Source organism: Pseudomonas sp. BN415, from assembly GCF_029871195.1.
GTDB lineage: Bacteria > Pseudomonadota > Gammaproteobacteria > Pseudomonadales > Pseudomonadaceae > Metapseudomonas > Metapseudomonas resinovorans.
Window position 1 is genome coordinate 1 of the sequence record NZ_SSOK01000064.1, and the last position, 56807, is coordinate 56807.

A 56807-nucleotide genomic window follows, 5' to 3' on the forward strand; every position below is an offset into this window, starting at 1 on the left:
GTCCCCCTGCGCAACGATTCCGCTCGGCCTCCTGAAGGGGCGTAGTCGCTGCCTCGCCTTGCCGGCCTGGTATCAGGCCCGTGTGGGCTTCAGGATGGATCGTGCCTCGCCAGCGCGAGTCACCCCTCTCCCTCCGGGAGAGGGGCTGGGGCGGGCCGCGTTCGGATGAGGGTTATGTCCGGCTGGCGCGGAAGCCTCGAAGGTCTGCACTAGAGCACTTCCTTCATCGTTGCAACAACTAACGCAGACATAGCCAATTCATTCGCCTCCAGAAGGCAATAATGCTCACCCCTGCAAATCCTTCCAGCCAAACACCTCACAGGCATTGCGCGTGCTGGCCGCGGCCAGTTCCTCGGGTGTAACGCCGCGGATTTCGGCCAGGGCCTCGCAGATATCCGGCAGGAACTCCGGGCTGTTACGCCCATAGGGGTGCATGGCCGGCGCCATGTCCGGCGAGTCGGTTTCCAGCACGATGTCTTCCAGCGGCAGTTGCGCCACCACCTTGCGCAGGCGGTTGGCCTGGGGCCAGGTGGGGGCGCCGCCGAGGCCCAGGCGGAAGCCCAGTTTGCGGTATTCCTTTGCCTCTTCGGCGCTGCCGGCGAAGGCGTGGATGATGCCGGCGCGTTTCAGGCGAAAACGCTTCAGCGTGGCGATCACCGCCGCGTGGCTGCGCCGTACATGCAGCAGCGGTGGTAGCTCGAACGCCTGTGCCAGGGCCAGCTGCGCCTCGAACAGGCGCTGCTGTTCGTCGCGGTCCAGCTCGGGGACGAAGTAATCCAGGCCGATTTCCCCTACGGCGCAGAGCTTCGGGTGGCCCGCGTGCCGCTCCAGCCAGTGGCGCAGTTCCGTTACATGCTCGTCCCGGTGCTGTGCCAGGTAGACCGGGTGCAGGCCGAAGGCGGTGCAGAAATCATCGCCGGAATTGGCCAGGTCCCAGACCCGCTGCCAGTTGTCACGGAATACCCCGAGCAGGATCTGGCGCCGCACGCCCAGGGCACGACAACGCGCCAGCACGCCGCTGCGATCAGCGTCGAAGTCGGGGAAGTCCAGATGGTTGTGGGTATCGATCAGCATGGCGCCAGCATATACCGCCAATCCACGGTCTGACATGCCCATTCCTGGGGCGTTGTGTCTGTTTACTCCGGTGCATCCGCTCTGTCTCGGGGCATCGCGCGGGGCAGGAAAAACAAGGCCGAAATCGCTATTGAACACTCGTTCATGCTCGGCTATGGTTGGGCCATTCGCCGGTTCGCTGAGCAGTCACGTGACCCGGATTTCACCCTTTGCAATGGGGCCCGAACATGCGTTTCGCTTCGCTTGTGGAGAGAATGGCAGGGCCAGGCACAGCAGCCTGGGATATTCACTACGCGGCCATCGCCGCCCAACGTGCGGGCGAGGACGTGATAGTCCTCAGCATTGGCGACCCGGATTTCGCAACCCCCGCCCCCATCACCGCAGCGGCCATTCAGGCCTTGCAGGCGGGTGACACCCATTACTGTGACGTTGCCGGTCGGCCCGAGCTGCGCCAGGCCATCGCCGATCTACATGGCCGCCTGACCGGCCAGCCGGTGTCGGCGGACAGCACCATCCTTGTGGCTGGCGCACAAAACGGTCTTTACGCGGCGGCCATGTGCCTGCTGGAGGCCGGCGATGAGGTCATCGTCTTCGATCCGGTGTACGTCACCTACGAAGCCACGTTGAAGGCTACCGGCGCCACCCTGGTAAGGGTGCCCTGTCCGGCGGAGGGCGGCTTCCGCCCTGACCTCGCGGCTTTGCGTGGAGCCATCAGCGAGCGTACCCGCGCCATCTTCTTCGCCAACCCCAACAACCCGACCGGCGTGGTGCTCAGCACCGAAGAAATGCAGGCCATCGCCGAGCTCGCGCAGCAGCACGACCTGTGGGTGGTGGTGGATGAGGTTTACGAGAGCCTGACCTTCGAACAACCACACCGCTACTTCGCCACCTTGCCGGGCATGCGCGAGCGCACCGTGAGCATCGGCAGCCTGTCCAAGTCCCACGCCATGACCGGCTGGCGCACCGGCTGGGTGATCGCCAGTCCCGAACTGGTGGCCCACATCGAAAACCTGGCGCTGAACGTGTTGTATGGCCTTCCCGGTTTCGTGCAGGAAGCCGCGTTGACCGCAGTTCGCACCTATGACCAGGTAACCGGGGAAATGCGCGCGTGCTACCGGCGGCGCCGCGACCTGGTGGTCGATGCGCTGCAGGACTGCGCACCGCTCCGGGTGCTGACACCTGAAGCCGGGATGTTCGTCCTGCTCGACGTACGGGGCAGTGGCCTCAGTTCCCTGGACTTCGCCTGGAAGCTGTTCCGCGAAACCGGCGTCTCGGTGCTGGACGCTGCGGCCTTCGGCCCTTCCGCCAGCGGCTTCGTGCGGCTGTCATTCAGCTTGGGCGAAGAGCAATTGGCCGAGGCCTGCGCGCGCATTCGCCGTTTTGCCGCCACCCTGGGAGCTGGGCCACGCATGGACGTGCGCCCGACCGTTTCGGTCGATACCCGAGCCGCAAAGGTGGAGCCTCCGAAGATGGTGGAGGTGGATTCCATTCACAAACGCTTCGGCCAGTTCGAGGTGCTCAAGGGCGTTTCGCTGACTGCCCGGGAGGGCGGTGTGGTGTCCCTGATCGGGGCCAGTGGTTCGGGCAAGAGCACATTGCTGCGTTGCATAAACATGCTGGAAATCCCCAACCAGGGCACGGTCACGGTCGATGGCGAGAGCATTCGTCTCACCACCAGTCGCATCGGCGAACCGATGGTGGCGGACCAGAAGCAGCTGACCCGGATTCGTTCGCGGCTCGGCATGGTGTTCCAGAGCTTCAACCTCTGGCCCCACCGCACTGTGCTGGAAAACCTCATCGAAGCGCCGATCCAGGTGCTGCGCGAAAGCCGCGCCGAAGCCATCGAGCGTGCCGAGGCCCTGTTGGAGCGGGTCGGGCTCGCCGCCAAGCGCCACGAATATCCCTCCTTCCTGTCCGGTGGCCAGCAGCAGCGGGTGGCGATTGCCCGTGCGTTGGCGGTGGACCCCAAGGTCATGCTGTTCGACGAGCCCACCTCGGCGCTGGACCCTGAGTTGGTGGGCGAAGTCCTGCGGGTGATCCGCTCCCTGGCCGAAGAGGGCCGCACCATGATCCTGGTAACCCACGAAATGGCCTTCGCGCGCGACGTTTCCAGCCATGTCGCCTTCCTCCATCAGGGGCGTATCGAAGAGGAAGGGCCCCCGCAGGAGGTTTTCCTGAGGCCGCGCAGCGAGCGCTGCCGACAGTTCGTTACCGCTCACCAGAATCGCTGACTCCGGCTGCCGGGCGCGGCCAATTCGACAGGCTCTAACCACAACAACATCAAGCAGGGCAGAAACCATGAAGAAGTCTCAACTGGCACGTTGGATGGCGGGTGCGGTAATGCTCATGGCCGGCGCGGTGGGCGCGCAGGCCGAAACCCTGAGATTCGCGATGGCGGCGGAACCCTATCCGCCATTCTCCAGCAAGCAGCCAGACGGCCAGTGGGCAGGCTTCGAGCCGGACCTGATCCGCGCCCTTTGTGCGCAGATGCAGGCCCAGTGCGAGATCGACGAGGTGGCCTGGGATGGCCTGATTCCAGCCCTGATGTCGAAGAAGGTGGATGTGATCTTCAACTCCATGTCCGTCACTGAAGAGCGCGAGAAGCAGATCGCCTTCAGCCGTGCCTATTACGACACCCCGGTCGCAGTGGCCGCACCCGCGGCGCTGGACGTCACCGTCAGCCCCGAAGGACTGAAAGGAAAGGTGGTCGGCGTGCAGCTCTCCACCGTCAGCTCCAACTACCTGAAGCAGCATTACGACGGCATCGCCGACGTGCGTTACTACGACACCCAGGACTCGGTGAACGCCGACCTGGTGGCGGGGCGCATCGACCTGATGATGGCCGACGGCATCGCGGTCAGCGCCTTCGTCAAATCCCCTGATGCCCAGGCCGCCGGCATCGAGAACAAGGGCGAAGTGCCCTACGATCCGCTGTTTGGCCGTGGTGTAGGGGCTGGCCTGCGCAAGGACGACGTCGCCCTCAAGGCGAAGCTCGACGAGGCCATCACCAAGCTGCTGGCCAGCGAGGACTACAAGACGATCTCCGCCAAGTACTTCGACGTCAGCGTCGCGCCGAAGCAGTGACCTCCGGAGCCATCCCGGCTGTACCGGGATGGCGCATTTCCGCCTCGATGAGGGCCTGCAATGCAGTCTTACTTTGAACTGGTCGGCTTCGGCGCCCAGGGTTGGGGGCCGGCGCTGCTCAAGGGGTTGTGGGTAACCCTGCAGATTTCCGTCGGTGCTTTCCTGGTCGGCATGCTGATTGGCCTGGCCGTCGCCATGGGCAAGCTCAACGGCCCGCGCCCAGTGGCGCAGTTGATGCGGGGATACACCACCCTGTGTCGCGCAATACCCGAGTTGCTGCTGATCCTGCTGCTCTACTACGTGGGCTCGATGGGGCTCAACCAACTGTTTGCCTGGCTTGGCTATGGCGACCTCAAGCTCAACGGCACGGTGGTGGCCATCGCGGTGCTCGGACTGGTGCAGGGTGCCTATGCCTCGGAAATCTTCCGGGGGGCCATCCAGGCCATTCCCCACGGGCAGATCGAGGCAGCGCGGGCTTTTGGCCTGAGCGGCTTCAGCCTGTTCCGCCGGGTGACCTTGCCGATCATGGCGCCCAACGCCCTGGCCGGGATGGCCAACCTCTGGGTCAACCTGATCAAGGACAGCGCCCTGATCAGCGTGGTCGGCACCAACGAGCTGCTCTTCACCGCCAAACAGGCGGCGGGCTCGACGCGCCACTACCTGACCTTCTACCTCACCGCCGCGGCCTTTTATTACCTGCTGACGGTGCTCTCCAACCTGTTTTCCGGCTGGCTCGAACGGCGCTTCCGCCGCTGGACCCCGTCGGTGTGAGTGAGGGCGTGCGATGACCGCTACCTGGATATTCGACTACGGAAAACTGCTGCTCAGCGGACTGGGCACCACGTTGCTCATTCTCGCCATATCCGCCGTACTGGGCTTTGCTCTGGCGCTGTTGGTGGCGTTGGCGCGGATGTCGCGCAACCCGGTGCTGGCGGGCACGAGCCTCGCCTACACCAGCGTGATTCGCGGGACGCCGCTGCTGGTGCAGATCTACATCTTCTATTACGGCCTGGGCAGCCTCTTCGCCCAGTTCCCGTTGATTCGCGGTAGCTTCCTCTGGCCGTACCTGCGCGACGGTTTCTGGTACATCGTCATCGCGCTGGTGCTCTCGGTGGGGGCCTACGTGGGAGAAGTCATTCGTGGCGGCATGAAGTCCGTGCCCAAGGGAGAGCTGGAGGCCGCAGCGGCTTTCGGCATGCGCCAGCGTCTGGTGCTGATGCGGGTCTGGTTGCCGAGGGCGATCCGCCTGCTGCTCCCGACCTTGGCCGGTGAGACGGTGATGCTGCTGAAGTCCACCGCGCTGGCGTCGACGGTGGCGGTGGTTGACCTCCTGGGAGCGGCCAACGTGGTGCGTGCCCAGACCTTCCAGATCTACCAGCCGCTGTTGCTGGTGGCAGGCATCTACGTCTGCCTGACCTTCATGATCGAGATGGGCTTCGGCCTGGCGGAGCGACGAAGCATGTTTCGCCGGGCGAATTGAGAAAATGTGGGGTTCGGATTCGCCTGAGTACGTCAGGCATAGGCCCCGCGCCGCAGGCTGTCGACCCAGCGGCGGCTGATCTCCAGGCCTTCCTCGGCGCTGAAGTTGGCGGGATTGAGACACCACTCCAGCCACAGGCCGTCGAGCATGGCCGACAGGCCGATGGCCGCAAGACGTGGTTTGGCGATGGAGAAGCCTTCTTCCCGGGCGAGCTCAGAGAGCAGTTGTTCCAGCAGTACCAGGGAACCGCCGTAGGTGCGTTCGTGGGCTTCGTTCACTTGGGGGGAATGGCGGATAAGGCTCCAGAACACCACCCAGGGGCTGAGCAGGTCGGGGTCCAGGGTGACTGGCGAGAAGTAGCCGGTCAGGAAGGCTTCCAGACGCGCGGCTGGTGCCGGGCCGGCGGCATCGATGCGGGCCACCAGGGCCTGGTTGACCTCGCTGGCGAGGGTCTCGTAAGCCTGCGCGACCAGGGCGTCGATGCTGCCGAAATAGTGATTGATCAGGCCAACGGCGACGTTGGCCTCCTTGGCGATGCGGCGCACCGAAATGCCGGCGTGGCCTTCGGCGACCAGGCAGCGCAGCGCGGCGCGCACCAGATGTTCGCGGCGTTCGTCGGGGTTGGTGCGGGGCTGTCGTTCGCGGGGCGTTTCCAAGGGGCGATTTCCTTCGCTCGATGGGCCGGGATAGTACCGCCTGGCCCGACGACAAACCAACCGTCCGGACATATCCGGCGGCCGAGAGGAGGTAGGACATGATCGAAGATGTCTCCCTGAATATTCCGGGGGATTCCGGTGCCCGCCTGTGCGTGCCGGCCTGGCGCCTGGACAGCGGCAAACCGGGCCCCAAGGTCCACTTGCAGGCCGGGGTCCACGCCGACGAGATCGCCGGCATGCTGGTGCTGCACAAGCTCCTGCCGCGCCTGATCCAGGCCGCTGAGGACGGCCTGTTGCGCGGCCGCGTGACGGTGGTGCCCCAGGCCAACCCGTTGGGCATTGGCCAGTTCCGTCAAGGGCGCATCCTGGGGCGGGTGCACGAACCCAGCAGCCGCAACTTCAACCGAGGCTTCCCTGAGTCAGCATCACAGGCCCGGCCGGTTGGCAGTCTCGCTGCGTGGCAGAAGGCGCTGGCCGGACTCGCCGCCGATGCCGATATCGTCCTTGACCTGCATACCGACGACGAAGCGCTGCAATACGTCTACTTGCATCAGTGTTTCTGGCCCGACGGCAAGGACCTCGCGGCAGCCCTTGGGGCCGAAGTGGCGATCATCTGGGAAGGGGACGGCGATGGTGCCTTCGAGGAGGTGGTGATTGCCCCCTGGCTGGCGGACGGGCGCGTCGAGGGGCGCCTGGTGTCCACCGTCGAACTGCGCGGGCAAGGGGATGTGAGTGACACCCTGGCACAGCAGGATGCCGATGGGCTCTACACCTTTCTCTGCGCCCGTGGTCTTGTTGCCGAACCGGCGCAATTACCGGCGTGGCAGGGAAGGGCGGTGCCCATCGGGCATATGGAAACCGTATTCGCGCCGACTGCCGGAGTGCTGGTGTTCGAGCGCGAGCTGGGCGATGCCGTCCAGGTCGGTGAATGCTTCGCCCGTGTCATAGCCACCCCCGGTGACCCGTCCAGCGAACACCGGCTGCTGGCGCCCCAGGCGGGACTGATGGTCACCCGCTATCGCGACCGGCTGGTCCCGGCAGGTGCGATAGTCGCCAAATTCACCGGCTCTTTACCGTCGAGCACTTGGACTTCCGGTGCGCTCGATCCGTAACAGCTCTGTCGTAGGAGCCAGCTTGCTGGCGAATGGCGTGGTGAGGTTCGCGAGCGAGCTCGCTCCTACAACCAGACCGCGTCCCAGAACGGATAGTCCGCCAATTTCTCCACCAGACCAGCACGCAAGGGATTGGCAACGACATAACGGGCCACCGCCTGCACGTCTTCCTCTTTGCGAAGGGCATGGTCATGAAAACCTTTCTGCCACACGCGCCCGCTACTTTTCTTCATTGAATTCAGGGCAATGGCGGAGCGGGACTTCAGTCGCCTCACGTGCTGTTCCAAGGTTCCGGACTGCAGTTGGACGAGCCAATGCAGATGGTCAGGCATCAATACGTAGGCGAGGGTTTCCAGCGAGTGTCGCTCCCGCATGGCATAGATCTCGCGGGCGACCAGGCAGCCGTGACTCCATTGTGCGAACACGGGCGTTCGCTCATGAGTGACGGTTGTCAGCAGGTAGATACGGCCGGGCTCGGAGAGGCGGCCTTTGCGCAGATTCTTTCCTTGATAGCGCATCCATTGCGTTCCCTGTGGGGAAAACAGGGAGGTTTGCTCAGGGCGTCAAGAAGGGCAAGGGAGCCCGATGTAGGGGCCAGCTTGCTGGCGAAAGGGATGTTCCGATTCGCCAGCAAGCTGGCTCCTACAGGTTTACGTCCTTAATGGTGCTCGCGGGTAGCGCGGAATTTTACGTCCGGCCAGCGCTCTTCCATCAGGCTGAGGTTCACGCGGGTCGGTGCCAGGTAGGTGAGGTGGCCGCCGCCGTCTACGGCCAGGTTTTCGAAGGCCTTGTCCTTGAACTCCTTGAGCTTCTTCTCGTCCTTGCACTCGATCCAGCGCGCCGACCAGACGTTGATCGCCTCGTAGGCGCACTCGACCTTGTATTCCTCCTTCAGGCGGCTGGCGACCACGTCGAACTGCAGCACGCCCACGGCGCCGAGGATGATGTCGTTGTTGCGCTCGGGGAAGAACACCTGGGTGGCGCCTTCCTCGGCCAGTTCCTGCAGGCCCTGGCGCAGCTGCTTGGACTTCAGCGGGTCCTTCAGGCGCACGCGGCGGAAGAGTTCCGGGGCGAAGTGCGGGATGCCGGTGAAGCCCAGGGCCTCGCCTTCGGTGAAGGTGTCACCGATCTGGATGGTGCCGTGGTTGTGCAGGCCGATGATGTCGCCGGCGAAGGCCTCTTCCAGCTGCTCACGCTCGCTGGAGAAGAAAGTCAGCGCGTCGGCGATCTTCACGTCCTTGCCCAGGCGCACGTGGCGCATCTTCATGCCCTTCTCATATTTGCCCGAGCAGATGCGCATGAAGGCGATACGGTCGCGGTGTTTCGGGTCCATGTTCGCCTGGATCTTGAATACGAAACCGGAGAACTTCTCCTCGGTCGGCTCCACGATGCGCTCATGGGCGGCACGCGACAGCGGTTTCGGCGCCCAGTCGACGATGCAGTCGAGCACCTGGTCGACGCCGAAGTTGCCCAGCGCGGTACCGAAGAACACCGGGGTCATCTCACCCTTGAGGAAGGCTTCCTTGTCGAACTCGTGGCAAGCGCCCTGCACCAGTTCCAGCTCCTCGACGAAGTTGTCGTAGAGGTCGCCCAGGTGGGCGCGGGCTTCGTCCGAGTCGAGCTTGTCGATCACCTTGATCTCGGTGCGCTCGTGGCCGTGGCCCGGGGTGTAGACGATGATCTTGTCCTGGGACAGGTGGTAGACGCCCTTGAAGTCCTTGTAGCAACCGATCGGCCAGGTAATGGGCGCGGCCTTGATCTTCAGTACCGCCTCGATCTCATCCAGCAACTCGATGGGGTCGCGGATGTCGCGGTCCAGCTTGTTGATGAAGCTGACAATGGGGGTGTCGCGCAGGCGGCAGACTTCCATCAGGGCAATGGTGCGCGGTTCTACACCCTTGCCGCCGTCCAGCACCATCAGCGCCGAGTCCACCGCGGTCAGGGTGCGGTAGGTGTCTTCGGAGAAGTCTTCGTGGCCGGGGGTGTCGAGCAGGTTGATCATGTGCTCGCGATAGGGGAACTGCATCACCGAGGTGGTGATGGAGATGCCACGCTGCTTTTCCATCTCCATCCAGTCGGAGGTGGCGTGCCGGTCGGATTTACGCGACTTCACGGTACCGGCCACGGCGATGGCCTTGCCCATCAGCAGCAACTTTTCGGTGATGGTGGTCTTACCGGCGTCGGGGTGGGAGATGATCGCGAACGTGCGGCGTTTCGCGACTTCGGCGGCCTGGATGGTCATGAAGGGTGCCTGCTGGAATCGATGGCGGGGCGCGGACGGCCCGGAAAAGCGCGGGATTATAGCGGGAAATGGATGCTCGATCAGCGCCGCCGGGCATGTTGGGCTTCGCTTCGCTCTGCGCCAACCGACGGGACTGCTGCGCAGCCCTTTGCGAATGAATTCACCCCCACAGGGGAAAGACCCTCCGCCCCCCTGTCATCACCCTGAAACCCGCGTCTGTGCAGCATTTCATAACGTTTTGTTGAAGATTCGAAACAGTCAACTGGCCATGCGACAAAGGGATGCGAGAAAGCGGCAATTTTTGATTGATCTGTGGTTCCTGTGGTCCTAAAGTTCGCGCCCGAACGTCCATGCTGGCAACGATCCATCCGGCTCAAGTACTGACGACGAGAGGTTTGAAGTCATTGATGACTGAAAATCCTCGGCGACATGCCTTGGGAAGTAGGCGAACCAAAGTGGGGAAACTGATCAGACGTTCAGGCCTGTTGTCCAACGCAACACTGGCCACCCCTAACAACTTTCGTTTGTTTTGCCATATGGAGTCCCTCGCATGTCGATCAAGGTCGAAGACTATTTCTCGCCCGAAACTTTCCAGCGCATGAAGGCGTTCGCCGACAAGCAAGAAACCCCGTTCGTAGTCATCGACAAGCAGACCATCGCCGATTCCTACGACCAGTTGGTGAGCTGCTTCCCCTTCGCCAAGGTCTACTACGCGGTGAAGGCCAACCCGGCCACCGAAATCACCGAACTGCTGCGCGACAAGGGTTCCAACTTCGACATCGCCTCCATCTATGAGCTGGACAAGGTGATGAAGACCGGCGTTGGCCCGGAGCGCATCAGCTACGGCAACACCATCAAGAAAGCCCGCGACATCCGTTACTTCTTCGAGAAGGGCGTGCGCCTGTTCGCCACCGATTCCGAAGCCGACCTGCGCAACATCGCCAAGGCCGCTCCGGGTGCCAAGGTCTATGTACGTATCCTCACTGAAGGCTCCACCTCGGCCGACTGGCCGCTGTCGCGCAAGTTCGGCTGCAACCCGGACATGGCCCTGGACCTGCTGATCCTCGCCAAGCAACTGGGCCTGGTGCCCTACGGCGTGTCCTTCCATGTAGGCAGCCAGCAGCGCGACATCGACGTCTGGGACGCCGCCATCGCCAAGGTCAAGGTGATCTTCGAGCGCCTGAAGGAAGAAGACGGCATCACCCTGCAGATGATCAACATGGGCGGTGGCTTCCCGGCCAACTACATCCAGCGCACCAACAGCCTGGAAACCTACGCCGAGGAAATCATCCGCTTCCTCAAGGAAGATTTCGGCGACGAGCTGCCGGAAATCATCCTGGAACCGGGCCGTTCCCTGATCGCCAACGCCGGCATCCTGGTCAGCGAAGTCGTGCTGGTGGCGCGCAAGTCGCGTACCGCTGTAGAGCGCTGGATCTACACCGACGTGGGCAAGTTCTCCGGCCTGATCGAAACCATGGACGAGGCCATCAAGTTCCCGATCTGGGTCGAGAAGAAGGGCGAGATGGAAGAAGTGGTGATCGCCGGCCCGACCTGCGACAGCGCCGACATCATGTACGAGAACTACAAGTACGGCCTGCCGCTGAACCTGGCCGCTGAAGACCGCCTCTACTGGTTGTCCACTGGTGCCTACACCACCAGCTACAGCGCGGTGGAGTTCAACGGCTTCCCGCCGCTGAAGGCCTACTACCTGTAAGCCAGTACGCGCTTCGAACAAGGCCCGCCTTCATGGCGGGCCTTGTCATTTCCGGGGCGTGGTTTCTTGTGTGTTGTCAGGGCAGTAAGATGAGCGCCAGTTCCATTTGCTAACGATTATCGACTGGCTCGTTGCCGGTCCGAAGAGGTTCACCGCCTTGACTGCGCTCATTCCTGCCGAGATTGCCGCTGTTGCCGATTACGAAGCTTTCGCCCGTGAGCGTATGACGGCGCAAGCCTGGGCCTATCTGGCCGGCGGCGCGGCGGATGAGCAGACCCTGGCTGACAATCTTGCGGCCTTCCAGCGTGTGCGCCTGCTCAATCGGGTGCTGGAGGACCTTCAGGGAGGCCACACTCGTTTGCAGCTCTGCGGCCTCGGGTTGGACTATCCGATTCTTCTGGCGCCCGTAGCGTTCCAGAAGCTGGCCCATCCTGATGGCGAACTGGCCAGTGTGCTCGGCGCTTCTGCCATGGGCGCGGCCATGGTGGTCAGCACTCAGGCCAGTGTCAGCCTGGAAGCCATTGCCCAGGCCGCTCAGACTCCCCTCTGGTTCCAGCTCTACATCCAACCGGATCGTGAGTTCACTCGCGACCTGGTGCGGCGTGTCGAGGCGGCTGGTTATCGCGCGTTGGTGGTCACGGTGGATGCGCCGGTCAACGGCATGCGTAACCGTGAGCAGCGAGCGGGGTTCGTCTTGCCGGAGGGCGTTGAGGCCGTGAACTTGAAGGGCATGCGCAGCCTGCCGCCCAGCGTCGCCCAGCCGGGTACGAGCCCGCTGTTCAGCAGCCCGCTGCTGACCCATGCGCCGACCTGGAAGGACCTGGAGTGGCTGCAGTCCCTCACTCACTTGCCGGTGCTGGTCAAGGGGGTGATGAATCCACGGGATGCCGAGCGCGCGGTGGAGCGGGGCGTCGCTGGAGTCGTGGTCTCCAACCACGGCGGCCGGACCCTGGACGGTATGCCGGCGACGCTGGACGCACTGCCGGCGGTCGCTCAGGCAGTGGCCGGCAGGGTGCCGGTGTTGCTCGATGGTGGCGTTCGTCGTGGAACCGACGTGTTCAAGGCGCTCGCGTTGGGCGCGAGTGCGGTGATGATCGGTCGCCCCTACGTTCATGGGCTGGCTACCGCGGGAGCCTCTGGTGTGGCCCACGTACTGCACCTGCTGCGCACTGAGCTGGAAGTGGCGATGGCCCTGACGGGGTGCGTGAGCCTGGCCGACATCGAGTCTTCCCTGATCTGGCGTTAGACCTTCTCGCCTCACCTGCCAGAATCCGAATGGATTATCCGATCACCAGTGGCGGTTTTCATGGATTCCCTTTGCATCAAGGCTGAAAAGTGACCGAATGGTCACCATTTTGATCGGCAGGAATGCATTCGAGCTTAGTTTGGTGGTTCGATGACTTTTGAAGGGTTTTATCGGTTTTTCGAGAAAACTGCATGAAATGACCGATGCTTGATGCTCTCAGTGGCTCGATGAGAAATGTAAAGTTTATGTAAATATTGCGTTTAAATATTTACTGATAAGCGTTCGCAAATAGAATCGCGCCCCATCTTCACTGGGGAGTGATTCTTATGAGCAAAAAGAACAATCTGCCGCAACGCGCCGTCCTGGCCACTGCCGTCGGCCTCGTTACTGCATCTTCCGCGGGCCTGGCCATGGCCGCCGAACAGGGCAAGCTTGAACTCGGCACTGTCAAGATCGATAGCAAGGCCGAGAAGTCGTACAAGGTCGAGGAGTCCGCTTCCTCCAAGTACACCGCGCCGTTGCTGGACACTCCGCAGACCATCACCGTGGTTCCCAAGGAAGTCATCAAGGAGCAGCAGGCACTGAGCCTGCGCCAGGTGCTGTCCAACGTCTCCGGTATCACCTTCAACGCCGGTGAGGGCGGTGGTGGTTCTGGCGACAGCATCAACATCCGTGGCTTCTCCGCGAACAACAACATCCAGATCGACGGCCTGCGTGACAGTGCCCAGACCAGCCGTACCGATACCTTCAACATCGAGCAGGTCGAGGTCATCAAGGGCCCGAACTCGGTGTTCGGCGGCGCCGGCACCACTGGCGGCAGCATCAACATCATCAGCAAGCAGCCGATGGATCGCGCCTTCACCACCCTGGGCGGCGGCCTGGGCACCGACAACTACCACCGCCTGACCCTGGACGCCAACCAGCCGCTGGAAGGCGTAGGCACCGACAGCGCCTTCCGCGTTAACCTGATGGCCCACGAGAACGACGTGCCCGGCCGCGACGAGATCGACCGCGAGCGTTGGGGCGTTGCCCCCTCGCTGCGGCTGGGCTTCAACGACTCCACTCGCTTGACCCTGAGCGCCTTCCACCAGACCGACGATAATCTGCCGGACTACGGCGTGCCGGCCCTGAATGGCAAGAAGATCGCTGGCGTCAGCCGCGAGGACTACTTTGGCTGGGACAATCTGGACAAGGATGAGATCGAGCAGAGTGCTTTCACCGCGAACCTCGAGCACGAATTCAATGACCAACTGCGCCTGCAGAACCTGACCCGCTACAGCCGCGTCGACCGCAATACCATCGTCTCGGCGTCCCACGTGAACCTCACCGGTGTCCCGGCGGGCCGCTATCGTCCGGCAGGCCCCCAGGCCTACGGCCGTGACATCACCGCCGAGATGTGGATCAACCAGACCAACCTGCGCGCCAGCTTCGCAACCCTTGGTCTTGACCACGAACTGGTGACCGGTGCGGAAATCTCCCGCGAGGACTTCGACCTCAAGACCTACAACCATGGTCTGGGCAATGCCCTGTACCCGGCTGACGGCTACGACCTGGGCAACCCACCCGGTCACTGGGTCGGTCCGGTCAACAAGACCACTTCCAGCTACACAGAGAACCAGCTTGACGACAAGGCGCTGTATGTCTTCGACACCATCGCCCTGAACGAGCAGTGGGACGTCAACGTCGGCCTGCGCTACGACTGGTTCAAGGGCCATAGCGACACCTTCTCCGGTACCAAGGTGCCAACCGGCAGTTTCACTTCCAAGGACGAGAAACTCAGCAGCCGCGCGGGCCTGGTCTACAAGCCGGTTGAAAACGGTCGCTTCTACGTGGCCTGGGGCAACTCCTTCAACCCCACCGCCGAAGGCATCGCATCCAACGGTGGTGGCCTGACCGCAGCGACCGAGAACCTGGACCCGGAAAAGAACGAGACCTGGGAGCTGGGCACCAAGTGGGAACTGCTGGGCGGTCGCCTGGAGCTCGATGGCGCGTTGTTCCGCGTGGAAAAGACCAATGCGCGTGAAACCATGGCCGATGGCTCGACCCAATTGGCCGGCAAGCAGCGCGTTGAAGGCGTGGAACTGGGGCTGACCGGTCACATCACCGAGCAGTGGGATGTCTTCGCCAACTACACCTTCCAGTCCAGCGAGACCCTGGACGCTGCCGACACTGCCGCGGGTATCGCGCGTGAAGGCCAGGCGCTGGGCAACACCCCGCCGCGCTCTTTCAACCTGTGGACCACCTATGAGCTGCCGGAAGGCTGGACCCTGGGCTACGGCGCGCGCTACATCAGCGAGCGTAACGTCAGCTCCAGCACCACTGCCAAGCTGGACGCCTACTGGCTGCACAACGCCATGGTCGGTTACCGAGTCAACGAAAACCTGGACCTGCAGCTGAACGTGAACAACCTGTTCGACAAGGACTACGTGGAACGTGTGCGTCAGCAGAACGGTACCGACGCCCGCTCCTCGGCCATCGAATACGGCGATGCTCGTTCGGCAATCCTGACCGCCAGCTACTCGTTCTGACGGACGTGTCACGGACCCTGCCTTGTGCAGGGCCCGTGTCGCTGTAAATAAAGGGTAAAACCTTCATTTCCTGATTTAATGCATCCCGTTCTCAAATAAAATCGCCCCCGGTCAGGCATGGGGCCTGCCGCGAACAAGCGATCTGACGCACCGCCAGGTGCGTATCCGAGGGATATCACGTGTTGAAGAAGACCCTGTTCCAGCTGCACTGGTTGTTCGGTATCAGTGCCGGGCTGGTGCTGGCACTGATGGGCATCACCGGGGCCGCGTACAGCTTTCAGGAAGAAATCCTCCGCCTGCTCAATCCCGAGACCCTGACAGTCGAGGTGCGTGATAGCGGCGTGCTGCCGCCGGCCGAACTGGTGAGCAGGATCGAGGCAGCGGAAGGCAAGAAAGTCTCCGGCCTGTGGGTGGAAACGAGCAGCGACCATGCCGCCCGCGTCTTCTTCACGCCGCCGCCGGGCGAGCGGCGCGGCCCCATGCGCTACTTCGACCCCTACACCGGCGAGTTGCTGGGCCAGCCTGCCGGCCAGCAGTTCTTCGGCCTTATGCTGCAATTGCACCGCTTCCTCGCCATGGGCGAGTTCGGCAAGCAGATCACCGCCGCCTGCACCCTGATCCTCATTTTCTTCTGCCTGTCCGGCCTCTACCTGCGCTGGCCGCGCAAGGCCACCAACTGGCGCGCCTGGCTGACCCTCGACTGGTCGCGCAAGGGTCGTAGCTTCAACTGGGACCTGCACGCCGTGGCCGGTACCTGGTGCCTGGTGTTCTATCTCCTGGCGGCGCTAACTGGCCTGTACTGGTCCTACGAGTGGTACCGCGAAGGGCTCACCCGCCTGCTTTCCGATGCACCGGCTGGCCAGCAGGGCAAGCCCGGCGAGCGCCGTGGCCGTCCCGGCGCGGAGGCGCCGTCCGGCCCGCCGCTGCTGGTGGACTATGACGCTGTGTGGAAAAGCATCCGCGAAACCGCCGGCCCGACTCTGAGCGCCTACAACCTGCGCCTGCCGCTGGTGGGCGGCAAGCCTGCACAGGTGTTCTACCTGCTGGAAGATGCCGACCATCCCCGCGCCCTGAACCAGATAGTCCTTGACCCGGCCACCGGCAAGGTGGCGCGCAGCGACCGCTACACCGAAAAGAGCTTCAAGGCCCAACTGCTCACCAGCGTTTATGCGCTGCATGTGGGCGAGTACTTTGGCCTGCCGGGCCGCATCCTGGTAATGGTGGTGAGCCTGACCATGCCGCTGTTCTTCGTCACCGGCTGGCTGCTCTACCTGGACCGTCGGCGCAAAAAGCGTGCGATCAAGGCCGCCCGTGGTGGCCTGGCCGAGAGCGGTGGGCAGGATTCCTGGTTGATCGGCTTCGCCAGCCAAAGCGGTTTCGCCGAGCAACTGGCCTGGCAGAGCGCCAGCCAGCTCCAGGCTGCCGGCCTGCCGGTACGGGTCGAACCCCTCGCCGCGCTGGACGGCGGCACCCTGGTCCAGGCCCGCAACGCGCTTTTTGTGGTCAGCACCTTTGGCGATGGCGAAGCGCCGGACAATGCCCGTGGCTTCGAGCGCAAAGTGCTTGGTCAGGCCTCCCAACTCGCCGGCCTGCGCTTCGCCGTGCTGGCCCTGGGCGATCGCCAGTACGAGCAGTTCTGTGGCTTCGGCCGCCGTCTGCAGGCCTGGCTGAAAGGGCAGGGCGCGAGCCAGCTGTTCGAGCCGGTGGAAGTGGATAACGGCGACAGCCGCGCCCTGCAGCAATGGCAGCAGCGGATCGCTCAGGTTTCCGGCAGCGCCATGCTGACGCCCTGGAGCGGCCCGGCTTTCGAGAGCTGGACCCTGGAAGGCCGCGAGCACCTCAATCCGGGTAGCCAGGGTGAATCCACCTGGTTGCTGCGCCTGCGCGCCCCGACGGGTAGCCAGGTCGACTGGCAGGCCGGTGACCTGGTGGAAATCCTCCCGCGCCAGGCCGAGCCACGCATCCAGGTCTGGCTCGACCAGCATGGCCTCGACGGCAACGCGCAGGTGGAGCTGGACGGCCAGCGCCAGTCGCTGCGCCAGGCGCTGGCCGGGCGCCTGCTGCCGAACTCCTTCGAGCATCTTGTTGGGTTGCAGCCGCAAGCCTTGGTGCAGGCGCTGATCGGCCTCTCGGTGCGTCAGTATTCGATCGCCTCACTGGCCAGTGACGGTGTGCTGGAGCTGATCGTACGTCAGGAGCTGCACGCCGATGGCAGCCTGGGCATCGCCTCCGGCTGGCTGACCCACTACCTGCCGCAGGGCGCCGTCGTGCCCCTGCGCCTGCGTCGCAACAGCCGCTTCCACCTGATCGATGAGGATCGTCCGCTGATCTTCATTGGCAACGGTACTGGCCTGGCCGGCCTGCGCAGCCTGCTCAAGGCGGCCATCGCAGCCGGGCGCAATCGCAACTGGCTGCTGTTCGGTGAGCGCAACCAGGCCCACGACTTCTATTGCCGTGACGAGTTGCAGGGCTGGTTGGCCCAGGGTGAACTGCAGCGTCTGGACATCGCCTTCTCCCGCGACCAGGCCGAGAAGATCTATGTGCAGGACCGTCTGCGCGAAGCGGCGGACGAACTGCGCGCCTGGTTGGCGGAGGGCGCGGTGATCTATGTCTGCGGCAGCCTGCAGGGCATGGCCGAGGGCGTCGATCGCACCCTGCGCGACATCCTTGGCGACGAGGCGCTGCAGCAACTGAATGACGATGGCCGCTACCGCCGCGACGTGTACTGAAGGCGCTGTGCGCCGAACCGAGTGATCCCTGCTCCTGGGGAACGTTCACCCCGCCTTGTGCGGGGTGTTTTTTTCGCCCCTCCCTAGGGTGCGCCACGTGCACCGGTGCAATGCCAGTTATGTGGGGTAGGCTTCAGCCCTCGCTGGCCTTTGTGGGTGGGCTGAAGCCTACCCTGCAGGTGTCCTAATGCAGGAATACCCGCGAATTAGTCCCTACATGGCTGCCAGCTTTTAGCCATAATTCGCCTCATGAACAGACGAATCCTGCTGAACTGCGACATGGGCGAAAGCTTCGGCGCCTGGCAGATGGGGAATGACGAGCACGCCATGCCGTTGGTGGACCAGGCCAACCTCGCCTGTGGATTCCACGCTGCTGACCCCCTGACCATGCAGCGCACTGTTGAGCTGGCGCTGCGTCACCATGTGCGCATCGGTGCCCATCCGGCCTACCCGGACCTCGCCGGTTTCGGCCGTCGCCATATGGCCTGCTCGCCGGATGAGGTGCGCGCCCTGGTGCTCTATCAGCTCGGCGCGCTGGAAGCCTTCTGCCGCTCGGTCGGCACCCAGGTGGCTTATGTGAAGCCCCACGGCGCGTTGTACAACGATCTGGTGCGGGACGACGCGCTGCTCGAATCCGTGCTCGATGCCTGTGCCAGTTATCGCAAAGGGCTGCCGCTGATGGTTCTGGCCCTGGCGGACAACAGCCGCGAACTGCAATTGGCGGATGCCGCCGATGTACCGTTGATGTTCGAGGCCTTCGCCGACCGCGCCTATCTGTCTGACGGCCAACTGGCGCCCCGACGCATGGCCGGCGCGGTGCATCACGACCCCGAGCGCATTCTCAGCCAGGCCCTGGCCATTGCCGCCGGTGAGCCCTTTCCGGACATCGACGGCAAGCCCCTGCGGCTGACTGCCGACAGCCTCTGTGTGCATGGCGACAATCCTGAGTCCCTGGCGGTGTTGCGCCGGCTGCGAGGCAAGCTGGACGCCCTATGATCCGTCTCGAACCTGCTGGCGCCGAAGCCCTGCTGCTGGTGCTGGCCGATGAACCGGACACCCGGTCCCCGCAGCGCATCGCGGCGCTGGCCGAGACCCTGCGCCGTGAGCTGGGTCCGCTGTTGCTGGACCTGGTGCCCGGCTGGACCACCCTGCTGCTGCACTACGACCTGACCCGCACGGACCAGCAGGACCTGGCCCAGCGCATCGAACCGCTGCTGGAAGCCTGGCTGCTGGCGCCCGATGCGCCCGATGCCGGCCGGCTGCATGAAATCCCCATCTGGTACTGCGGCGAGGACCTGGCCTGGGTGGCTGAGTCCTGCGGCCTGTCCGTGGCCGGGTTGGTGGATATCCACAGCAGCGCCGAATACCGGGTCGGTGCCATCGGCTTCTCGCCGGGCTTCGCTTACCTCGGTGGTCTCGATTCGCGACTTGCCCTGCCGCGTCGCAGCAGCCCGCGCATTCGCGTGCCGGCTGGCAGCCTGGCCATCGCCGAGCAGCAGACGGCCATTTATCCACAGGCCTCTCCGGGCGGTTGGCACCTGCTCGGGCTCTGCCCCTGGCGGTTGTTCGATGCCCGGCGCGAGCCGCCGTGTCCGCTGGCCCTGGGTGATCGCGTGCGCTTCTTCGCCATCGACGAAACCCGCTATCGCGCTGAAGGTGGCGAGGCATGAGCAGTCTGCGGGTGATCAAACCCGGCCCCCTGAGCTTGCTGCAGGACGCCGGTCGGTTCGGCTGGCAGCATCTGGGCGTTTCCCCGGCCGGCCCCATGGACCCGCTGGCAGCGGCCTGGGCCAACCGGCTACTGGGCAATCCGCGGCAATGCGCGGTGCTGGAAATCGCCCTCGGGGGCGTGGAGCTGGAGGCCGAGGCGGCGCTATGGGTGGCTATCACCGGTGCCGACATGCCGCTGAGTGTCGACGGCGAATCGCGCCTCAACTGGTCACGGTTTCGCCTGGAGGCCGGGCAGCGCTTGCAGGTCGGTTATGCCCGCAATGGTCAGCGCGCGTATCTGGCACTGGTGGGCGGCATCGGTGCCGAACCGGTGCTGGGTAGCGTGGCTTGCCAGATGCGTGAAGGCATGGGCGGCCTGAATGGCCAAGGCCATCGCCTGGTCGAAGGTGACCTGCTGGCAGGCGGTTCCGGCAACTTCCCACGTGGCGCCAGCGTGCCTTGGCCCTGGCAACCGGACTACAGCGTGGCGCAGGTGCTGCGGGTGGTGATCGGGGGCGACGCCGCCAGTTTCGACGAGGAACAGGCCCGCGCCTTCTTCGAGCGCCCCTGGCAACTCAGTTCGCAGTCCGATCGCATGGGGGCGAGGCTGGAAGGTGAGCCGCTGGTCCCACCGCAACGGCAGTGGTCCCAGGGCGTGGTCAGTGGCGCGATCCAGGTGCCGCCCGACGGCCGGCCGATCATCCTGATGGCCGACCGCCAGACCATGGGCGGTTATCCCATCCTTGGCTGGGTCCATTCCCTGGACCTCGGGCGCCTGGCGCAATGCCCCGCGAACCAGATGCTGCGGTTCACCGTGATGAGCCTGGACGACTCCCAGGATGAGCTGCGGGCGTTCTATAGCTTCTTCGGGCGGTAGGTCCTTTGCACTGTTCTTGTGGGGGCGAATTCATTCGCTAAGCAGTCCGTAGGGCTGCCCTTCAGTGCCGCAGGGGCCGCTGCGCGGCCCTAAGCGAATGAATTCGCCCCCACAGAAGAGCGACTTGCTCAGGCGTTGATGCTCTCGACGTTGTGGCAGGCCACCTGGCGCGCATCGATCAGACGCAGCCCGGGTTCTTCCACCTTGCAGCGCTCGGTGGCGTAGGGGCAGCGCTTGTGGAAGGCGCAGCCGGGCGGCGGGTCGAGCGGGTTGGGCAGTTCGCCGGCGATCTTGATCTTCGGCTTGCCCGGGTCTGGATGAATGGCCGGCGTGGCCGAGAGCAGGGCCTTGGTGTAAGGGTGCAGCGGACGCTCGTAGATCAGCTCGCTGGGTCCCATTTCGACGGGGCGGCCGAGGTACATCACCAGCACGTCGTTGGCGACGTGGCGCACCACCGCAAGGTTGTGGGAGATGAACACGTAGCCGGTGTTGTAGCGCTCCTGCAGGTCCATGAAGAGGTTGAGCACCTGGGCCTGGATCGACACGTCCAGGGCCGAGGTCGGCTCGTCCGCTACCAGTACCTTGGGGTTGAGCATCATGGCGCGGGCCAGTGCGATGCGCTGGCGCTGGCCGCCGGAGAACATGTGCGGGTAGCGCTGGTAGTGCTCGGGGCGCAGGCCCACCTGCTGCATCATCGCCTGCACCTGCTCGCGGCGTTCGACGCGGGAAAGGCCGGTGTTGATGACCAGCGGTTCAGCCAACTGGTCGCCAACCTTCTGCCGTGGGTTGAGCGAGGCGTAGGGGTTCTGGAAAACCATCTGCACGTCGCGGCGCAGTTGCTTGCGTTCGTCCTTGCTGGCGCCTGCGACTTCGCGGCCGGCGATCTGCAGCGAGCCCGAGGAGGGCTCCTCGATCAGCGTCAGGGCACGGGCCAGCGTGGACTTGCCGCAGCCAGACTCGCCGACCACGGCCAGGGTGCGGCCGGCCTCCAGCTCGAAAGACACACCGTTCAGGGCGCGTACCAGGGCGCTGGGCTTGAACAGGCCACGGGAGACTTCGTAGTGGCGGGTCAGTTCGCGGGCGGTCAATACAGCACTCATCGCGCCACCTCGATCAGGTTAAGGGGGTAGAAGCAGCGCACGGCGCCATGGGCATGCGGGTCCAGGGTCGGACGCTGGGCCACGCAGTTGGACTGGCCATAAGGGCAGCGCGGCGACAGCAGGCAGCCGTGCGGCCGGTCGTAGCGGCCGGGGACGATACCGGGCAGCGTTGATAGGCGATGGGCGCCGAGGCTGTGCTCGGGAATGGCCTTGAGCAGGGCTTCGGTATAGGGGTGAGTCGGCGCATTGAACAGCCGTGGCACTTCGCCGACTTCCACCGCCTGGCCGGCGTACATCACGCAGACGCGGTCGGCGGTTTCGGCCACCACGGCCAAGTCATGGGTAATCAGCACCAGCGCCATGCCCTGGTCGCGCTGCAGGTCCAGCAAGAGGTCCATGATTTGCGCCTGGATGGTCACGTCCAGGGCGGTGGTGGGTTCGTCGGCGATCAACAGCTTGGGTTCGGCGGCGATGGCCATGGCAATCGCCACGCGCTGGCTCATGCCCCCGGAGAGCTGGTGGGGATAAGCGTCTAGACGGCTGGCGGCGCCGGGGATTTCCACCCGTTCCAGCAGTTCGAGGGCGCGCTGGCGCGCGGCCTTGCCCTTGAGCCCCATGTGCTGGTGCAGCACTTCCTCGATCTGGAAGCCCACGGTGTAGCTGGGGTTGAGGGCGGTCATCGGGTCCTGGAAAACCATCGCCAGGTCCTTGCCCACGATGTGCCGGCGCTGCTTGCCCTTGAGCTTGAGCATGTCGTGGCCGTCGAAGAGCAGGCTGTCGGCGGTGACGCGGCCGGGAGCGTCGATCAGCCCCATCAGGGCCATCATGGTCACCGACTTGCCGGAGCCGGACTCGCCGACGATGGCCAGCACTTCGCCCTTGTTCACGGCGATGTCGAGGCCGTCCACCACCGGCACGGCATTGGCGTCGCCGAAGCGCACGCTGAGGTTCTTGATTTCGAGGAGGCTCATGCGGTGGCCTCCAGAGCGGTGCAAGGCTCGCCGCAGGACGGAGCGATACCCATCGACTTGGTCGGCCGGAAATGATGGGTATCGCTTCGCTCCACCCATCCTACGAAGATGATTCGGTTCATGGCGGGCTCCTCAGACTGCATTCTTGAGTTTCGGGTCCAGCGCATCGCGCAGGCCGTCGCCCATCAGGTTGATTGCCAGCACGCTGAGCAGGATGGTCAGGCCGGGCAGCGAGACCACCCACCAGGCGCGTTCGATGTAGTCGCGCGCGGAGGCCAACATGGTGCCCCACTCAGGCGTGGGCGGCTGCACGCCGAGGCCGAGGAAGCCCAGGGCGGCGGCGTCAAGGATCGCCGAGGAGAAGCTCAGGGTGGCCTGGACGATCAGCGGCGCCATGCAGTTGGGCAGCACGGTGACGAACATCAGGCGCAGCAGGCCGGCGCCAGCCAGGCGCGAGGCGGTGACGTAGTCGCGGTTCAGCTCGCCCATCACCGAGGCGCGGGTCAGGCGCACATAGGAAGGCAGGGAGACGATGGCGATGGCGATCACGGTGTTGATCAGGCCCGGGCCGAGGATGGCGACGATGGCCACCGCCAGCAGCAGTGAGGGCAGGGCCAGCATGATGTCCATCAGGCGCATGATCGAGGGCCCCAGCAGGCGCGGGAAGAAACCCGCCACCAAGCCGAGGAGGATACCCGGGATCAGCGACATCACCACCGAGGCCAGACCGATCAGCAGGGACAGGCGGGCCCCAAAGATCAGGCGCGAGAGCAGGTCGCGGCCGAGTTCGTCGGTGCCGAGCAGGAACTGCGCCTGGCCGCCTTCCAGCCAGACCGGCGGGGTCAGCAGGAAGTCGCGGAACTGCTCGCTCGGGTCATGGGGCGCGACCCAGGGGGCGAAGAGGGCGCAGAACACGATCAGGATCATGAAGGCAAGGCCGCCCACGGCGCCCTTGTTGTGGGAAAAGGCCTTCCAGAACTCCTTCAGCGGGGAGGGGTAAAGGATGCTTGGATCGACCTGGGGTTGCAGGGTGGTCACGTCAGGTCTCCTTATCGCTGATGGCGAATGCGTGGGTTGACCAGGCCGTAGAGGATGTCCACGACGAAGTTCACCAGGATCACCAGGCAGGCGATCAGCAGGATGCCGTTCTGCACCACTGGATAATCACGAGCGCCAATGGCCTCGATCAGCCATTTGCCGATACCGGGCCAGGAGAAGATGGTTTCGGTCAGCACGGCGCCGGCGAGCAGGGTGCCTATCTGCAGGCCGAACACGGTGAGGACCGGGACCAGCGCGTTGCGCAGGCCGTGGACGAAGACCACGCGAGCTGGCGACAGACCCTTGGCGCGAGCGGTGCGGACATAGTCTTCGCGCAGTACTTCGAGCATCGCCGAGCGGGTCATGCGGGCGATCACCGCCAGCGGGATGGTGCCCAGCACGATAGCCGGCAGGATCAGGTGGCGCAGGGCATCGACGAAGGCGCCTTCCTCTTCGGAAAGCAGCGTGTCGATGAGCATGAAGCCGGTTTTCGGTTCGATGTCGTAGAGCAGGTCGATCCGCCCCGACACCGGCGTCCAGCCCAGCCAGACGGAGAAGAACATGATCAGCAGCAGGCCCCACCAGAAAATCGGCATGGAGTAGCCCGCCAGCGAGATGCCCATCACCCCGTGGTCGAACAGCGAACCGCGCTTGAGTGCAGCGATCACGCCGGCCAGCACGCCAAGGGTGCCCGCGAAGATCAGTGCCGCGATGGACAGTTCCAGGGTGGCCGGGAACAGGGTGAGGAATTCGTGCCAGACGCCTTCGCGGGTGCGCAGTGATTCGCCCAGATCGCCCTGTGCCAGCTTGCTGATGTAATCCAGGTACTGTTCCGGCAGCGGTTTGTTGAGACCGAGGCGTTCCATGGCCTGGGCGTGCATTTCCGGGTCGACCCGGCGTTCACCCATCATCACTTCCACCGGGTCGCCGGGGATCAGGCGAATCAGGGCGAAGGTGAGCAGGGTGACGCCGAAGAAGGTGGGGATCAGAAGCCCCAGTCGGCGTGCTATGAAACTCAGCATTTGGGCGAATCACTCCTCATTTTTGTAATGCCGGCCAGCGTGCTGACCGTTCCCAGCAGTTTAGGCTGCATGGGTAAAGGCGCCGGCCCGAAGGTGTCGGGGCAGAGCCTTGCGTTCGTTTTGGGCAGGTGAGATTGGCCTCGGCCACTCTGTCGGTGGCTCGAAGGGGGCGGACAAGGCCGGTTGCCCGGCCTCGTTCACTCAGCGTCCGTTGGAGACGCCATAGAAGCTGTTGCGTCCGAAGGGGCTGATCAGGAAGTCCTTCACGCTGGCGCGCATCGGCTGATAGACCGTGGAGTGCGCAATGGGGGTGATCGGTACCTGCTGTTGCAGGACGTGCTGGGCCTGCTTGTACAGCTCGGTACGCTTCTCGACATCGGCGGTGGCCTTGGCGGCCTTCACCAGCTTGTCGTAGCGGGCGTCGCACCATTTGGAGAAGTTGTTGCCGTCCACGGAGTCGCAGCCGTAGAGGGTGCCCAGCCAGTTGTCCGGGTCGCCGTTGTCGCCGGTCCAGCCGATCAGCATGGTGTCGTGTTCACCATTGTGGGCACGCTTGATGTACTCGCCCCACTCGTAGCTGACGATGCGCGCCTTGATGCCCACCTTGGCCCAGTCGGACTGGAGCATTTCGGCCATCAGCTTGGCGTTCGGGTTGTACGGACGCTGCACCGGCATTGCCCAGAGGGTGATTTCGGTGCCTTCGGCAACGCCGGCGGCTTTCAGCAGTTCCTTGGCCTTCTCCGGGTTGAAGTCGCGGTCCTTGATGGTTTCGTCGTAGGACCATTGAGTCGGCGGCATGCCGTTCACGGCCAGTTGGCCGGCACCCTGGTAGACGGCGTCGATGATGGCCTGCTTGTTCACCGCCATGTCCAGCGCCTGGCGCACTTCGAGTTTGTCGAAGGGGGCGCGAGTGACGTTGTAGGCGATGTAGCCGAGGTTGAAGCCAGGCTCGCTCGGCACCTGCAGGTTCGGGTCTTGCTTCAGGGCCTCGATGTCTGCTGGGCGCGGGTTGAGGGTGACCTGGCATTCGCCGGCCTTGAGCTTCTGGGTACGCACCGAGGCGTCGGTGTTGATGGCGAAGATCAGGTTGTCGATCTTCACATCCTCGGGCTTCCAGTAGTCCTGGTTGCCGGTGAAGCGGATCTGCGCGTCCTTCTGGTAGCGCTTGAGCACGAAGGGGCCGGTGCCGATGGGCTTCTGGTTGATGTCGGCGGCCTTGCCGGCCTTCAGCAACTGGTCGGCGTATTCGGCGGACTGAATCGCAGCGAAGTTCATCGCCAGGTTCTGGATGAAGGCGGCGTCCACGTCGTTCAGGGTGAAGGCGACGGTCATGTCGTCGACCTTCTCTACCTTGGCGATGTTCTTGTCCAGGCCCATGTCGGTGAAGTAGGGGAACTCGGTGGGGTAGGCCTTACGGAACGGATGCTCCTTGTCGAGCATGCGCTGGAAGGTGAAGAGCACGTCGTCGGCGTTGAGCTCGCGGGTCGGCTTGAAATAACCGGTGGTGTGGAATTTCACACCGGGGCGCAGATGGAAGACGTAGCGCTTGCCGTCTTCGCTGATATCCCAACTGCTGGCCAGGGCGGGTTCGACCTGGGTGCTGCCGCGCTGGAACTGGGCGAGGCGGTTGAAGAGGGTTTCGGAGGTCGCGTCGAAGTCGGTGCCGGTGGTGTACTGGCCCGGGTCGAAGCCGGCGGGGCTGCCTTCGGAGCAAAAGACCAGGTTGCTGGCGGCATGGGTGAAGCCGGAGCCGAGTATCAGGCCGGCGGCGAGCATGGACTTGAGCGTGGTTTTCTGACGCATGCGAACCTCGTTGTTGTTGTTCTGAGGGCGGCGTATCAGGTGGTCGAAGCCTTCGGTGTCCGTTGCACCTGACCCTGCGGCTTCGTGGGCCGCAGGTTGCCCGTCATTCGCGAGCCAAGGGCCGGATGCCGGCATCCCCGGGCGGGCGATGGCGGCGGAGGGGAAAGGGATGCTTGCGCCTGCGCCGGCCGAGGCCGAACTTAAGTGATGCTGAAATTAAGGTCAACTTAAATTCAGTGGCGCTTACATCTGGAACTGGCTGGTCAGGGCGTGGGGTGGTCGTCGAACAGGCCCATGGTGGTCACGGTCAGCACCTCGGCCACTTCGTCGCCGGCATTGGCGAGGAAATGCGGCTTGGCGGCGTCGAAATGCACCGAATCCCCGGGGCCAAGGGGGTAGTTGCGACCTTCAATGGTGTAGGTGATCTGCCCCGACAGCACGTAGGCGAACTCGGCGCCCTCATGGGAAATGAGTTCGGACTGGTAGCCCACCGGCATGCTCATCTTCACGGCGTTGATCAGGTTGCCCGGGAAATTGCTGGACAGGCGCTCGTAGGCCAGCGGCTGGCCGCCGATGGTATAGCGCACGCGCTGGCCTTGGTGGGAGTCGGGCTGGTGCTGGGTGGGTTGGTCGAACAGGGCGTTGAGCGGAATGCCCAGGGATTTGGCGATGTTCGCCAGGGAGGAGATGGATACGCCGGTGAGGTTGCGCTCGGCCTGTGACAGGAAACTGGCCGTAAGGCCCGATTCGGCGGCGACTTGGTTCAGGGTCTTGTTGGCGGCGCGGCGATAGCGGCGCAACCGTTCGCCGATCTGTTCTACGGTCATTGGCGTGGCTCTTGTTCTGAAGGGCGCCAGTATAACGGGCGGCGCATTGTAGAAAAGGCTTGTCGCCTTGTTGAAATTAAGTGGGACTGAAAATAGCGTTGACGGTTATTTAAGTGATACTTAAATTCTGCGTACGGCAACATCACTCGGGAGAACAATATGACAGTGGGTGTGGGTGGCAAGACTCCGGAACAGGCCCTGGCCAGCCTGGCGATCATGACCGAGGGCATGGAGCCCATTGGCCTCGGTGAGTACCAGGCACGCATGGCCAAGGCCCAGGGCCTGATGCGCGAGCAGGGTATCGCGGCCATCTACCTGAACGCCGGCAGCAATCTGCGCTACTTCACCGGGGTGAAGTGGAGCCCGAGCGAACGCATGGTCGGTGCCGTGCTCCCTGTCGATGGTCAAATCGCCTACATTGCCCCCGCGTTCGAGGAAGGCACCATTCGCGATTTTCGCGAGGTGGACGGGGTTATCCACACCTGGCAGGAACACGAGAGCCCTTATCGGCTGTTGGTGGAAATGCTGGCCGGGATGGGCATCTTAGCCGACGCCAAGGTGGGCCTGTGCCCGTCGCTGGCCTTCTTCATGTACGACGGTATTCGCCGCCTCGATTCGGGCTTTGACTTCGTCGATGCGGCCTGTGTGATCAATCCCTGCCGCTTCCACAAGTCCGCCACCGAACTGGCGCTGATGCAGCGCGCCAAGGACATGACCCTTGAAGTGCACAAGGCTGCCGCCAGCATCCTGCGCGAGGGCATCAGCACCCTTGAGGTCGCCGAGTTCATCCGCCAGGCGCACCGCAAGGTGGGTGCGCCGGGTTCGACCTTCTGCATCGTGCTGTTCGGTGAGGCCAGCGCCTTCCCTCATGGGGTGAAGCACGCGCAGGTGCTCAAGGACGGCGACATGGTGCTGATCGACACCGGTTGTCAGCTCCATGGCTATCAGTCGGATATTACCCGCAGCTACGTGTTCGGCTCCCCGAGCGACCGTCAGCGCGCACTCTGGAACCTGGAGAAGGCGGCGCAGCAGGCTGCCTTCGATGCGGCACGACCAGGCGAGCCTTGCGGCTCGGTAGACGCTGCGGCGCGTCGCTGCCTGGAAGCCGGCGGCCTGGGCCCGGACTACCAGTTGCCTGGCCTGCCGCACCGTACCGGCCACGGCATTGGCATGGATATTCATGAAGGGCCTTACCTGGTGCGCGGCGACGAAACGCCGCTGGCCGAAGGCATGTGTTTCTCCAATGAGCCGATGATCTGCGTGCCGGGCGAGTTCGGCATTCGCCTGGAGGACCACTTCTACATGACTGCGACTGGGCCGCGCTGGTTTACCGAGCCGAGCCATTCCATCGACGATCCGTTCGGGTTGGGGGCCTGAGGGCAGGCCCGCTCGGATAGCTCCCTCTCCCATTAGGGAGAGGGAAGGGCAGGACTGCCTCCTGCTTGGCGAGTGAATTCGCCCCTGCAGGGAAGCGGCCTAGGGGGTCACCTTCACCCGCGCGAAATTGTTCGATCCCATCGGGTTCAACTGGAATCCTTGCACGCCTTTGCGCACGGCGGCGAACTGCTTGGGATGCGCGAGGGGAATCCACGGCGCCTGCTCGTGGAAGATCGCCAGCGCCTGGCGGTAGAGTTCGGCACGGCGGGTCGTATCGCTGATGGCGCGGGCTTCGCGGATCAACCCATCGAACGCCTGGTTGCACCAGCCGGCCTGGTTCTCGCCTGATTTGGCCGCGGCGCAGGAAAGGTTCGGGGTGAGGAAGTTGTCCGGGTCGCCGTTGTCGCCGGCCCAGCCCATGAACACCAGGTCGTGCTCACCGTTCTTGGCGCGCTTGATCAGCTCGCCCCATTCATACACGCGAATGTCTGCCTTGATGCCGATCGCGGCCAGATCCGCCTGGAGCATCTGTGCGCCAATGCCCGGGTTGGGGTTGGTCGGTCCGCCACCGGGGCGGGTCCAGATGCTCAGCTTGAAGCCGTTCTTGTGGCCCGCTTCGGCCAGCAGTTGCCGCGCCTTTTTCGGGTCGTGAGGCCAAGGGTTTAGCTTGTCGTTGAAGCCCAGCAGGGTGGCTGGGTAGGGCGCCACGGCGATGCTGGCATTGCCTTCACCGAACTGTGCGCGTAGGTAAGCGCGGGTGTCGAAGGCAAGGTTGATGGCCTGGCGTACCCGCACGTCGTCGAGCGGCGGATGGCGGGTGTTGATACCGACGTAGGCGACCAGCAGGGAGTCCAGCTCCAGAACCTGCAAGGCCGGGTCCTGGCGCAGGGCGTCGATATCAGTCGGTCGCGGATAGACCGCGATCTGGCAGGCGCCGGCCTTGAGTTGCTGTACGCGCACGTTGGGATCGGGGGTGATGGCGAACAGCAGACGGTCGATCGCGGGTTTACCTGCCCAGTAGTGCGGGTTGGCGCGGAAACGGATCTGCGCATCCTTGCGGTAGCGCTCGAAGACGAACGGGCCGGTGCCGACCGGTTCGCGGTTGAGTTGTTCCGGCTTTCCGGCTTTCAGCAACTGGTTGGCGTACTCGGCCGAGTATATGGAGGTGAAGCCCATGGCCAGGTCAGCGAGAAAGGGCGCCTCGGGGTGTTTCAGGGTGAAACGCACGCGGTGGTCGTCGAGCTTCTCGATGCGCTCGATCAACGGCGCGAAGGCCATGGATTCGGCATAAGGGAAGCCGCGTGAGGACAGCCTGTGCCAGGGATGAGCCGGGTCGAGCTGGCGCTGGAAACTCCAGAGCACGTCGTCGGCGTTGAATTCACGGCTCGGAGTGAACCAGGACGTGCTGTGGAAGGTAACGCCCTTGCGTAGCTGGAACTCGTAGACGAGGCCGTCAGGGCTGATGCTCCAGCTTTCCGCCAAGCCCGGTTGCAGCCGGGTGCTGCCGGGCGCGAACTGCACCAGGCGGTCGAAGATCGTCTCGGCCGAGGCATCGGCCGTGGTGGCGGCGGTGTACTGGGCGATGTCGAAGCCTTCGGGGCTGGCTTCGGTGCAGACCACCAGGGATTGGCTGGCGGCTGCGTAGAGGGGAAGGCAGAGAGCGAGGGTCAGCAGGCTTCGGCGCATCGGACTTCCTTGGGGCAGAAATGAAAACGGGGCCCGAAGGCCCCGTTTGCCGGCTTACTTGCCGACGCTCACGCCATAGAAGGAGTTGAGCGCGAACGGGCTGATCAGGAAGTCCTGCACGTTCTTGCGCATCGGCTGGTAGACCGTGGAGTGGGCAATCGGGGTGATTGGCACGTTGTCTTTCAGGATGTGCTGGGCCTGCTTGTACATCTCGGTGCGTTTGGCCTGGTCCGGGGTGGCCTTGGCTTGCTTGATCAGCTTGTCGTAGCTGGCGTCGCACCATTTGGAGAAGTTGTTGCCATCCACGGCGTCGCAGCCATAGAGGGTGCCCAGCCAGTTGTCCGGGTCACCGTTGTCGCCGCTCCAGCCAATCAGCATGGCGTCATGCTCGCCACCCTTGGCGCGCTTGATGTACTCGCCCCACTCGTAAGTGACGATCTTGGCCTTGATGCCCACTTTGGCCCAGTCGGACTGGAGCATTTCGGCCATCAGCTTGGCGTTCGGGTTGTACGGACGCTGGACCGGCATGGCCCAGAGGGTGATCTCGGTGCCTTCGGCAACGCCGGCGGCCTTCAGCAGTTCCTTGGCCTTCTCCGGGTTGTAGCCGGCGTCCTTGATGGTCTCGTCGTAGGACCACTGGGTCGGCGGCATGCCGTTGACGGCGAGCTGGCCGGCGCCCTGGTAGACGGCGTCGATGATGGCTTTCTTGTTCACCGCCATGTCCAGCGCCTGGCGCACTTCAAGCTTGTCGAACGGCTTGTGGGTGACGTTGTAGGCGATGTAGCCGAGGTTGAAGCCCGGCTGTGACGGCATGTTCAGGTTGCTGTCTTTCTTCAGCGCATCCAGGTCGGCCGGGCGCGGGAAGAGGGTGACCTGGCATTCGCCGGCCTTGAGCTTCTGCATGCGTACCGAGGCGTCGGTGTTGATGGCGAAGATCAGGTTGTCGATCTTCACGTCCTCGGGTTTCCAGTAGTCCTTGTTGCCGGTGAAGCGGATCTGGGCGTCCTTCTGGTAGCGCTTGAAGACGAAGGGACCCGTGCCGATGGGCTTCTGGTTGATGTCGGCAGCCTTGCCGGCCTTCAGCAACTGGTCGGCGTACTCGGCGGACTGGATGGAGGCGAAGCTCATCGCCAGATTCTGGATGAACGCGGCGTCCACGCCGTTGAGGGTGAACTTGACGGTGCTGTCGTCGATCTTCTCGACCTTGGCGATGTTGGCGTCCATCCCCATGTCGGTGAAGTAAGGGAACTCGGTGGGGTACGCCTTACGGAACGGATGCTCCTTGTCGAGCATGCGCTGGAAGGTGAAGAGCACGTCGTCGGCGTTGAAATCGCGAGTGGGCTTGAAGTACTCGGTGGTGTGGAACTTCACGCCCTTGCGCAGGTGGAAGGTGTAGCTGAGGCCGTCGGGAGAGACATCCCACTTCTCGGCAAGGCCCGCGACCACCGCAGTGCCGCCACGCTCGAACTGGCTCAGGCGGTTGAAGACGGTTTCTGCAGCGGCGTCGAAATCGGTGCCGGTGGTGTATTGGCCCGGGTCGAAACCGGCGGGGCTGCCTTCGGAGCAGAACACCAGGTTGCTAGCAGCGCTGGCGGAGGGCGCGCTGGCGATCAGCCCAGCCGCGATAAGTGCCTGGATGACGGCGTTTTTACGCATGTTGACCTCATGTTTATTCTGTTTGTCATCGTGAGGGGCCCTTTGTGGGGGCCTTGCGAGAAACTATGCAGGGCATATGCCCGGCGCAATAGCTGGACCGGAAAGAGTGTAGTCGGCGGGATAAAGCTGTAAGGGCTTGTCGCAATTTTGCAAATTCAAGCCCGAGGAGGGGAGAGGGCGCCGCCCCGAAAGGCCGCGGCGCCCTGTTTTGGGTCAGGGCATCTGCACTTCGATGGTGCCATCGGCGCTGACGCTGACGCGGCTGGTGCCGGCCTCAATCTCGGGAACGGCAGCGCCGTCGGCGTAACCCTTGGCGGCCATGGCACGCATCATGATCGGCTGCGGCGGCTGGAAACCGGCGCTGTTCAGGCTCAGATTGACCAGCTTGTAGCCCTTGCCGCCCAGGGCACTGGTCGCCAGCTGGGCGCGGGCCTTGAAGGCATCGACGGCCTGCTTGATCAGATCGTCTTCATGGGTCTTGCGGGTTTTGTCTGCGATGCTGAAGTTCATCCCGGCCATTTTCAGTTGCCCCAGCAGGTCGGCGCTGAGCTGGGAGAGCGTAGCGAAGTCGGCGCTTTCCAGGCGCACTTCGGCGCGCTCGCGCCAGGCGGTGATCTTCTGGCCTTTCTCGTCATACACCGGGTAGCTGTTGCGGCTGCCCAGGCTGACGGTGACACCCTTGGTCTTGCGGGCCTTTTCCACTGCGGCGTTGAGCGTGCGGGTGATTTCGTCCGCCAGCTTGGCCGGGTCGGTGTTCTGCGATTCGCTATAGAGGGTGACGTGCATCAGGTCGTGTGCCACTTCCTGGCTGACCTCGGCGCGCACGGCCACCTGGTTGTAGTGGACATCGTCGCCGGCCTGGGCCGAGAGGCTGCCGAGGCTGGCGGCGCAAAGGGCGAGGGCGGCGGCGAGGCGAGTGAACTTGGGCATGACGACTCCTTGTGGGGCAGGGTTCCGCGCGGGTTGCGTGGTGATTCTCCGTATGGGACGAGGGTAACCGGCCATTCGGGTTAACAGCGCTGCAAATTGACCAGAAATCGGCACGGATGTTCCAGAGTGGTAGGGCTGAGAACCTTGTGGGGGCGAATTCATTCGCTATGCAGGCCGCAGGCCTGCCGGGATGGTGTGGGGGCCGCTACGCGTCCCTTAGCGAATAAATTCGCCCCCACAGTAGTGCCATGCCTGCCGCGGGCGCCGTTCACTGCGGCGAGTTGCCGCACAGAGGCGGCCTGGCACGCGCCTTGGTTATACTCCGACGATTCCAGGGAGTACCCATGCTCGAGCCCGTCCAGTTACTGTCTGCCAGCCGCCAGAACCTGCTGCGGCTGACCCTGATCCGCATCCTTGTCCTGGCCGCCCAGGCCGGCTCGGTCGGCCTTGCCTACAAGACCCAACTGCTGCAGTTGCCCTGGCTGGCCCTGAGCCTGACCCTCGGCGTCTCGCTGGTGCTCTGCGTCGGCACGGCGCTGCGCCTGCGCGGGCCCTGGCCGGTGACCGAGCTGGAATATGCCGTCCAGCTTGGCCTCGACCTGGTTATCCACAGCGTGCTGCTGTATTTCTCCGGGGGCTCGACCAACCCCTTCGTCTCTTATTACCTGGTCCCGCTGACCATCGCTGCGGCAACCCTGCCCTGGCTCTACACCCTCACGCTCGCGGGCCTCGCGCTGGCGGCTTACACATTGCTACTGGTGCTGTTTCATCCGTTGGAAATGCCCACAGGGCAGCGAGAGTCTCTGCTGATCTATGGCATGTGGCTGAGCTTCGCCCTGGCGGCCGCGCTGATCACCTTCTTCGTCGCACGCATGGCTGAAGAGCTGAGACGCCAGGACCAGTTGCAGGCGGTGCGTCGCGAGGAAAGCATGCGCGACCAGCAACTGCTGGCGGTGGCCACCCAGGCTGCCGGCGCCGCCCACGAACTGGGTACACCGCTGGCGACCATGAGCGTGCTGCTCAAGGAACTGCGCCAGGAATATGGCGACAAGCCCGGGCTGCAGGACGATCTGGCCCTGTTGCAGGAACAGGTCATGCTCTGCAAGGACACGCTGCAGCAACTGGTGCGCGCCGCCGAGGCGGATCGTCGCCAGGCGGTGGTGGAGCAATCGGTGATCGAATGGCTTGAAGTCACACTCAATCGTTGGCACCTGATGCGCCCGGAAGCCACCTACCGCTACCAGTGCATGGGGCTTGGTGTGGCGCCGAGGGTGAAACCCCCGGCTGACCTCACCCAGGCACTGCTGAACCTGCTCAACAACGCGGCCGATGCCTGTCCGGAAAAGCTCGACATCCGCGTCAACTGGGATCACCAGTGGATGGTCCTGACCATCCGCGACCACGGTGCCGGCGTACCCCTGGCCATCGCCGAACAGCTTGGCCGGCCATTCTTCACCACCAAGGGCAAGGGTTTCGGTCTCGGCCTGTTCCTGAGCCAGGCCAGCGTTACCCGCGCTGGCGGTACGGTTAAACTTTATAACCATGAGGAAGGCGGCACCCTGACCGAGCTGCGCCTGCCGCGCACCTATGGCGTCGCCTGAGCGCCTTGACGAAGAGGAAGCGAGATGACTGACGAACCCCTGATCGAAGGCGAAGAGCAACCCCACCTGCTGCTGGTGGACGACGACGCCACCTTCACCCGCGTCATGGCACGGGCCATGGCCCGTCGCGGCCTGCGTGTAACGGTGGCTGGCTCCGCCGAAGAAGGCCTGCTGCTAGCCAAGGAAGACCTGCCCGACTACGCCGTGCTGGACCTGAAGATGGACGGGGATTCCGGCCTGGTGTTGCTGCCCAAGCTTCTGGAGCTGGACGCCGAGATGCGCGTCGTGATCCTGACCGGCTATTCGAGCATCGCCACCGCCGTGGAGGCGATCAAACGCGGCGCCACCAACTACCTGTGCAAGCCGGCCGACGCCGACGATGTGCTGACCGCACTGCTTTCCGAACACGCCGACCTGGACAGCCTGGTACCGGAAAACCCGATGTCGGTGGACCGCCTGCAGTGGGAGCACATCCAGCGCGTGCTGGCCGAGCATGACGGCAATATCTCCGCCACCGCCCGCGCCCTGGGCATGCACCGCCGGACCTTGCAGCGCAAGTTGCAGAAGCGGCCGGTGCGCCGCTGAGTTCCCCGCGCGTACTTGCCTGTTCTTTGTGGGGGCGAATTCATTCGCAAAGCAGGCCGTAGGCCTGCCCGAAGGTCCTTTGGGGGACACTGCGTGTCCCTTGGCGAATGAATTCGCCCCCACAAGGTAATTTCTCTTCCGCTGTTGGTATCCTTAGCCGCCTATCTATTCCCGCCGCCAAGGTTCACCCATGCTCGCCGTCGTCCAGCAGACCCTCAGCATCACCGCGCCGGTGTTCTCCATGCTGTTTTTGGGCGTGGGCCTCAAGCGTCTCGGCTGGATCGATACCGCCTTCATCAATACCGCTTCATCGCTGGTGTTCAAGGGCACCATGCCGACCCTGCTGTTCCTCGGGATCGTCCAGGCGGACCTGCGCACGGCGCTACGGCCGGAGCTGATCGGCTATTTCGTCGCGGCGACCCTGGTGTGTTTCCTGATTGGCTGGGGCTGGGCGATCCTGCGCTGCCCGGCGGCGGATCGCGGCATCTATACCCAGGGTGCCTTTCGCGGTAACAACGGCATCGTTGGTCTGGCCCTGGCCACCAGCATGTACGGCGACTACGGCCTATCGGTGGGCAGTATCCTCGGCGGGGTGGTGATCCTCAGCTACAACACGCTGTCGTCCATCGTCCTGGCTATCTACAGCCCGGATGCCAAGAGCGACCCCGTGAGTCTTGCCAGGAGCATCATCAGTAACCCGCTGATCATCGGCGTGCTGGCCGCAATCCCAGTGGCGTATTGGCAATTGCCGTTGCCTGCCTGGCTGATCACTTCGGGCGAGTATTTCGCGCAGATGACCTTGCCCCTGGCGCTGATCTGCATCGGTGGGACCCTGTCGCTAGCGTCCTTGCGCTCCAGCGGCAAGATCGCCGTCAGCGCCAGCCTGATGAAAATGGTCTGGCTGCCTATCCTGGCAACCTTCGGCGCCTGGTTATGCGGGTTCCGCAATGCCGACCTGGCGATCCTCTTCCTCTACTTCGCCAGTCCGACCGCTGCTGCGAGCTTCGTCATGGCCCGTGCGGTGAACGGCAACCACGAGCTGGCGGCAGCGATCATCGTGATGACCACCCTGGCGGCGGTGGTGACCACCAATATCGGCTTGTTCCTGTTGCAGTGGGCGGGCTGGATCTGAAGCCAGCGCGGAGGAGCGCGGCTAATTCGTAGGGTGGACATCGCTTTTCATGTCCACCAAGGGGGAGCGGTGAGCTCGCAGGTGGATCGATGAAGCGTGATCCACCCTGCGGATGGCTCTGCGTATCAGGCCTTCTGGTAGTCGTCGATGACTTCCTGGGCGGCGCGGAAGGCATCGATGGCAGCAGGAACGCCGGCGTAGACCGCGCAGTGCAGCAGCGCTTCGCGGATTTCCTCGACTGTGCATCCGTTGTTGAGTGCGCCGCGTACATGGCCTTTCAGCTCTTGCGGGCATTTCAATGCGGTGAGGGCGGCGAGGGTGATCAGGCTGCGGGTCTTGCGTGGCAGGCCCTCGCGGTTCCACACGCCACCCCAGGCGTGTTCGTTGACGAAATCCTGCAGCGGCTGGGTGAATTCGGTGGCATTGCCCAGGGCGCGGTCGACGAAGGCGTCGCCCATGACTTCCCGGCGCACCTGCAGGCCGGATTTGCGTTCTTCATTCATTGCGATTCTCCAGTCAGTCGAGGGATTCCACGCGCACCGGGACCACGCCGGCGCGCAGCATCCCAAGGCGTTCGGCTGCTTCACGCGAGAGGTCGACGATGCGGCCGCGGACATGGGGGCCGCGATCATTGATGCGCACCACCACCGAGCGGTCGTTGTTGAGGTTGGTGACCTTCACCCGGGTACCGAAGGGCAAGGTGCGGTGTGCGGCGGTCAGGGCGTGCTGGTCGAAGCGTTCGCCACTGGCGGTGCGCTTGCCATGGTGCCTGGCGCCGTAATAGGACGCCTTGCCTTCGGCGCGGTAGCCGTGGCCGGACTCACTGCCGCCTCCGAAAGGGTTGGTGCTGCAGCCGGCCAGCAGGAGAGCAAGTGCCGGGAGCCAGAACAGGGATCGAAACATGCCGAATGCCTCGGACAAGAAAACGCCGGGCAAGCCCGGCGTCCTTAATGGTGTCACCCTTCGAGCTTCTTCTTGAGCAATTCGTTCACTTGGCCGGGGTTGGCCTTGCCCTTGGAAGCTTTCATCGCCTGGCCGACGAAGAAGCCGAACATCTTGGCGCGCTTGGCTTCATCGCTGGCGCGGTACTGTTCGACCTGAGCAGCGTTTGCAGCCAGCACTTCGTCGAGCATGGACTCGATGGCGCCGGTGTCGGTGACCTGCTTCAGGCCTTTCTTCTCGATGATCTCGTCGGCGGAACCTTCGCCGGCGGCCATGGATTCGAAGACCATCTTGGCGATCTTGCCGGAAATGGTGTTGTCCTTGATGCGCAGGATCATGCCACCCAGTTGTTCGGCGGAAACCGGTGATTGCTCGATTTCCAGGCTGTCCTTGTTGAGCAGGCTGGAGAGTTCGCCCATCACCCAGTTGGCGGCCAGCTTGGCGTCACCACAAACCTTCTGCACGACTTCGAAGTAGTCGGCCATCTCACGGCTGGCGGACAGCACGCTGGCATCGTAGGCGGACAGGCCGAACTCGCTCTGGAAGCGCTCGCGCTTCTGGTTGGGCAGCTCCGGCAGTTGAGCGCGCACTTCGTCGAGGAAGCTCTTCTCGATCACCACTGGCAACAGGTCGGGGCAGGGGAAGTAACGGTAGTCGTTGGCTTCTTCCTTGCTGCGCATGGAGCGGGTCTCGTCCTTGTTCGGGTCGTACAGGCGGGTTTCCTGCACCACCTTGCCGCCGTCCTCGATCAGTTCGATCTGCCGCTGCACTTCGTGGTTGATCGCCTTCTCGATGAAGCGGAACGAGTTGACGTTCTTGATCTCGGCGCGGGTGCCGAACTCGGCCTGGCCTTTCGGGCGGACCGAGACGTTGCAGTCGCAGCGCAGCGAGCCTTCGGCCATGTTGCCGTCGCAGATACCCAGGTAGCGCACCAGGGCATGGATGGCCTTGACGTAGGCGACCGCTTCCTTGGCGCTGCGGATGTCCGGCTCGGAAACGATTTCCAGCAGCGGGGTGCCGGCACGGTTCAGGTCGATGCCGCTCATGCCGTGGAAGTCTTCGTGCAGGCTCTTGCCGGCGTCCTCTTCCAGGTGCGCGCGGGTGATGCCGACGCGCTTGATGGTGCCGTCTTCCAGGGTGATGTCGAGGAAGCCCTTGCCGACGATCGGCAGGTCCATCTGGCTAGTCTGGTAGCCCTTGGGCAGGTCTGGATAGAAGTAGTTCTTGCGTGCGAAGACGTTCTTCTCGGCGATTTCGGCGTCGATGGCCAGGCCGAACTTGCAGGCCATGCGCACGGCTTCTTCGTTCAGCACCGGCAGGGTGCCGGGCATGCCGAGGTCAACCAGGCTGGCCTGGGTGTTGGGCTCGGCACCGAAGGTGGTGGCGCTGCCGGAGAAAATCTTCGATTGGGTGCTGAGCTGTGCGTGGATTTCCAGCCCGATCACTGTTTCCCATTGCATGTACGTGTTCCTCAGAATCCGGCCGGGGCGCGAGTGTGCCAATCGGTCGCCTGCTGGTACTGGTGGGCGACGTTGAGCAGACGGCTTTCCTGGAAGTAGGGCGCCAGTAGCTGTACACCGACCGGCAAGCCATCGATGAAGCCGGCGGGCATGGAGAGCCCTGGCAGACCCGCCAGGTTGGCGGTGATGGTGTAGATGTCTTCCAGGTACTGGGCGACCGGGTCGTTGTTCTTCTCGCCGAGTTTCCAGGCCGGGTTGGGCGTGGTCGGGCCGAGGATCACGTCGACTTCGTTGAAGGCACTGACGAAGTCGTTCTTGATCAGGCGGCGGATCTTCTGCGCCTTCAGGTAGTAGGCGTCGTAGTAACCGGCTGACAGGGCGTAGGTGCCGACCATGATGCGACGCTTCACTTCGGCGCCGAAGCCTTCGGCGCGGGAGCGCTTGTAGAGATCTTCCAGGTTCTGCGGGTTTTCGCAGCGATAGCCGAAGCGCACGCCGTCGAAACGCGACAGGTTGGAGGAGGCCTCTGCCGGGGCGATCACGTAGTAGGCCGGGATGGCGTGCTGCATGTTCGGCAGGCTGATTTCCTTGACCGTGGCGCCCAGCTTCTTCAGTTCTTCGACAACGGCCAGCACCGCGTCGGCGATGCGGCTGTCGAGACCGGCGCCGAAGTATTCCTTCGGCAGGCCGATGCGCAGGCCGGCGAGCGGCTGGTTCAGGCTGGCGAGGTAGTCATCCACGGGTTGGTCGACACTGGTGGAATCTTTCGGGTCGAAACCGGCCATGGCGCCGAGCAGCAGCGCGCAGTCCTCGGCGGTACGGGCCAGCGGACCGCCCTGATCGAGGCTGGAGGCGTAGGCGATCATGCCCCAGCGTGAAACCCGGCCGTAGGTGGGCTTGATGCCGGTGAGGTTGGTGAAGGCGGCCGGCTGACGGATCGAGCCACCGGTATCGGTGCCCGTAGCCGCGGGCACCAGGCGCGCGGCGACGGCCGCGGCGGAGCCACCGGAAGAGCCACCGGGTACGCGGTCCAGGGCCCAGGGGTTCTTTACCGCGCCGTAGTGGCTGGACTCGTTGGAGGAGCCCATGGCGAACTCGTCCATGTTCAGCTTGCCGAGGCTGACTGCGCCGGCTGCCTTGAGGCGGGCGACGACGGTGGCATCGTACGGCGCCTTGAAGCCGTCGAGGATCTTCGAGGCGCAACTGGTCAGCACGCCTTCGGTGCAGAACAGGTCCTTGTGAGCGATGGGGGCGCCGAGCAGGGCGCCTTGCTCACCGGCGGCACGCCGTGCGTCGGCTGCCTTGGCCTGTTCGATGGCCGGTTCGTCGGTGATGCTGATAAAGCTGTTCAATTGCGGATCGAGCTGGTGGATGCGAGCCAGCAGGCCGCGGGTCAGCTCTTCGGCGGAGAATTCCTTGGCGGCGAGGCCGCGGGCGATCTCGGCGAGGGTCAGTTGATGCATGGGGAACCCTTTCCTTATTCGATGACTTTAGGCACGAGGTACAGGCCGTTCTCGACGGCCGGCGCGATGGCCTGGTAGGCCTCGCGTCGGTTTTCTTCGGTGACGCTGTCGGCGCGCAGGCGCTGGGTAGCGTCCAGCGGGTGGGCCATGGGCTCGATGCCATCGGTGTCCACGGCTTGCATGGCGTCGATCAGGCCGAGGATGTTGTTCAGGGTCTCGGTGGTACGCGGGATATCGGCCTCGTTCAGGCCCAGTCGGGCGAGATGGGCGATTTTTTCCACGTCGGAGCGTTCAAGCGCCATCGGGGGTCTCCAACTAGAAGCGGCCTGCGTGGGCAGTCGACCGTGCGGGAATCGAGCGGGGAACGGTGCTGCGAACGAGCGGTCAAAGGCCGCGATGATGGGCCTTGGTGGCCCGGAAAAACAGGCAATTTAACATATCGGCGCCTTGCCCAAAATCCCCGTCATTGTTAGAGTTTGCCGCACTTTTTTACCCACGCGTTGCCTAGGGTCCCTCTCCCATGTTCAAGAAACTGCGTGGCATGTTTTCCAGCGATCTGTCGATCGACCTGGGCACTGCCAATACCCTTATTTACGTGCGTGAGCGCGGTATCGTCCTCAACGAACCCTCGGTGGTCGCCATTCGTAACCACGGCAACCAGAAGAGCGTGGTAGCCGTAGGTACCGAAGCCAAGCGCATGCTGGGCCGTACTCCTGGCAACATCTCCGCCATCCGCCCGATGAAGGACGGCGTGATTGCCGACTTCAGCGTCTGCGAAAAGATGCTGCAGTACTTCATCAACAAGGTTCACGAAAACAGCTTCCTGCAGCCGAGTCCGCGCGTCCTGATCTGCGTGCCCTGCAAATCCACCCAGGTGGAACGCCGTGCCATCCGTGAATCCGCCCTGGGCGCCGGCGCCCGCGAAGTATTCCTGATCGAAGAGCCCATGGCGGCTGCCATCGGCGCCGGTCTTCCGGTGGAAGAAGCCCGCGGATCCATGGTCGTGGATATCGGTGGTGGTACCACCGAAATCGCCCTGATCTCCCTGAACGGCGTGGTCTACGCCGAATCCGTACGTGTCGGCGGCGACCGCTTCGACGAATCCATCGTCACCTACGTGCGCCGTAACTACGGCAGCCTGATCGGCGAATCCACCGCCGAGCGCATCAAGCAGGAAATCGGCACCGCCTTCCCGGGTGGCGAGATCCGTGAGATCGACGTCCGCGGCCGTAACCTGGCCGAAGGCGTACCGCGCAGCTTCACCCTGAACTCCAATGAAGTGCTGGAAGCCCTGCAGGAGTCCCTGGCGACCATCGTTCAGGCGGTGAAAAGCGCCCTGGAGCAATCTCCGCCGGAACTGGCGTCCGACATCGCCGAGCGCGGCCTGGTGCTGACCGGTGGTGGCGCGTTGCTGCGCGATCTGGACAAACTGCTGGCCCAGGAAACCGGACTGCCGGTGATCGTCGCAGAAGATCCGCTGACCTGCGTCGCCCGTGGCGGCGGCCGTGCCTTGGAAATGATGGACCGTCACGCGATGGATCTGCTCTCCACCGAGTAAGGTCGAGAGCAACGCAGCCATAGGAGCGGGCCATTAAACCGCTATTCACCAAGGGACCTTCGCTCGGCGTGCGCCTGTTGGTGTTCGCCGTGCTTTCGGCTGCACTGATGGTGGTCGACGCCCGCTTTGACACGCTCAAACCCATGCGCAGCCAGATGGGGCTCGTGCTCACGCCTTTCTACTGGCTGGCCGACTTGCCGGTGCGTGTCTGGGATGGCGTCAGTGACCAGTTCACCAGCCGCAGCACCCTGATCGCCGAGAACGAGAAGCTCAAGGCCGAGGCCCTGCTGATGCAGCGTCGCCTGCAGAAGCTGGCGACCCTGACGGAGCAGAACGTTCGGTTGCGCGAGCTGCTCAACTCCGCTGCCCTCGTGGATGAAAAAGTCCTGGTTGGCGAGTTGATCGGCGTCGATCCCAACCCCTTCACCCATCGCATCCTGATCGACAAGGGCGAGAAGGACGGTGTGTTTCTCGGCCAGCCGGTGCTCGATGCCCGCGGTCTGATGGGCCAGGTGGTGGAGGTGATGCCTTATACATCCCGCGTGCTGTTGCTGACCGACACCACCCACAGCATTCCGGTGCAGGTGAACCGCAACGGCCTGCGCGCCATTGCCAGTGGTACCGGTAACCCCGAGCGCCTCGAGCTGCGCCACGTCGCCGACACCGCTGACATCAAGGAAGGCGACCTGCTGGTGAGTTCCGGCCTTGGCCAGCGCTTCCCTGCGGGCTACCCGGTGGCGATCGTCAAGGAAGTCATCCACGATTCCGGCCAGCCGTTCGCCATCGTTCGCGCCGTGCCTACCGCCGCGCTGAACCGCAGCCGCTACATGCTGCTGGTGTTCACCGATACCCGCAGCCCCGAAGAGCGCGCCAACGACGCCGCGAAGGCCCAGGAGGCTGCTGACCGCGAGGCTGCCGCCCAACCTGCCCAGGGCGATGCTACCGCTCCGGTCATTCCGGCCGCTCAGGCCGCACCTGCCGCTGCCAGTACCCCCGCCGCCCAGGCCCCGGCCGCAGCGCCGGCGTCTTCTGCGCCGGCCCAGGCTGCACCGAACACGCCGCCGGCAGCGCGAAATCCCCAGGAGAGTCATTGATGGTCGGCCAGCGCTCCAACAATGGCTGGGTGATCTGGGTCAGCCTGATCCTGGCGCTGGTACTCAGCGTCGGGCCGGTCCCCAGCTTCATGGAAATCGGCCGGCCGCTATGGCTGGCGCTCTTCCTCACCTACTGGACACTCGCCCTGCCGCACCGCGTGGGCATGACCACCGCCTGGTTGCTGGGCCTGGCGGAAGATGTGCTTTATGGCACTTTGCTCGGTCAGAACGCCTTGATCCTCGCCCTGATCACCTTCCTGGTGCTGACTCTGCACCAGCGGCTGCGCATGTTCCCCATGTGGCAGCAGTGTTTGGTGCTGCTCGTAGTTTTCGGCCTGGCCCAGTTGGTACAGCTGTGGCTCAATGCCCTCACCGGTAATCGTCCCCCGACCCTGGTCTTCCTGCTGCCCGCCCTGGTCAGCGCGTTGCTCTGGCCTTGGGTTTATGCCGCCCTGCGTGGCACGAGTCGCCGCCTCAACGTCAACTGATCGGCTTGCGGCCATGTCGCAAGCCTCTGTCTTCGACAGGGAGAAGTCCGCATGGCCACGCTGTACCTGGCTTCGGGGTCGCCGCGCCGGCGCGAGCTGCTGGCACAGATCGGCGTTCCCCATATCACCCTAATCGCCTCCATCGACGAAACCGCCCTGCCGGACGAGCCAGCAAACGCCTATGTCGAGCGTCTGGCGCGCGAGAAGGCCCTGGCCGGCCTCGCCAGCCTGGCCGAGGCCGGCTCGGCCTGTGTGCTGGGGGCAGACACCGCGGTGGTTCTGGATGGTCGCATTCTCGGCAAACCGGTCGATCGCGACGATGCGCTGGCCATTCTGGAGCAGTTGTCCGGTCGCGAGCATGAGGTGCTCACCGCGGTTGCACTGGCTGGCGTGGATCGCTGTGAAACGCGGGTGGTCGCCAGTCGGGTGCGTTTTCGTCCCATTTCCCGAATCGAAATGGAAACTTACTGGGCCAGCGGCGAGCCCGCCGACAAGGCCGGCAGCTACGCTATTCAGGGGCTGGGTGCGGTATTCGTCAGTCGCGTTGAAGGCAGTTATTCAGCGGTAGTGGGATTGCCGCTGCTGGAAACGGCGGAAATGCTCGCCGGGTTCGGCATTCCTTGTTGGCAGCACCTGGGATAGGTCAACGGCATGAGCGAAGAGATCCTGATCAATATCACGCCGATGGAATCGCGCGTGGCGCTAGTGGAGAACGGCGTGCTGCAGGAGGTGCATGTAGAGCGCACCTTGCGTCGCGGCATCGTCGGCAACATTTACAAGGGCAAGGTGGTGCGGGTACTGCCGGGCATGCAGGCGGCCTTCGTCGACATCGGCCTGGATCGCGCGGCGTTCATTCATGCCTCGGAAATCAGCAACCGCGAAGGCAGTGCCGTGGAGAGCATCAGCGCACTGGTGCATGAGGGCCAGAGCCTGGTCGTGCAGGTCACGAAGGACCCGATCGGCAGCAAGGGCGCTCGCCTGACCACCCAGCTGTCGATACCCTCGCGTTACCTGGTGTACATGCCACGTACCAGCCACGTGGGCATTTCCTTGAAGATCGAGGACGAAGCCGAGCGCGAGCGCCTCAAGCAGGTGGTGGCCGACTGCATCGCCGCCGAAGGCATCGAGGAGGCCGGCGGCTTCATCCTGCGTACCGCCGCTGACGGCGCCCGCGCCGATGAAATCCTCGCGGATATCCGTTATCTGCGCCGCTTGTGGGAGCAGATTTCCTCGCAGATGCAGACCGCTTCGGCACCGTCGGTTATCTACGAAGACCTCAGCCTTGCCCTGCGGACCTTGCGTGACCTGGTCAACCCGCGCATCGAGAAGATTCGCATCGACTCGCGCGAAACATTCCAGAAAGTGACCCAGTTCGTCGACGAGTTGATGCCTGAAGTTTCCGATCGACTGGAGCACTACCCCGGAGAGCGACCGATCTTCGACCTCTATGGCGTCGAGGATGAAATCCAGAAGGCCCTGGAACGTAAGGTACTGCTGAAGTCGGGTGGCTACCTGATCATCGACCCTACCGAGGCGATGACTACGATCGATGTGAACACCGGTGCCTTCGTCGGTCATCGCACCCTCGAAGAGACCATCTTCAAGACCAACCTTGAGGCGGCGACCGCCATCGCCCGCCAGCTGCGCCTGCGCAACCTGGGCGGGATCATCATCATTGACTTCATCGACATGGAAGATGAAGAGCACCAGCGCCAGGTGTTGCGTACCCTGGAGAAGCAGCTGGAACGCGACCACGCCAAGACCAACATCATCGGTATCACCGAGCTCGGACTGGTACAGATGACCCGCAAGCGCACCCGCGAGAGCCTGATCCAGGTGCTCTGCGAGCCTTGCGCCAGTTGCCTGGGCCGTGGCCTGCTGAAGACCGCAGAAACCATCTGCTACGAAATCTTCCGCGAGATACTGCGCGAGGCCCGGGCCTATCAAGCGGAAGGCTATCTCGTGCTGGCGAACCAGAAGGTTGTGGATCGACTTCTGGATGAAGAGTCGGGCAACGTCGCTGATCTGGAGGCCTTTATCGGGCGGCCGATCAAGTTCCAGGTGGAAACCATGTATTCCCAGGAACAGTACGACGTGGTCTTGCTCTGAGGCGCTGAGTGGAAGCCATAGCCCGCTGGTTGATGCGCACGCTGCGCTGGTCACTGGGGCTTTGCGCCCTGTTCCTGGTGCTGTCGGCGCTTTATGTCAGCCTGGGGCGCGAACTGGTGCCATTCGTGGCCGAGTACCGTGCCGAAGCAGAAGCCAAGGCCTCCGCGGCGCTGGGGCAGCCGCTTGAGATCGGTGGCCTGGAAGGGCGTTGGCACGGGCTGGCGCCGCTGCTGATTGCGCACGACGTTGTGTTGGGCGAGGGCGGCGGCGTCCTGCGCGTGGATCAGATTCGCGTCGTGCCTGACGTGCTTGGCAGCCTGATGGCGAGGCAGCCACGTATCGCCCGGCTGGAGCTGGATGGCGTCCAGATCGGCCTGAGCCAGGACAAGGCTGGAAAATGGCATCTGGAAGGTCTTACCACCAACTCGGGCAAGCCGCTCCCTGGTCCCCGACAGGTCCGCGCCTTGCTGCAGCAGATTGGTCACGTATCCGTGCTGAACAGCCAGCTCACCCTGGAATCCGAAGGACAGGCGCCCACCAACGTCACCTATGTCAGCGCCACGCTGAAGGCCAGTGGTAGCCGCCAGCGCCTCGATGGCCGGTTCTCGTTGCCCGATGGGCAGCCGGTGGCCCTGCGTCTGAGAACCCGCCTCAATTCCGACGCCTGGCTGCAGAATGATGCGGAACTCTATCTCAGCCTGCCGCAAACCGATTGGGCGCGCTGGCTGCCCACCAGTCTGACCCGTGACTGGCGTCTTCAGCGCCTGCAGGCTGGGGGCGAAGTCTGGGGTGAATGGAGCAAGGGCGGTATGCGGCGTGCCGTGGCCAAGCTGCATGTGCCCGAAGTACGTGGCGCCTACGACAAACGCAAGGCGGTCACCCTGAGCAACGTCGGGCTCAATGCCTATTTCACCCGGACCGATGAGGGGTTCCAGGTCCTGCTCGATTCCCTTGCTGCGAACATCGGGGAGACGCGTTGGGGCGAAACCCATCTTCGCCTTGACCACACGGCGGGTGAGCGACCCGAGTGGGCGCTGAGCGCCGACCGCCTGGAGGTGGCGCCCTTGCTACCGATAGTGGAGGCTCTGATCCCGCTGCCAGAAGCCGCCGCCGCCGCTGTGGCTGGCCTGAAGCCGCGGGGCGCCCTGCGCAACCTGAGCCTGCATTACCGCCCGCTACAGGAAGGCGCCAAGCGCCTGGACTTCAGCAGCAACCTCGACGATGTCGGTTTCAACGCCTACCACGGCGCGCCCGCCGTCGAGAACGTCAGTGGCAGCCTGGCGGGGGACCTGTCCCAAGGCGAGTTGCGCCTGGATTCCAACGATTTCACCCTGCACCTCGACCACCTCTTTCCCAAACCGTGGCACTACCGCGAAGCGAACGCCCGGTTGACCTGGAGCCTCGACGATACCGCCTTCACCCTTGTCAGCCCGTACATGCGCCTGGAGGGCGAAGAGGGGCATATTGCCGGTGACATGCTGATTCGCTTGATGCGCGCGCCAGAGGCCGAGGACTACATGGATCTGCGTGTCGGCCTGCGCGAAGGCGATGCACGCTACACCGAGAAATACCTGCCGACCCGTTCGCCGGGGCTCAGTCCGGCCCTGGCCAAATGGCTCAAGGAGGCCATCAAGGGAGGCACGGTGGATGAAGGTTTCTTCCAGTACCAGGGCTCACTGGCCCAAGGCGCTGATCCGGCGGCGCGTTCCCTCAGCCTGTTCTTCAAGGTGCGTGACGCTGAACTGGCGTACCAGCCCGGCTGGCCGGAACTGCGCGAGGCCCGTGGTGACGTGTTCATCGAGGACTCCGGCGTGCGGATCAAGGTGCCGGATGGACGCATCCTCGACAGCCGGGTGAGCGACGCTGAGGCGGAAGTGCCTCACGTAGAGGCTGGTGAAGTGCCGCGTTTGCTATTGGACGCCCAGCTGGACAGCAGCTTCACCGACGGCCTGAAGATTCTTCAGGAAACCCCGATGGGCACTGCGAACATCTTCGCTGGCTGGCAGGGGCAGGGCACGCTTGACGGCAGGCTGCAATTGGATATCCCGCTGGAGAAGGGTCATCCGCCCCACGTGGTGGTGGATCTCAGTACCGCCGACGCGCACTTGAAGATCGCCCGCCCCGATCTGTCGTTGACCCAGCTCAAGGGCGCGTTCCGCTACGACACCGCCAAGGGCCTCAGCGCCCAGGACATACGTGGCCAAGCCTTCGGACGCGAAGTCCGGGCCAAGGCTCAGGCCGAAGGCAGCAACGGTAATGCCCGTTCGCGCATCCTCGCCAACGGCAGCATCACCCTGAAAGATCTCACCGCCTGGCTCGGTGTGACCCAGCCGCTGCCGGCTTCGGGCACCTTGCCCTACAACCTGAACCTGAGTCTGGACGGCAAGGATAGCCAGCTGCGCATCGATTCCAGTCTCAAAGGCCTGGCGGTCGAGTTGCCGGCACCTTTTGGCAAGCTGGCCGAAGAAACCCGTGATGCTACCTGGCGCATGACACTGGACGGCGACGAGCGGCGCTATTGGCTGGACTATGCCGGGCTTGCCAGCCTTGCCCTGGCGGCGCCCGTGGGCAAGTTGGACGAAGCGCGGGGCGACCTGGTTCTAGGGGGCGGCACGGCGACTCCGCCTGGGGGCAAGGGCCTGCGCATCCGTGGCCGGGTTGACGAATTGGACACCACGCCCTGGCTGGAGCTGGCCAAGCGGTTCGCCCCCCGTGACGGTGCCGATAAGGCCCGCATGCTGAGCAGCGCCAATCTGGAAATCGGCCGGTTCACGGGCTTTGGCATGAGCCTGGACAATCTCACGGTCAATCTGAACCGGTCTGCCAACGGCTGGAACCTGGGCCTGGACAGCGCCCTCATGCAGGGTAGCGTGGCGCTGGCTGACGCCAAAGGCGCGCCCATTGATATCCATTTGAAGCAGATACGCCTGCCGAAGCCGCCGGAGAACGATGCAGAGGCGGATGCCAAGCCCGATCCGCTGGCGGGCGTCGATCCGCGCCAGGTGCCCGCGCTGGATGTGCGCATCGATCAGGTCGTCCTGGGGGACTCGCCTCTGGGGGGCTGGTCATTCAAGGCTCGGCCTGACGCCAAGGGCGTGAATTTCAGCGAACTGAACCTTGACCTCAAGGGATTGAAAGTCACCGGGGCCGCAGGTTGGGAAGGCACGGCTGAAAGTAGCAGCTCCTGGTACAGGGGGCGAATGGAAGGTAAGAACCTGGCGGACGTGCTCAAGGCCTGGAACTTTGCGCCGTCAGCCACCAGCGAGCGCTTCCGCCTGGACGCCGATGGCCGCTGGCCGGGGTCGCCGGCCTGGGTCAGTCTCAAGCGTTACTCTGGTTCCCTGGATGCCAGCCTGAGCAATGGTCAGTTCGTCGAAGTGGAGGGTAGCGCCCAGGCGCTTCGGGTGTTTGGCTTGCTCAACTTCAACTCCATCGGTCGGCGCTTGCGTCTGGACTTCTCCGATCTGCTGGGCAAAGGCCTGGCTTATGACCGGGTCAAGGGCCTGTTGGTGGGCAGTGACGGCCGTTTCGTCACCCGCGAGCCCATTACGCTCGAAGGCCCTTCCAGTGGCCTGGAACTGGACGGCACCATGGACCTGGCCGCTGATCGCATCAATGCCAAGCTGCTGGTGACGCTGCCGGTGACCAACAACTTGCCGCTGGCGGCGCTGATCGTCGGGGCACCGGCCATTGGCGGCGCGCTCTTCGTGGTGGACAAGCTACTGGGCGACAGGGTCGCGCGCTTCGCGAGTGTGCAATACAAGGTTGAAGGTTCCTGGAAGAGCCCCAAGATCACGTTCGACAAGCCTTTTGAAAAGCCTCGCTGAAGCGGGCTTTCGCAGCTTGGGTTAGCATGCATTCCATGCCTTGAGCGGAGATTCCGATGTCCCTTGCCGTAATTCAGATGGTTAGCCAGGACGATGTCCTGGCTAACCTCGCCAGCGCCCGCCGCCTGCTGCAACAGGCTGCCGAAGGCGGTGCCCGCCTGGCGGTGCTGCCTGAGAACTTCGCCGCCATCGGCCGTCGGGATCTGGCCGACCTGGGGCGTGCCGAGGCGGAAGGCCGGGGACCGATCCTGCCCTGGCTGCGCCAGGCCGCCCGCGATCTCAAGCTATGGATAGTGGCTGGCACCCTGCCGCTACCGCCCGACGGCCAGCCTGCGGACAAGGCCAACGCCTGCTCCCTGCTGATCGACGAGCATGGCGAACGGGCTGCGCGCTACGACAAGATCCACCTGTTCGATGTAGACGTCACCGACACTCGCGGCCGCTACCGCGAATCAGACGACTACGCCCATGGCGCACAGGTAGTGGTGGCGGACACGCCGGTCGGTCGACTCGGTCTGACCGTCTGCTACGACCTGCGCTTTCCCGAGTTGTATGGCGCACTGCGCGAAGCCGGCGCCGAGTTGATCAGCGCCCCCTCGGCCTTCACCGCCGTGACTGGGGCGGCCCACTGGCAAGTGCTGGTACGTGCTCGCGCCATCGAAACCCAGTGCTACCTGTTGGCGGCGGGCCAGGGCGGTACGCACCCCGGCCCGCGCGAAACCTTCGGCCATTCGGCCATCGTCGACCCCTGGGGGCGGGTACTGGCCGAGCAGGACCAGGGCGAAGCCGTATTGCTCGCCAGTCGCGACGCGGACGAGCAGGCGGCCATCCGCCAGCGCATGCCGGTGAGCACCCACAGAAGATTCATGACGCCGGCCACTCCCGGGCCGGCGCGTACGGAGAAGTTATGAGCGACGTCTTGTTATCCGTCAGCGAGCATCTGCTGGCACCTGGTGACCTCAGTATCGAGCAGTTGCCGGAAATCCTAGGAGAGCTGGCCGGTCCAGGCATCGATGCTGCCGATCTGTATTTCCAGGGGCAGATTTCCGAGTCCTGGATGCTGGAGGACGGCATCGTCAAGGAAGGTAGCTTCCATCTCGATCAGGGCGTCGGCGTGCGCGCCCAGTCCGGCGAGAAGACTGGTTTCGCTTACAGCAATGCCATCACGGCGGATGCCTTGCGTCAGGCCGCACGGGCCGCGCGTTCCATTTCCCGTGCCGGGCAGGAAGGGCGGGTGCAGGCCTTCGCCAGCCCGCAGATTACAAGGCTTTACGATTCCAGCAGCCCGCTGGATGTGATCAGCCGCGCCGAGAAGGTGGAGCTGCTGAAAAAGGTCGACGCCGCTACCCGTGCTCTCGATCCGCGCATCAAGCAAGTCACCGTGAGCATGGCCGGCGTCTGGGAGCGCATCCTGATCGCCGCCAGCGACGGCAGCCTGGGCGCCGATGTGCGCCCGCTGGTGCGTTTCAATGTCAGTGTGATCGTCGAGCAGAACGGCCGCCGCGAGCGCGGTGGCCACGGCGGCGGTGGACGTACCGACTACCGTTATTTCCTCCAGGAAGACCGCGCCATGGGCTATGCCCGCGAGGCGCTGCGCCAGGCCCTGGTCAATCTGGAAGCTGTTCCTGCACCGGCTGGTACCCTTCCGGTGGTGATGGGGGCTGGCTGGTCCGGTGTGCTGCTGCATGAGGCCGTGGGCCACGGTCTGGAAGGAGACTTCAACCGCAAGGGCAGCTCAGCCTACAGCGGCCGCATCGGCGAGAAGGTGGCTTCCAGTCTTTGCACCATCGTCGACGACGGTACCCTGGCCTATCGCCGTGGCTCGCTTAGCGTCGACGACGAGGGCACCCCGACCCAGTGCACCACGCTGATCGAAAACGGTGTGCTCAAGGGCTACATGCAGGACAAGCTGAACGCTCGCCTGATGAAGGTGGCGCGCACCGGCAACGGTCGCCGGGAGTCCTACGCGCACCTGCCGATGCCACGCATGACCAACACCTACATGCTGGCCGGCAAGAGCGATCCGCAGGAGATCATCGCCTCGGTGGAACGCGGTATCTACTGCGCCAACCTCGGAGGTGGCCAGGTGGACATCACCAGCGGCAAGTTCGTCTTCTCCACCAGTGAGGCTTACTTGATCGAGAACGGAAAGATCACCACGCCAGTGAAGGGCGCTACCCTGATCGGCAATGGTCCGGAGGCCATGAGCCGGGTGTCCATGGTCGGCAATGACCTGGCACTGGACAGCGGCGTGGGAACCTGTGGCAAGGACGGTCAGTCGGTGCCGGTGGGTGTGGGTCAGCCGACCCTGAAGATCGATGCAATAACGGTAGGCGGGACGGGGGCCTGATGGCGGCCCCCGGAAGGATCAGCGCAAGCCGCGCTTGGCCTCGTCCAGGTCGCGGATGTATTTGAACACCTTGCGCGCGGCGGCCGGTGGTTTGTTGTGGGCCACTTCGTGCTGGGCATGACGGATCAGGCCGCGCAGGTGCTGGCGGTCGGTGTCCGGGTAATCGGCGACGAAGCTTTCCAGGGCGGCATCGCCACCCTCGATCAGGCGGTCGCGCCAGCGCTCCAAGGCGTGGAAGCGCTCGTTGTACTCGCGGGTGGAGCTGTCGAGCTGGTCGATCAGGCCGACAATGGCGTCGATGTCCTGCTCGCGCATGAGCTTGCCGATGTACTGGATGTGCCGTTTGCGGGCAACGTGTGCCTTGTGCTTCGGCGCTTCCGCCAGGGCTCGCTGCAGGGCGTCGGTCAGTGGCAGCTTGGCCAGCACGTCGGGCTTGAAGGTCGTCAGGCGCTCACCGAGCTCCTGCAGGGCGTGCAGCTCGCGCTTGACCTGGGTTTTGCTCTTCTCGCCGGAGAAGTCGTCGTCGAGGAATTCAGACATGGGGGTGGTCCAATGGGAAACGCCGCCATGATAACCAGTCGGGGCCGCCTTGTCCGGCCCGACTGGCGCCGCCCGAGTGCGGTACGTGCGGCGAGGCGCCAGGTTGCGCCCGTCGTGTCGAGGAATTATTGAACTGGAGTGGCTATGAGTGAAGTAGAAGTGGTCGGCCCGGAAGCATTGCCGGAATTGCAGGCGCGGGTCGAGCGCATCCTCGCCGAGGCCCGGCGCCAGGGCGCCAGCGCTTGTGAGGTGGCTGTTTCAGTAGAGCAGGGATTGTCCACCACCGTTCGCCAGGGCGAGGTGGAAACAGTCGAGTTCAACCGTGATCAGGGCTTCGGAATCACCCTGTATGTTGGTCAGCGCAAGGGCTCTGCCAGTACGTCAGCGAGCGGCGACGATGCGATCCGTGAGACTGTTGCTGCGGCCCTGGCCATTGCCAGGCACGCATCCGAGGACGAATGCGCAGGCTTGGCCGACGCGGCACTGATGGCCCGAGATCTGCCGGAGCTCGATCTCTACCATCCGTGGTCAATAACCCCTGAACAGGCGGTGGAGCAGGCGCTGATCTGTGAGACGGCGGCATTCGAGACTGATAAGCGCGTCAGCAAGGCGGATGGCACTACCCTCAACACCCATCAGGGCTGCAGGGTTTATGGCAACAGCCATGGTTTCGTCGGCGGCTATGCCAGCACCCGTCACAGCTTGAGCTGCGTGATGATCGCCGAGAGCCAGGGGCAGATGCAGCGCGACTACTGGTATGACGTTAACCGCATCGGCAATCAGCTCGCCGACCCGGTCAGCATCGGACGCCGCGCGGCCGAGCGGACAGCGGCCCGTCTCGGTGCACGTCCGGTACCGACCTGCGAAGTGCCGGTGCTGTTCGCCGCCGAGCTGGCAACCGGTCTGTTCGGCAGCTTCCTTGGGGCAATCTCCGGCGGCAATCTTTATCGCAAGTCGTCCTTCCTCGAAGGTGCCCTTGGGCAGCGCCTGTTTCCCGAGTGGCTGTCCATCGACGAGCGCCCGCATATCCCGCGCGCGATGGCCAGCGCGGCCTTCGACAACGACGGTCTGGCGACCTACGCCAAGCCCTTCGTCGAAAAAGGCGAGCTGGTTTCGTACATCCTCGGCACCTACTCCGGGCGCAAGCTGGGCCTGCCCAGCACGGCCAACGCTGGCGGAGTGCACAACCTCTTCGTCAGCCACGGCCAGGAAGATCAGGCCGCGCTACTGCGACGTATGGGGCGTGGCCTTCTTGTGACCGAGTTGATGGGGCAGGGGCTGAACATGGTGACTGGCGACTACTCCCGCGGCGCAGCTGGTTACTGGGTGGAAAATGGCGAGATCCAGTTCCCGGTGCAGGAAGTAACCATCGCGGGAAACCTGAAGGACATGTTCCGCCAGATTGTTGCGGTAGGCAGTGACCTTGAACTGCGTGGCAACATCCGAACCGGGTCCGTACTGATCGAGCGGATGACGGTTGCGGGCAGCTGAAGACTGTTTGGCCAGAGAATGAAAAACGCGCCCAATTGGGCGCGTTTTCACAAGCCAGTATTGGCTGTCATTCGCCTTCGTCGAACTTGTTGTTGATCAGCTCGATCAGGGCAGTGAGGGCGTCGTCGTCCTGGTCGCCTTCGGTATGCAGGTGAATGGGGGTGCCTTTGCCTGCCGCCAGCATCATCACCGCCATGATGCTCTTGCCGTCCACCAGGCTTTCCGGGGAGCGGCCCACGCGAATCTGGCAAGGATAGCGACCGGCAACGCCGACGAACTTCGCTGCGGCTCGGGCATGCAGTCCGAGCTTGTTGATGATGGTGATCTCGCAGGCGGGCATCGCGTTTCCAATCCTTCTAGCTGAGGTCGCGGTGGCGAACCTGGACATTCTTCAAGCTGGGTTTCAGCGCGGTGCCCAGGCGCTCGGCGACGTAGACCGAACGGTGGTGCCCACCGGTGCAGCCGATGGCGATAGTGACATAGGCGCGGTTACTGGCGGCGAAGCGCGGCAGCCATTTGCTCAGATAGCCGAGGATATCCTGATACATCTCTTCGACATCAGGCTGCCCCGCAAGGTACTCGGCGACCGCTGGTTCCAGCCCGGAATGGTCGCGCAATTCAGGCTTCCAGTACGGGTTGGGAAGGCAGCGCACGTCGAACACCAGGTCGGCATCTACAGGCATGCCACGCTTGAATCCAAAAGACTCGATCAGGAAGGCGGTGCCTGGCTCCGGCTGGTTCAGCAATCGGAGCTTGATGCTGTCGCGCAGTTGGTAGAGGTTGAGGTGCGTGGTGTCGATCTTCAGATCGGCGAGATCGGCTATAGGGGCCAGAAGTACTTCTTCGTCCTGGATTGCTTCCGCCAGGGAGCGGTTGTCGTTGGTCAGCGGATGGCGTCGGCGCGTTTCGGAAAAACGCTTGAGCAGGGTGGCGTGCTCGGCATCGAGGTAGAGCACGTCGCATTTTATGTGGCGGCTGCGGGCTTCGACGAGCAGCTCGGGAAAGCGCTGTAACTGGCTGGGCAGGTTGCGTGCGTCGATGGATACGGCAACCTGGGGTTCCAGTAGTTCGGTGTGCAGCAGTGCCCGTTCCGCCAACTCGGGAAGCAGTCCGGCGGGCAAGTTGTCGATGCAGTAGAAACCGTGGTCCTCTAGTACATCGAGGGCGGTGCTCTTGCCCGACCCGGAGCGGCCGCTGACGATGATCAGGCGCATGGAGAAGCCCTAGCGTTCGCTCTGCACGTCCACCACCACCTGGTAGAGGCTGGTGCTGTCGGGCGCCTGGCGCAAACGCTCACGCACATCGCTGCGGTCGAGCATGCTGGCAATCTGACGGAGCAGTTCAAGGTGCTCATCGGTAGCAGCTTCCGGGACCAACAGGACCAACAGGAGGTCAACCGGGGCGCCGTCGATAGCGTCGAAATCGACTGGAGCATCGAGCCGGAGCACCGCGCTTATGGGCGAGGTGCAGCCGGTGAGGCGACAGTGGGGAATGGCGATGCCGTTGCCGAAACCGGTGGAGCCGAGTTTCTCCCGGGCTACCAGGCTTTCGAAAATATCCTGGTTGTCGAGGTCGGGGAGATCGCGGGAAACCAGCTTGGCAATCTGTTCCAGTACACGCTTTTTGCTGCCGCCCGGCACGTTCACCAGGGAACGGCCGGGGGTCAGGATTTGCTCGAGTCGAATCATAGGAAGGGGAAGAGTGTCAGCGGGCCGTAGCGCCCTGCTGGCGATTCAACTGCTTTTCCTTGTGTTTGATCAGTTGGCGGTCAAGTTTATCGGTGAGCAGGTCGATGGCGGCGTACATGTCTTCATGTTCTGCATTGGCCACGACCTCCCCGCCGGCGATGTGCAAGGTGGCTTCGATCTTTTGCTTCAGTTTCTCGACCTCCATGATGACTTGCACATTGGTGATCTTGTCGAAGTGGCGCTCGAGCCGGCCAAGTTTCTCGCCGACATAATCGCGCAGGGCGTCGGTCACATCCAGTTGATGTCCACTGATGTTGACTTGCATACCGCTTTCTCCTTATTGCCCGTGTATAAGAAACAGGCTAACGGGCCTGCCACCGGAACACTTTGGCGTGGGTCAATTTCCGCGTCACATCAGTCGCTTCCGCTCGCTGGAAGGCGCTATCCCAAGGGACTCGCGATACTTGGCTACTGTGCGACGGGCCACTTGAATGCCCTGTGCCTCCAGTAAACCAGCGATCTTGCTGTCGCTCAACGGCTTTTTCGGATTTTCCGCTGCGACCAGTTTCTTGATGATGGCGCGGATCGCGGTAGACGAGCATTCGCCGCCTTCCGAGGTGCTGACGTGGCTGGAGAAGAAGTACTTCAGCTCGTAGATTCCGCGGGGAGTGTGCATGTATTTCTGGGTGGTCACCCGCGAGATGGTGGACTCGTGCATGCCCACGGCTTCGGCGATATCGTGCAGAACCAGGGGTTTCATCGCCTCATCGCCGTACTCCAGGAAGCCGCGTTGGTGCTCGACAATCTGGGTGGCGACCTTCATCAGGGTTTCGTTGCGACTCTGCAGGCTTTTGATGAACCAGCGCGCTTCCTGAAGCTGGTTGCGCATGAAGGTGTTGTCGGCGCTGGAGTCGGCGCGGCGAACGAAACCGGCGTAGTGCGGGTTGACCCGCAGGCGCGGCACGGCTTCCTGGTTCAGCTCCACCAGCCAGCGTTCGTTGTGCTTGCGGACAATGACATCCGGCACGACGTACTCGGGCTCGCTGGCTTCGATCTGCGAACCGGGCCGCGGATTCAGGCACTGGATCAGTTCGATGATCTGGCGAAGTTCATCCTCCTTGACCTTCATGCGTCGCATCAGCTGGCTGTAGTCGCGGCTGCCGAGCAGGTCAAGGAGATCGCCGACCAGGCGCTGGGCTTCAGTCAGCCAGGGGGTGCCTGGAGGTAACTGGCGCAGCTGCAGGATCAGGCATTCACGCAGGTCACGGGCGCCGACGCCTGCCGGCTCGAACTGTTGGATGCGGTGGAGGACGACTTCGACTTCATCCAGTTCGATGCCGAGTTCGGGGTCGAATGCCTCGACGACCTCGGCCAGTGACTCTTCGAGGTAGCCATCGTTGTTGATGCAATCGATCAAGGTGACCGCGATCAAACGGTCCGTATCGGACATGGGCGCCAGGTTGAGCTGCCAGAGCAAGTGGCTCTGCAGGCTCTCGCCAACCGAAGTGCGCGAGGTGAAGTCCCACTCGTCGTCATCGTTGCTCGGGAGGCTGCTGGCACTGGTCTGGTAGACGTCCTCCCACGCGGTGTCGACCGGGAGTTCGCTGGGGATGCGTT

At 63.7% G+C, this 56807-nt stretch carries 50 protein-coding genes (1 of these 50 running past the window's edge); 25 read left to right on the forward strand and 25 right to left on the reverse strand.

Features of this window, described 5'->3' with window-relative positions; translation table 11 throughout:
* Positions 1 to 285: 285 nt before the first annotated feature.
* The gene (locus tag E8F20_RS22070) at positions 286 to 1110 is read right to left on the reverse strand and encodes a TatD family hydrolase (protein WP_280285665.1); all 825 of its coding nucleotides are present in this window, start codon (positions 1108 to 1110) and stop codon (positions 286 to 288) included.
* 191 nt (positions 1111 to 1301) lie between these two features.
* Here E8F20_RS22070 and E8F20_RS22075 point away from each other — a divergent pair, with 191 nt between their 5' ends.
* The 4 genes from E8F20_RS22075 to E8F20_RS22090 all read left to right on the forward strand — a co-directional run bounded on the left by E8F20_RS22075 (position 1302) and on the right by E8F20_RS22090 (position 5638).
* Positions 1302 to 3305 (forward strand): aminotransferase class I/II-fold pyridoxal phosphate-dependent enzyme, encoded by a 2004-nt coding sequence (locus tag E8F20_RS22075; RefSeq protein ID WP_280285666.1) that lies wholly within the window; start codon positions 1302 to 1304, stop codon positions 3303 to 3305.
* A gap of 67 nt (positions 3306 to 3372) precedes the next feature.
* Positions 3373 to 4158: a transporter substrate-binding domain-containing protein gene (locus E8F20_RS22080; RefSeq protein ID WP_280285667.1), complete on the forward strand. Its 786-nt coding sequence runs from the start codon at positions 3373 to 3375 to the stop codon at positions 4156 to 4158.
* A gap of 60 nt (positions 4159 to 4218) precedes the next feature.
* Positions 4219 to 4929, forward strand: a complete 711-nt coding sequence (locus E8F20_RS22085; RefSeq protein WP_280285668.1) for an ABC transporter permease subunit — start codon at positions 4219 to 4221, stop codon at positions 4927 to 4929.
* A gap of 13 nt (positions 4930 to 4942) precedes the next feature.
* On the forward strand, positions 4943 to 5638 hold the full coding sequence (locus E8F20_RS22090; protein WP_280285669.1) for an ABC transporter permease subunit: 696 nt from the start codon (positions 4943 to 4945) through the stop codon (positions 5636 to 5638).
* A 32-nt stretch (positions 5639 to 5670) separates the two neighbouring features.
* Here the strand turns inward: E8F20_RS22090 and E8F20_RS22095 are convergent, their stop codons facing one another.
* Positions 5671 to 6294 (reverse strand): TetR family transcriptional regulator C-terminal domain-containing protein, encoded by a 624-nt coding sequence (locus E8F20_RS22095; RefSeq protein ID WP_280285670.1) that lies wholly within the window; start codon positions 6292 to 6294, stop codon positions 5671 to 5673.
* Positions 6295 to 6392: 98 nt separating this feature from the next.
* Between E8F20_RS22095 and E8F20_RS22100 the strand changes: the two genes are divergently transcribed.
* Positions 6393 to 7406: a succinylglutamate desuccinylase/aspartoacylase family protein gene (locus E8F20_RS22100; RefSeq protein WP_280285671.1), complete on the forward strand. Its 1014-nt coding sequence runs from the start codon at positions 6393 to 6395 to the stop codon at positions 7404 to 7406.
* Between the two features lie 65 nt (positions 7407 to 7471).
* Here E8F20_RS22100 and E8F20_RS22105 read toward each other — a convergent pair whose 3' ends face one another.
* Together E8F20_RS22105 and E8F20_RS22110 are read right to left on the reverse strand one after the other, a co-directional pair.
* Entirely contained in the window at positions 7472 to 7924 is a 453-nt protein-coding gene (locus tag E8F20_RS22105; RefSeq protein WP_280285672.1) for a transposase, read from the reverse strand.
* Between the two features lie 140 nt (positions 7925 to 8064).
* Positions 8065 to 9648, reverse strand: coding sequence for a peptide chain release factor 3 (locus tag E8F20_RS22110; RefSeq protein WP_028628541.1), 1584 nt, complete (start codon positions 9646 to 9648; stop codon positions 8065 to 8067).
* 550 nt (positions 9649 to 10198) lie between these two features.
* On the opposite strand from E8F20_RS22110, the gene E8F20_RS22115 reads away from it, so the two are divergent.
* From E8F20_RS22115 to E8F20_RS22145, 7 genes are all read left to right on the forward strand, one after another.
* Positions 10199 to 11362: a type III PLP-dependent enzyme gene (locus E8F20_RS22115; protein WP_280285673.1), complete on the forward strand. Its 1164-nt coding sequence runs from the start codon at positions 10199 to 10201 to the stop codon at positions 11360 to 11362.
* Positions 11363 to 11519: 157 nt separating this feature from the next.
* Positions 11520 to 12608 (forward strand): alpha-hydroxy acid oxidase, encoded by a 1089-nt coding sequence (locus E8F20_RS22120; RefSeq protein WP_280285674.1) that lies wholly within the window; start codon positions 11520 to 11522, stop codon positions 12606 to 12608.
* A 326-nt stretch (positions 12609 to 12934) separates the two neighbouring features.
* Positions 12935 to 15136 carry a TonB-dependent siderophore receptor gene (locus tag E8F20_RS22125; RefSeq protein ID WP_280285675.1) on the forward strand — a complete coding sequence of 734 codons (2202 nt, stop codon included), beginning with the start codon at positions 12935 to 12937 and terminating at the stop codon, positions 15134 to 15136.
* 182 nt (positions 15137 to 15318) lie between these two features.
* Positions 15319 to 17865, forward strand: a complete 2547-nt coding sequence (locus tag E8F20_RS22130; protein ID WP_280285941.1) for a sulfite reductase flavoprotein subunit alpha — start codon at positions 15319 to 15321, stop codon at positions 17863 to 17865.
* A gap of 249 nt (positions 17866 to 18114) precedes the next feature.
* Positions 18115 to 18861 (forward strand): 5-oxoprolinase subunit PxpA, encoded by a 747-nt coding sequence (locus E8F20_RS22135; RefSeq protein WP_280285676.1) that lies wholly within the window; start codon positions 18115 to 18117, stop codon positions 18859 to 18861.
* Positions 18858 to 19535 (forward strand): 5-oxoprolinase subunit PxpB, encoded by a 678-nt coding sequence (gene pxpB / locus E8F20_RS22140; RefSeq protein WP_280285677.1) that lies wholly within the window; start codon positions 18858 to 18860, stop codon positions 19533 to 19535. The genes E8F20_RS22135 and pxpB overlap by 4 nt, the downstream gene beginning before the upstream one ends.
* Complete coding sequence (locus E8F20_RS22145; RefSeq protein ID WP_280285678.1) at positions 19532 to 20452, forward strand: biotin-dependent carboxyltransferase family protein; 921 nt, start codon at positions 19532 to 19534, stop codon at positions 20450 to 20452. The genes pxpB and E8F20_RS22145 overlap by 4 nt, the downstream gene beginning before the upstream one ends.
* 128 nt (positions 20453 to 20580) lie before the next feature.
* Here E8F20_RS22145 and E8F20_RS22150 read toward each other — a convergent pair whose 3' ends face one another.
* From E8F20_RS22150 to E8F20_RS22180, 7 genes are all read right to left on the reverse strand, one after another.
* A complete protein-coding gene (locus E8F20_RS22150) occupies positions 20581 to 21552 on the reverse strand; it encodes a peptide ABC transporter ATP-binding protein (RefSeq protein ID WP_280285679.1) in 972 nt (323 codons plus the stop codon).
* Entirely contained in the window at positions 21549 to 22523 is a 975-nt protein-coding gene (locus tag E8F20_RS22155) for an ABC transporter ATP-binding protein (protein ID WP_280285680.1), read from the reverse strand. Before E8F20_RS22155 ends, E8F20_RS22150 begins: the two co-directional genes overlap by 4 nt.
* Positions 22520 to 22645 (reverse strand): hypothetical protein, encoded by a 126-nt coding sequence (locus tag E8F20_RS22160; RefSeq protein ID WP_280285681.1) that lies wholly within the window; start codon positions 22643 to 22645, stop codon positions 22520 to 22522. The genes E8F20_RS22155 and E8F20_RS22160 overlap by 4 nt, the downstream gene beginning before the upstream one ends.
* Before the next feature lie 10 nt (positions 22646 to 22655).
* The gene (locus E8F20_RS22165) at positions 22656 to 23561 is read right to left on the reverse strand and encodes an ABC transporter permease subunit (protein WP_280285682.1); all 906 of its coding nucleotides are present in this window, start codon (positions 23559 to 23561) and stop codon (positions 22656 to 22658) included.
* Between the two features lie 11 nt (positions 23562 to 23572).
* Positions 23573 to 24583, reverse strand: a complete 1011-nt coding sequence (locus E8F20_RS22170) for an ABC transporter permease subunit (RefSeq protein ID WP_280285683.1) — start codon at positions 24581 to 24583, stop codon at positions 23573 to 23575.
* A 201-nt stretch (positions 24584 to 24784) separates the two neighbouring features.
* The gene (locus E8F20_RS22175) at positions 24785 to 26386 is read right to left on the reverse strand and encodes an ABC transporter substrate-binding protein (RefSeq protein WP_280285684.1); all 1602 of its coding nucleotides are present in this window, start codon (positions 26384 to 26386) and stop codon (positions 24785 to 24787) included.
* 263 nt (positions 26387 to 26649) lie between these two features.
* Complete coding sequence (locus tag E8F20_RS22180) at positions 26650 to 27213, reverse strand: cupin domain-containing protein (protein ID WP_280285685.1); 564 nt, start codon at positions 27211 to 27213, stop codon at positions 26650 to 26652.
* Between the two features lie 159 nt (positions 27214 to 27372).
* On the opposite strand from E8F20_RS22180, the gene E8F20_RS22185 reads away from it, so the two are divergent.
* Positions 27373 to 28590, forward strand: coding sequence for a Xaa-Pro peptidase family protein (locus tag E8F20_RS22185; RefSeq protein WP_280285686.1), 1218 nt, complete (start codon positions 27373 to 27375; stop codon positions 28588 to 28590).
* A 99-nt stretch (positions 28591 to 28689) separates the two neighbouring features.
* Here the strand turns inward: E8F20_RS22185 and E8F20_RS22190 are convergent, their stop codons facing one another.
* The 3 genes from E8F20_RS22190 to E8F20_RS22200 form a co-directional block, all read right to left on the reverse strand.
* Positions 28690 to 30276 (reverse strand): ABC transporter substrate-binding protein, encoded by a 1587-nt coding sequence (locus E8F20_RS22190; protein WP_280285687.1) that lies wholly within the window; start codon positions 30274 to 30276, stop codon positions 28690 to 28692.
* A 54-nt stretch (positions 30277 to 30330) separates the two neighbouring features.
* A complete protein-coding gene (locus E8F20_RS22195) occupies positions 30331 to 31932 on the reverse strand; it encodes an ABC transporter substrate-binding protein (protein WP_280285688.1) in 1602 nt (533 codons plus the stop codon).
* Between the two features lie 213 nt (positions 31933 to 32145).
* Positions 32146 to 32862 (reverse strand): SIMPL domain-containing protein, encoded by a 717-nt coding sequence (locus tag E8F20_RS22200; RefSeq protein ID WP_028628518.1) that lies wholly within the window; start codon positions 32860 to 32862, stop codon positions 32146 to 32148.
* 344 nt (positions 32863 to 33206) lie between these two features.
* Between E8F20_RS22200 and E8F20_RS22205 the strand changes: the two genes are divergently transcribed.
* The 3 genes from E8F20_RS22205 (at position 33207) to E8F20_RS22215 (ending at position 36180) form a co-directional block, all read left to right on the forward strand.
* A complete protein-coding gene (locus tag E8F20_RS22205; protein WP_280285689.1) occupies positions 33207 to 34463 on the forward strand; it encodes an ATP-binding protein in 1257 nt (418 codons plus the stop codon).
* Positions 34464 to 34487: 24 nt separating this feature from the next.
* Positions 34488 to 35048 carry a response regulator transcription factor gene (locus E8F20_RS22210; RefSeq protein ID WP_280285691.1) on the forward strand — a complete coding sequence of 187 codons (561 nt, stop codon included), beginning with the start codon at positions 34488 to 34490 and terminating at the stop codon, positions 35046 to 35048.
* Positions 35049 to 35238: 190 nt separating this feature from the next.
* A complete protein-coding gene (locus tag E8F20_RS22215; protein ID WP_280285692.1) occupies positions 35239 to 36180 on the forward strand; it encodes an AEC family transporter in 942 nt (313 codons plus the stop codon).
* A 125-nt stretch (positions 36181 to 36305) separates the two neighbouring features.
* Here E8F20_RS22215 and E8F20_RS22220 read toward each other — a convergent pair whose 3' ends face one another.
* The 5 genes from E8F20_RS22220 to gatC are packed head-to-tail and all read right to left on the reverse strand — an operon-like array spanning position 36306 to position 40347.
* Positions 36306 to 36683, reverse strand: coding sequence for a carboxymuconolactone decarboxylase family protein (locus E8F20_RS22220; RefSeq protein WP_028628514.1), 378 nt, complete (start codon positions 36681 to 36683; stop codon positions 36306 to 36308).
* 13 nt (positions 36684 to 36696) lie between these two features.
* On the reverse strand, positions 36697 to 37083 hold the full coding sequence (locus E8F20_RS22225; RefSeq protein ID WP_280285693.1) for a septal ring lytic transglycosylase RlpA family protein: 387 nt from the start codon (positions 37081 to 37083) through the stop codon (positions 36697 to 36699).
* Between the two features lie 53 nt (positions 37084 to 37136).
* Positions 37137 to 38582 carry an Asp-tRNA(Asn)/Glu-tRNA(Gln) amidotransferase subunit GatB gene (gene gatB / locus E8F20_RS22230; RefSeq protein WP_280285694.1) on the reverse strand — a complete coding sequence of 482 codons (1446 nt, stop codon included), beginning with the start codon at positions 38580 to 38582 and terminating at the stop codon, positions 37137 to 37139.
* A gap of 11 nt (positions 38583 to 38593) precedes the next feature.
* On the reverse strand, positions 38594 to 40045 hold the full coding sequence (gatA, locus tag E8F20_RS22235; RefSeq protein WP_280285695.1) for an Asp-tRNA(Asn)/Glu-tRNA(Gln) amidotransferase subunit GatA: 1452 nt from the start codon (positions 40043 to 40045) through the stop codon (positions 38594 to 38596).
* A 14-nt stretch (positions 40046 to 40059) separates the two neighbouring features.
* The gene (gene gatC / locus E8F20_RS22240) at positions 40060 to 40347 is read right to left on the reverse strand and encodes an Asp-tRNA(Asn)/Glu-tRNA(Gln) amidotransferase subunit GatC (protein WP_137821107.1); all 288 of its coding nucleotides are present in this window, start codon (positions 40345 to 40347) and stop codon (positions 40060 to 40062) included.
* A gap of 218 nt (positions 40348 to 40565) precedes the next feature.
* Between gatC and mreB the strand changes: the two genes are divergently transcribed.
* Genes mreB through tldD form a run of 8 tightly spaced genes read left to right on the forward strand, consistent with a single transcriptional unit; the run spans position 40566 to position 51471 of the window.
* Positions 40566 to 41603: a rod shape-determining protein MreB gene (mreB, locus tag E8F20_RS22245; RefSeq protein WP_280285696.1), complete on the forward strand. Its 1038-nt coding sequence runs from the start codon at positions 40566 to 40568 to the stop codon at positions 41601 to 41603.
* 32 nt (positions 41604 to 41635) lie between these two features.
* Entirely contained in the window at positions 41636 to 42697 is a 1062-nt protein-coding gene (mreC, locus tag E8F20_RS22250) for a rod shape-determining protein MreC (protein WP_280285942.1), read from the forward strand.
* Positions 42697 to 43185: a rod shape-determining protein MreD gene (gene mreD / locus E8F20_RS22255; protein WP_280285697.1), complete on the forward strand. Its 489-nt coding sequence runs from the start codon at positions 42697 to 42699 to the stop codon at positions 43183 to 43185. The genes mreC and mreD overlap by 1 nt, the downstream gene beginning before the upstream one ends.
* Positions 43186 to 43236: 51 nt before the next feature.
* Entirely contained in the window at positions 43237 to 43827 is a 591-nt protein-coding gene (locus tag E8F20_RS22260) for a Maf family protein (RefSeq protein ID WP_280285698.1), read from the forward strand.
* A gap of 9 nt (positions 43828 to 43836) precedes the next feature.
* Complete coding sequence (gene rng, locus E8F20_RS22265) at positions 43837 to 45294, forward strand: ribonuclease G (protein ID WP_028628505.1); 1458 nt, start codon at positions 43837 to 43839, stop codon at positions 45292 to 45294.
* Between the two features lie 32 nt (positions 45295 to 45326).
* On the forward strand, positions 45327 to 49121 hold the full coding sequence (locus tag E8F20_RS22270; RefSeq protein WP_280285943.1) for a YhdP family protein: 3795 nt from the start codon (positions 45327 to 45329) through the stop codon (positions 49119 to 49121).
* Positions 49122 to 49177: 56 nt separating this feature from the next.
* Positions 49178 to 50032, forward strand: a complete 855-nt coding sequence (locus E8F20_RS22275) for a carbon-nitrogen hydrolase family protein (protein ID WP_280285699.1) — start codon at positions 49178 to 49180, stop codon at positions 50030 to 50032.
* The gene (gene tldD, locus E8F20_RS22280; RefSeq protein WP_028628502.1) at positions 50029 to 51471 is read left to right on the forward strand and encodes a metalloprotease TldD; all 1443 of its coding nucleotides are present in this window, start codon (positions 50029 to 50031) and stop codon (positions 51469 to 51471) included. The genes E8F20_RS22275 and tldD overlap by 4 nt, the downstream gene beginning before the upstream one ends.
* 18 nt (positions 51472 to 51489) lie before the next feature.
* Here tldD and yjgA read toward each other — a convergent pair whose 3' ends face one another.
* Complete coding sequence (gene yjgA / locus E8F20_RS22285) at positions 51490 to 52011, reverse strand: ribosome biogenesis factor YjgA (RefSeq protein ID WP_028628501.1); 522 nt, start codon at positions 52009 to 52011, stop codon at positions 51490 to 51492.
* Positions 52012 to 52155: 144 nt separating this feature from the next.
* Between yjgA and pmbA the strand changes: the two genes are divergently transcribed.
* Complete coding sequence (gene pmbA / locus E8F20_RS22290) at positions 52156 to 53502, forward strand: metalloprotease PmbA (protein ID WP_280285700.1); 1347 nt, start codon at positions 52156 to 52158, stop codon at positions 53500 to 53502.
* A 67-nt stretch (positions 53503 to 53569) separates the two neighbouring features.
* Here pmbA and E8F20_RS22295 read toward each other — a convergent pair whose 3' ends face one another.
* The 5 genes from E8F20_RS22295 to E8F20_RS22315 form a co-directional block, all read right to left on the reverse strand.
* On the reverse strand, positions 53570 to 53842 hold the full coding sequence (locus E8F20_RS22295) for an HPr family phosphocarrier protein (protein ID WP_028628499.1): 273 nt from the start codon (positions 53840 to 53842) through the stop codon (positions 53570 to 53572).
* A gap of 16 nt (positions 53843 to 53858) precedes the next feature.
* Positions 53859 to 54716: an RNase adapter RapZ gene (gene rapZ / locus E8F20_RS22300; protein ID WP_280285701.1), complete on the reverse strand. Its 858-nt coding sequence runs from the start codon at positions 54714 to 54716 to the stop codon at positions 53859 to 53861.
* A gap of 9 nt (positions 54717 to 54725) precedes the next feature.
* A complete protein-coding gene (gene ptsN, locus E8F20_RS22305; RefSeq protein ID WP_028628497.1) occupies positions 54726 to 55190 on the reverse strand; it encodes a PTS IIA-like nitrogen regulatory protein PtsN in 465 nt (154 codons plus the stop codon).
* A gap of 16 nt (positions 55191 to 55206) precedes the next feature.
* Positions 55207 to 55515, reverse strand: coding sequence for a ribosome-associated translation inhibitor RaiA (raiA, locus tag E8F20_RS22310; protein ID WP_028628496.1), 309 nt, complete (start codon positions 55513 to 55515; stop codon positions 55207 to 55209).
* An 84-nt stretch (positions 55516 to 55599) separates the two neighbouring features.
* Positions 55600 to 56807, reverse strand: partial view of an RNA polymerase factor sigma-54 gene (locus E8F20_RS22315; protein WP_280285702.1) — the 3' portion only. Its footprint extends 289 nt past the window's final position; the window shows 1208 of its 1497 coding nt (coding positions 290–1497); its start codon lies off the right edge, out of view; the stop codon is at positions 55600 to 55602.

Excerpts from the sequence above, each read along its gene's own strand:
- E8F20_RS22075 (WP_280285666.1), top strand. The coding sequence starts at position 1,302 with ATGCGTTTCGCTTCGCTTGTGGAGAGAATGGCAGGGCCAGGCACAGCA.
- gatA (WP_280285695.1), bottom strand. The coding sequence starts at position 40,045 with ATGCATCAACTGACCCTCGCCGAGATCGCCCGCGGCCTCGCCGCCAAG.
- E8F20_RS22175 (WP_280285684.1), bottom strand. The coding sequence starts at position 26,386 with ATGCGTCAGAAAACCACGCTCAAGTCCATGCTCGCCGCCGGCCTGATA.
- gatB (WP_280285694.1), bottom strand. The coding sequence starts at position 38,582 with ATGCAATGGGAAACAGTGATCGGGCTGGAAATCCACGCACAGCTCAGC.
- rapZ (WP_280285701.1), bottom strand. The coding sequence starts at position 54,716 with ATGCGCCTGATCATCGTCAGCGGCCGCTCCGGGTCGGGCAAGAGCACC.
- pxpB (WP_280285677.1), top strand. The coding sequence starts at position 18,858 with ATGATCCGTCTCGAACCTGCTGGCGCCGAAGCCCTGCTGCTGGTGCTG.
- E8F20_RS22190 (WP_280285687.1), bottom strand. The coding sequence starts at position 30,276 with ATGCGCCGAAGCCTGCTGACCCTCGCTCTCTGCCTTCCCCTCTACGCA.
- E8F20_RS22295 (WP_028628499.1), bottom strand. The coding sequence starts at position 53,842 with ATGCCCGCCTGCGAGATCACCATCATCAACAAGCTCGGACTGCATGCC.
- E8F20_RS22205 (WP_280285689.1), top strand. The coding sequence starts at position 33,207 with ATGCTCGAGCCCGTCCAGTTACTGTCTGCCAGCCGCCAGAACCTGCTG.
- E8F20_RS22105 (WP_280285672.1), bottom strand. The coding sequence starts at position 7,924 with ATGCGCTATCAAGGAAAGAATCTGCGCAAAGGCCGCCTCTCCGAGCCC.
- E8F20_RS22115 (WP_280285673.1), top strand. The coding sequence starts at position 10,199 with ATGTCGATCAAGGTCGAAGACTATTTCTCGCCCGAAACTTTCCAGCGC.
- pmbA (WP_280285700.1), top strand. The coding sequence starts at position 52,156 with ATGAGTGAAGTAGAAGTGGTCGGCCCGGAAGCATTGCCGGAATTGCAG.
- E8F20_RS22085 (WP_280285668.1), top strand. The coding sequence starts at position 4,219 with ATGCAGTCTTACTTTGAACTGGTCGGCTTCGGCGCCCAGGGTTGGGGG.
- E8F20_RS22090 (WP_280285669.1), top strand. The coding sequence starts at position 4,943 with ATGACCGCTACCTGGATATTCGACTACGGAAAACTGCTGCTCAGCGGA.
- E8F20_RS22135 (WP_280285676.1), top strand. The coding sequence starts at position 18,115 with ATGAACAGACGAATCCTGCTGAACTGCGACATGGGCGAAAGCTTCGGC.
- E8F20_RS22275 (WP_280285699.1), top strand. The coding sequence starts at position 49,178 with ATGTCCCTTGCCGTAATTCAGATGGTTAGCCAGGACGATGTCCTGGCT.
- E8F20_RS22170 (WP_280285683.1), bottom strand. The coding sequence starts at position 24,583 with ATGCTGAGTTTCATAGCACGCCGACTGGGGCTTCTGATCCCCACCTTC.
- E8F20_RS22145 (WP_280285678.1), top strand. The coding sequence starts at position 19,532 with ATGAGCAGTCTGCGGGTGATCAAACCCGGCCCCCTGAGCTTGCTGCAG.
- E8F20_RS22070 (WP_280285665.1), bottom strand. The coding sequence starts at position 1,110 with ATGTCAGACCGTGGATTGGCGGTATATGCTGGCGCCATGCTGATCGAT.
- E8F20_RS22270 (WP_280285943.1), top strand. The coding sequence starts at position 45,327 with ATGCGCACGCTGCGCTGGTCACTGGGGCTTTGCGCCCTGTTCCTGGTG.
- E8F20_RS22150 (WP_280285679.1), bottom strand. The coding sequence starts at position 21,552 with ATGAGTGCTGTATTGACCGCCCGCGAACTGACCCGCCACTACGAAGTC.
- gatC (WP_137821107.1), bottom strand. The coding sequence starts at position 40,347 with ATGGCGCTTGAACGCTCCGACGTGGAAAAAATCGCCCATCTCGCCCGA.
- E8F20_RS22080 (WP_280285667.1), top strand. The coding sequence starts at position 3,373 with ATGAAGAAGTCTCAACTGGCACGTTGGATGGCGGGTGCGGTAATGCTC.
- E8F20_RS22220 (WP_028628514.1), bottom strand. The coding sequence starts at position 36,683 with ATGAATGAAGAACGCAAATCCGGCCTGCAGGTGCGCCGGGAAGTCATG.
- E8F20_RS22160 (WP_280285681.1), bottom strand. The coding sequence starts at position 22,645 with ATGAACCGAATCATCTTCGTAGGATGGGTGGAGCGAAGCGATACCCAT.
- E8F20_RS22180 (WP_280285685.1), bottom strand. The coding sequence starts at position 27,213 with ATGACCGTAGAACAGATCGGCGAACGGTTGCGCCGCTATCGCCGCGCC.
- E8F20_RS22100 (WP_280285671.1), top strand. The coding sequence starts at position 6,393 with ATGATCGAAGATGTCTCCCTGAATATTCCGGGGGATTCCGGTGCCCGC.
- E8F20_RS22215 (WP_280285692.1), top strand. The coding sequence starts at position 35,239 with ATGCTCGCCGTCGTCCAGCAGACCCTCAGCATCACCGCGCCGGTGTTC.
- E8F20_RS22200 (WP_028628518.1), bottom strand. The coding sequence starts at position 32,862 with ATGCCCAAGTTCACTCGCCTCGCCGCCGCCCTCGCCCTTTGCGCCGCC.
- E8F20_RS22195 (WP_280285688.1), bottom strand. The coding sequence starts at position 31,932 with ATGCGTAAAAACGCCGTCATCCAGGCACTTATCGCGGCTGGGCTGATC.
- mreD (WP_280285697.1), top strand. The coding sequence starts at position 42,697 with ATGGTCGGCCAGCGCTCCAACAATGGCTGGGTGATCTGGGTCAGCCTG.
- rng (WP_028628505.1), top strand. The coding sequence starts at position 43,837 with ATGAGCGAAGAGATCCTGATCAATATCACGCCGATGGAATCGCGCGTG.
- E8F20_RS22185 (WP_280285686.1), top strand. The coding sequence starts at position 27,373 with ATGACAGTGGGTGTGGGTGGCAAGACTCCGGAACAGGCCCTGGCCAGC.
- E8F20_RS22260 (WP_280285698.1), top strand. The coding sequence starts at position 43,237 with ATGGCCACGCTGTACCTGGCTTCGGGGTCGCCGCGCCGGCGCGAGCTG.
- raiA (WP_028628496.1), bottom strand. The coding sequence starts at position 55,515 with ATGCAAGTCAACATCAGTGGACATCAACTGGATGTGACCGACGCCCTG.
- mreB (WP_280285696.1), top strand. The coding sequence starts at position 40,566 with ATGTTCAAGAAACTGCGTGGCATGTTTTCCAGCGATCTGTCGATCGAC.
- E8F20_RS22125 (WP_280285675.1), top strand. The coding sequence starts at position 12,935 with ATGAGCAAAAAGAACAATCTGCCGCAACGCGCCGTCCTGGCCACTGCC.
- E8F20_RS22155 (WP_280285680.1), bottom strand. The coding sequence starts at position 22,523 with ATGAGCCTCCTCGAAATCAAGAACCTCAGCGTGCGCTTCGGCGACGCC.
- tldD (WP_028628502.1), top strand. The coding sequence starts at position 50,029 with ATGAGCGACGTCTTGTTATCCGTCAGCGAGCATCTGCTGGCACCTGGT.
- yjgA (WP_028628501.1), bottom strand. The coding sequence starts at position 52,011 with ATGTCTGAATTCCTCGACGACGACTTCTCCGGCGAGAAGAGCAAAACC.
- ptsN (WP_028628497.1), bottom strand. The coding sequence starts at position 55,190 with ATGATTCGACTCGAGCAAATCCTGACCCCCGGCCGTTCCCTGGTGAAC.
- E8F20_RS22210 (WP_280285691.1), top strand. The coding sequence starts at position 34,488 with ATGACTGACGAACCCCTGATCGAAGGCGAAGAGCAACCCCACCTGCTG.
- E8F20_RS22225 (WP_280285693.1), bottom strand. The coding sequence starts at position 37,083 with ATGTTTCGATCCCTGTTCTGGCTCCCGGCACTTGCTCTCCTGCTGGCC.
- E8F20_RS22110 (WP_028628541.1), bottom strand. The coding sequence starts at position 9,648 with ATGACCATCCAGGCCGCCGAAGTCGCGAAACGCCGCACGTTCGCGATC.